At 47.8% G+C, this 57,671-nt stretch carries 50 protein-coding genes, 1 tRNA gene and 1 pseudogene; 19 read left to right on the forward strand and 33 right to left on the reverse strand.

The genetic code is table 11. The features are described from left to right. From J9B83_RS11655 to J9B83_RS11675, 5 genes are all read right to left on the reverse strand, one after another. On the reverse strand, positions 1-598 hold a 598-nt coding region (locus J9B83_RS11655; protein WP_211536924.1), incomplete at its 3' end, for a YrbL family protein. A gap of 25 nt (positions 599-623) precedes the next feature. Further along, complete coding sequence (locus tag J9B83_RS11660) at positions 624-1,529, reverse strand: hypothetical protein (protein ID WP_211536925.1); 906 nt, start codon at positions 1,527-1,529, stop codon at positions 624-626. A 649-nt stretch (positions 1,530-2,178) separates the two neighbouring features. Next, the gene (locus J9B83_RS11665; RefSeq protein ID WP_211536926.1) at positions 2,179-3,486 is read right to left on the reverse strand and encodes a TRAP transporter large permease; all 1,308 of its coding nucleotides are present in this window, start codon (positions 3,484-3,486) and stop codon (positions 2,179-2,181) included. Next, on the reverse strand, positions 3,483-3,968 hold the full coding sequence (locus tag J9B83_RS11670) for a TRAP transporter small permease (RefSeq protein WP_211536927.1): 486 nt from the start codon (positions 3,966-3,968) through the stop codon (positions 3,483-3,485). The genes J9B83_RS11665 and J9B83_RS11670 overlap by 4 nt, the downstream gene beginning before the upstream one ends. An 87-nt stretch (positions 3,969-4,055) precedes the next feature. Beyond that, a complete protein-coding gene (locus tag J9B83_RS11675) occupies positions 4,056-5,060 on the reverse strand; it encodes a DctP family TRAP transporter solute-binding subunit (RefSeq protein WP_211536928.1) in 1,005 nt (334 codons plus the stop codon). A 231-nt stretch (positions 5,061-5,291) separates the two neighbouring features. Between J9B83_RS11675 and J9B83_RS11680 the strand changes: the two are divergent. Further along, positions 5,292-5,453, forward strand: a pseudogene (locus tag J9B83_RS11680) (HipA domain-containing protein); the annotation flags it as partial. Positions 5,454-5,707: 254 nt separating this feature from the next. Here the strand turns inward: J9B83_RS11680 and hepT are convergent. Genes hepT through J9B83_RS11695 form a run of 3 tightly spaced genes read right to left on the reverse strand, consistent with a single transcriptional unit; the run spans position 5,708 to position 7,388 of the window. Continuing rightward, positions 5,708-6,124: a type VII toxin-antitoxin system HepT family RNase toxin gene (gene hepT / locus J9B83_RS11685; protein ID WP_211536929.1), complete on the reverse strand. Its 417-nt coding sequence runs from the start codon at positions 6,122-6,124 to the stop codon at positions 5,708-5,710. After that, the gene (gene mntA / locus J9B83_RS11690; protein WP_211536930.1) at positions 6,121-6,498 is read right to left on the reverse strand and encodes a type VII toxin-antitoxin system MntA family adenylyltransferase antitoxin; all 378 of its coding nucleotides are present in this window, start codon (positions 6,496-6,498) and stop codon (positions 6,121-6,123) included. Before mntA ends, hepT begins: the two co-directional genes overlap by 4 nt. A 23-nt stretch (positions 6,499-6,521) precedes the next feature. Continuing rightward, the gene (locus J9B83_RS11695; RefSeq protein WP_211536931.1) at positions 6,522-7,388 is read right to left on the reverse strand and encodes a YicC/YloC family endoribonuclease; all 867 of its coding nucleotides are present in this window, start codon (positions 7,386-7,388) and stop codon (positions 6,522-6,524) included. Between the two features lie 183 nt (positions 7,389-7,571). On the opposite strand from J9B83_RS11695, the gene rph reads away from it, so the two are divergent. Continuing rightward, positions 7,572-8,291, forward strand: coding sequence for a ribonuclease PH (rph, locus tag J9B83_RS11700; protein WP_211536990.1), 720 nt, complete (start codon positions 7,572-7,574; stop codon positions 8,289-8,291). 158 nt (positions 8,292-8,449) lie between these two features. Further along, complete coding sequence (locus J9B83_RS11705; protein ID WP_211536932.1) at positions 8,450-8,980, forward strand: hypothetical protein; 531 nt, start codon at positions 8,450-8,452, stop codon at positions 8,978-8,980. A 38-nt stretch (positions 8,981-9,018) separates the two neighbouring features. Here J9B83_RS11705 and J9B83_RS11710 read toward each other — a convergent pair whose 3' ends face one another. The 9 genes from J9B83_RS11710 to J9B83_RS11750 all read right to left on the reverse strand — a co-directional run bounded on the left by J9B83_RS11710 (position 9,019) and on the right by J9B83_RS11750 (position 18,632). Continuing rightward, complete coding sequence (locus tag J9B83_RS11710; RefSeq protein ID WP_211536933.1) at positions 9,019-9,213, reverse strand: YgaP family membrane protein; 195 nt, start codon at positions 9,211-9,213, stop codon at positions 9,019-9,021. Between the two features lie 256 nt (positions 9,214-9,469). Continuing rightward, positions 9,470-11,077: a bifunctional UDP-sugar hydrolase/5'-nucleotidase UshA gene (gene ushA / locus J9B83_RS11715; protein ID WP_328797734.1), complete on the reverse strand. Its 1,608-nt coding sequence runs from the start codon at positions 11,075-11,077 to the stop codon at positions 9,470-9,472. 164 nt (positions 11,078-11,241) lie between these two features. Continuing rightward, positions 11,242-11,811, reverse strand: coding sequence for a methylated-DNA--[protein]-cysteine S-methyltransferase (locus J9B83_RS11720; protein ID WP_211536934.1), 570 nt, complete (start codon positions 11,809-11,811; stop codon positions 11,242-11,244). A gap of 124 nt (positions 11,812-11,935) precedes the next feature. Further along, the gene (locus J9B83_RS11725) at positions 11,936-13,045 is read right to left on the reverse strand and encodes an ABC transporter ATP-binding protein (protein WP_211536935.1); all 1,110 of its coding nucleotides are present in this window, start codon (positions 13,043-13,045) and stop codon (positions 11,936-11,938) included. Positions 13,046-13,071: 26 nt separating this feature from the next. Beyond that, entirely contained in the window at positions 13,072-13,956 is an 885-nt protein-coding gene (locus tag J9B83_RS11730) for a carbohydrate ABC transporter permease (RefSeq protein WP_211536936.1), read from the reverse strand. Further along, the gene (locus J9B83_RS11735; RefSeq protein ID WP_211536937.1) at positions 13,949-14,878 is read right to left on the reverse strand and encodes a carbohydrate ABC transporter permease; all 930 of its coding nucleotides are present in this window, start codon (positions 14,876-14,878) and stop codon (positions 13,949-13,951) included. Before J9B83_RS11735 ends, J9B83_RS11730 begins: the two co-directional genes overlap by 8 nt. Before the next feature lie 97 nt (positions 14,879-14,975). Beyond that, entirely contained in the window at positions 14,976-16,223 is a 1,248-nt protein-coding gene (locus J9B83_RS11740) for an ABC transporter substrate-binding protein (protein ID WP_211536938.1), read from the reverse strand. A 212-nt stretch (positions 16,224-16,435) separates the two neighbouring features. Beyond that, the gene (locus tag J9B83_RS11745) at positions 16,436-17,926 is read right to left on the reverse strand and encodes an ATP-binding protein (protein ID WP_407944025.1); all 1,491 of its coding nucleotides are present in this window, start codon (positions 17,924-17,926) and stop codon (positions 16,436-16,438) included. Then, positions 17,892-18,632 carry a response regulator gene (locus tag J9B83_RS11750; protein ID WP_211536939.1) on the reverse strand — a complete coding sequence of 247 codons (741 nt, stop codon included), beginning with the start codon at positions 18,630-18,632 and terminating at the stop codon, positions 17,892-17,894. Before J9B83_RS11750 ends, J9B83_RS11745 begins: the two co-directional genes overlap by 35 nt. A 200-nt stretch (positions 18,633-18,832) precedes the next feature. On the opposite strand from J9B83_RS11750, the gene J9B83_RS11755 reads away from it, so the two are divergent. Continuing rightward, entirely contained in the window at positions 18,833-19,804 is a 972-nt protein-coding gene (locus J9B83_RS11755) for a carbohydrate kinase family protein (protein WP_211536940.1), read from the forward strand. A 47-nt stretch (positions 19,805-19,851) separates the two neighbouring features. Further along, positions 19,852-21,480: an alpha-glucosidase family protein gene (locus J9B83_RS11760; RefSeq protein WP_211536941.1), complete on the forward strand. Its 1,629-nt coding sequence runs from the start codon at positions 19,852-19,854 to the stop codon at positions 21,478-21,480. Here J9B83_RS11760 and J9B83_RS11765 read toward each other — a convergent pair. From J9B83_RS11765 to J9B83_RS11815, 11 genes are all read right to left on the reverse strand, one after another. Beyond that, entirely contained in the window at positions 21,468-22,184 is a 717-nt protein-coding gene (locus tag J9B83_RS11765; RefSeq protein WP_211536942.1) for a 3'-5' exonuclease, read from the reverse strand. The two genes, J9B83_RS11760 and J9B83_RS11765, sit on opposite strands and share 13 nt — an antisense overlap. Beyond that, positions 22,184-24,040, reverse strand: a complete 1,857-nt coding sequence (locus J9B83_RS11770; RefSeq protein WP_211536943.1) for a DUF294 nucleotidyltransferase-like domain-containing protein — start codon at positions 24,038-24,040, stop codon at positions 22,184-22,186. The genes J9B83_RS11765 and J9B83_RS11770 overlap by 1 nt, the downstream gene beginning before the upstream one ends. Positions 24,041-24,080: 40 nt before the next feature. Further along, complete coding sequence (locus J9B83_RS11775; protein ID WP_211536944.1) at positions 24,081-24,647, reverse strand: TMEM165/GDT1 family protein; 567 nt, start codon at positions 24,645-24,647, stop codon at positions 24,081-24,083. Positions 24,648-24,970: 323 nt separating this feature from the next. Further along, entirely contained in the window at positions 24,971-26,554 is a 1,584-nt protein-coding gene (locus J9B83_RS11780; protein WP_211536945.1) for a BCCT family transporter, read from the reverse strand. Between the two features lie 415 nt (positions 26,555-26,969). Next, positions 26,970-28,139, reverse strand: a complete 1,170-nt coding sequence (gene hemW, locus J9B83_RS11785) for a radical SAM family heme chaperone HemW (protein WP_211536946.1) — start codon at positions 28,137-28,139, stop codon at positions 26,970-26,972. Next, positions 28,136-28,750 carry an RdgB/HAM1 family non-canonical purine NTP pyrophosphatase gene (gene rdgB, locus J9B83_RS11790; RefSeq protein ID WP_211536947.1) on the reverse strand — a complete coding sequence of 205 codons (615 nt, stop codon included), beginning with the start codon at positions 28,748-28,750 and terminating at the stop codon, positions 28,136-28,138. The genes hemW and rdgB overlap by 4 nt, the downstream gene beginning before the upstream one ends. Before the next feature lie 24 nt (positions 28,751-28,774). Then, positions 28,775-29,365, reverse strand: a complete 591-nt coding sequence (gene metW, locus J9B83_RS11795) for a methionine biosynthesis protein MetW (protein ID WP_211536948.1) — start codon at positions 29,363-29,365, stop codon at positions 28,775-28,777. Then, entirely contained in the window at positions 29,355-30,521 is a 1,167-nt protein-coding gene (gene metX / locus J9B83_RS11800) for a homoserine O-succinyltransferase MetX (RefSeq protein ID WP_211536949.1), read from the reverse strand. Before metX ends, metW begins: the two co-directional genes overlap by 11 nt. Before the next feature lie 147 nt (positions 30,522-30,668). Beyond that, positions 30,669-32,558 carry a methyl-accepting chemotaxis protein gene (locus tag J9B83_RS11805; RefSeq protein ID WP_211536950.1) on the reverse strand — a complete coding sequence of 630 codons (1,890 nt, stop codon included), beginning with the start codon at positions 32,556-32,558 and terminating at the stop codon, positions 30,669-30,671. Between the two features lie 213 nt (positions 32,559-32,771). Beyond that, positions 32,772-33,374, reverse strand: coding sequence for a 16S rRNA (guanine(966)-N(2))-methyltransferase RsmD (gene rsmD, locus J9B83_RS11810; RefSeq protein WP_211536951.1), 603 nt, complete (start codon positions 33,372-33,374; stop codon positions 32,772-32,774). Continuing rightward, positions 33,371-34,690 carry a peptidase M16 family protein gene (locus J9B83_RS11815; protein ID WP_211536952.1) on the reverse strand — a complete coding sequence of 440 codons (1,320 nt, stop codon included), beginning with the start codon at positions 34,688-34,690 and terminating at the stop codon, positions 33,371-33,373. The genes rsmD and J9B83_RS11815 overlap by 4 nt, the downstream gene beginning before the upstream one ends. A gap of 172 nt (positions 34,691-34,862) precedes the next feature. On the opposite strand from J9B83_RS11815, the gene ftsY reads away from it, so the two are divergent. The 4 genes from ftsY (at position 34,863) to rpoH (ending at position 38,864) form a co-directional block, all read left to right on the forward strand. Next, a complete protein-coding gene (gene ftsY, locus J9B83_RS11820; protein WP_211536953.1) occupies positions 34,863-36,155 on the forward strand; it encodes a signal recognition particle-docking protein FtsY in 1,293 nt (430 codons plus the stop codon). 28 nt (positions 36,156-36,183) lie between these two features. Next, entirely contained in the window at positions 36,184-36,855 is a 672-nt protein-coding gene (gene ftsE / locus J9B83_RS11825) for a cell division ATP-binding protein FtsE (RefSeq protein ID WP_211536954.1), read from the forward strand. Next, on the forward strand, positions 36,855-37,862 hold the full coding sequence (gene ftsX, locus J9B83_RS11830) for a permease-like cell division protein FtsX (RefSeq protein ID WP_211536955.1): 1,008 nt from the start codon (positions 36,855-36,857) through the stop codon (positions 37,860-37,862). Before ftsE ends, ftsX begins: the two co-directional genes overlap by 1 nt. 129 nt (positions 37,863-37,991) lie before the next feature. After that, the gene (gene rpoH, locus J9B83_RS11835) at positions 37,992-38,864 is read left to right on the forward strand and encodes an RNA polymerase sigma factor RpoH (RefSeq protein ID WP_211536956.1); all 873 of its coding nucleotides are present in this window, start codon (positions 37,992-37,994) and stop codon (positions 38,862-38,864) included. A gap of 75 nt (positions 38,865-38,939) precedes the next feature. Here the strand turns inward: rpoH and J9B83_RS11840 are convergent, their stop codons facing one another. The 5 genes from J9B83_RS11840 to metK form a co-directional block, all read right to left on the reverse strand. Next, positions 38,940-39,800 (reverse strand): energy transducer TonB, encoded by an 861-nt coding sequence (locus J9B83_RS11840; RefSeq protein WP_211536957.1) that lies wholly within the window; start codon positions 39,798-39,800, stop codon positions 38,940-38,942. 9 nt (positions 39,801-39,809) lie between these two features. Beyond that, positions 39,810-40,754: a glutathione synthase gene (gene gshB / locus J9B83_RS11845; protein WP_211536958.1), complete on the reverse strand. Its 945-nt coding sequence runs from the start codon at positions 40,752-40,754 to the stop codon at positions 39,810-39,812. A 205-nt stretch (positions 40,755-40,959) separates the two neighbouring features. Continuing rightward, positions 40,960-42,459 (reverse strand): TolC family outer membrane protein, encoded by a 1,500-nt coding sequence (locus tag J9B83_RS11850; RefSeq protein ID WP_211536959.1) that lies wholly within the window; start codon positions 42,457-42,459, stop codon positions 40,960-40,962. A 96-nt stretch (positions 42,460-42,555) separates the two neighbouring features. After that, a complete protein-coding gene (locus J9B83_RS11855) occupies positions 42,556-43,287 on the reverse strand; it encodes a 16S rRNA (uracil(1498)-N(3))-methyltransferase (RefSeq protein ID WP_211536960.1) in 732 nt (243 codons plus the stop codon). A 141-nt stretch (positions 43,288-43,428) separates the two neighbouring features. Continuing rightward, positions 43,429-44,592: a methionine adenosyltransferase gene (gene metK, locus J9B83_RS11860; RefSeq protein WP_211536961.1), complete on the reverse strand. Its 1,164-nt coding sequence runs from the start codon at positions 44,590-44,592 to the stop codon at positions 43,429-43,431. Positions 44,593-44,958: 366 nt separating this feature from the next. Here metK and tkt point away from each other — a divergent pair, with 366 nt between their 5' ends. From tkt to trmA, 10 genes are all read left to right on the forward strand, one after another. Next, entirely contained in the window at positions 44,959-46,956 is a 1,998-nt protein-coding gene (gene tkt, locus J9B83_RS11865) for a transketolase (RefSeq protein WP_211536962.1), read from the forward strand. Positions 46,957-47,082: 126 nt separating this feature from the next. Continuing rightward, the gene (locus J9B83_RS11870; RefSeq protein WP_211536963.1) at positions 47,083-48,108 is read left to right on the forward strand and encodes a type I glyceraldehyde-3-phosphate dehydrogenase; all 1,026 of its coding nucleotides are present in this window, start codon (positions 47,083-47,085) and stop codon (positions 48,106-48,108) included. Between the two features lie 67 nt (positions 48,109-48,175). Continuing rightward, positions 48,176-49,339, forward strand: a complete 1,164-nt coding sequence (locus tag J9B83_RS11875; RefSeq protein WP_211536964.1) for a phosphoglycerate kinase — start codon at positions 48,176-48,178, stop codon at positions 49,337-49,339. A gap of 266 nt (positions 49,340-49,605) precedes the next feature. After that, the gene (gene fba / locus J9B83_RS11880; RefSeq protein WP_211536965.1) at positions 49,606-50,673 is read left to right on the forward strand and encodes a class II fructose-bisphosphate aldolase; all 1,068 of its coding nucleotides are present in this window, start codon (positions 49,606-49,608) and stop codon (positions 50,671-50,673) included. Positions 50,674-50,821: 148 nt separating this feature from the next. Then, positions 50,822-50,906 (forward strand) — tRNA-Leu (locus J9B83_RS11885). Positions 50,907-51,047: 141 nt separating this feature from the next. Next, complete coding sequence (locus J9B83_RS11890) at positions 51,048-52,142, forward strand: type 1 periplasmic-binding domain-containing protein (RefSeq protein WP_211536966.1); 1,095 nt, start codon at positions 51,048-51,050, stop codon at positions 52,140-52,142. Beyond that, a complete protein-coding gene (locus J9B83_RS11895; protein ID WP_211536967.1) occupies positions 52,133-54,793 on the forward strand; it encodes a nitrogen regulation protein NR(II) in 2,661 nt (886 codons plus the stop codon). The genes J9B83_RS11890 and J9B83_RS11895 overlap by 10 nt, the downstream gene beginning before the upstream one ends. After that, positions 54,790-55,485, forward strand: coding sequence for a 5'-methylthioadenosine/S-adenosylhomocysteine nucleosidase (mtnN, locus tag J9B83_RS11900; protein ID WP_211536970.1), 696 nt, complete (start codon positions 54,790-54,792; stop codon positions 55,483-55,485). Before J9B83_RS11895 ends, mtnN begins: the two co-directional genes overlap by 4 nt. A gap of 3 nt (positions 55,486-55,488) precedes the next feature. Next, the gene (locus J9B83_RS11905) at positions 55,489-56,448 is read left to right on the forward strand and encodes a hypothetical protein (RefSeq protein ID WP_211536972.1); all 960 of its coding nucleotides are present in this window, start codon (positions 55,489-55,491) and stop codon (positions 56,446-56,448) included. A gap of 103 nt (positions 56,449-56,551) precedes the next feature. Continuing rightward, positions 56,552-57,655, forward strand: coding sequence for a tRNA (uridine(54)-C5)-methyltransferase TrmA (trmA, locus tag J9B83_RS11910; protein ID WP_211536979.1), 1,104 nt, complete (start codon positions 56,552-56,554; stop codon positions 57,653-57,655). The last annotated feature ends 16 nt before the right edge of the window (positions 57,656-57,671 follow it).

Raw genomic sequence — 57,671 nt, forward strand, 5'->3', positions numbered from 1 at the left:
ACTGAGTAAAAAAGCAGCCTCTAAGGGGGCGATAAGTTATCCACAAAACGATCCGTTGAAAGTTTTGCAAGACGCTCATTATAGAAATTTGTTTTCGTGTTTTAAATTTCGCAAAAAAAGAAAATCTACTTCTCAAATAATAGATTGGGCCATTTGTTTTCGCGCCAAACCCATCGACTAAAACAGGTTTTAGAGTATTTTTTATTTTTTTCACTAAAATGTTTTGGATACCGCCATCATGGATAAGAAAGTTTTTATTAAGACTTTCTTTCTCAATGATGTGTACTAAATTTTTAGCTTCAAATTTTGATATTTTTTTATTTTCTATGAGATCTTTCAACGAAGATGATATTTCCCCATTTTCGTCTCTTACTATTTCTACAGATATGCCATAACCAAGATTAGTCTCTATGTAACCATAATATTTTGGAATAATTTCACTTTCTGATTTTCTTTCAAAAAAAAACTTCTCATTTAAATTTTGTTTTTTTGAATTGTTTCTTTGTATTTTTATAAATCTATCTTTTTCATCAGGATGTAGATAAATATCTCTTGCTCCACCTGATGTAAAATACGATTTTTTATCTAATATAACCATATAAAAATCCTATTGAAATATAGTGTTAGGAAAAAATTATATCATAATGTTCTAGAACTTTTTCAAACTGGACGTCGTTACCACCATTTTTTATATTATGCTGTGCGAGTCCTATGTTTCTGTTGTTTTTTAGAGCTAATCCACCGCTGCTATAACCTGTTTTTTTGCACTCAGTATTGTTTCTAATCGCCATGACCTTAAGCCACAAATCATCGGCATTTGGGCAAAGTTTACTGAATAGCTCTATGTTTACTGTATCCTTATGCAAAGAATTCGGCGGATATAGGATACCACCGCAGCCTGTTAGCATAATTTGATGAGAGGGTTCATCTGTTTGGATATCATAGCCCCATTTTTTATAGATATCAGGTTTTCCGTTTTCAAGTATTTTAATTCTATGAGCGCGATGACCAATTATTTTTTGAGGGGATTTTTTTTGTTCTTGCACCAAAATGTCTATCGTGTCGGGTGCATATAAAAAATCATCATCAATAGTGATAATGTAGGCATCAGGGTAGAGCAGTATCGTTGGGATGATTTTTTTATAAGACTTATAATTAGGACAGAAATTTATTTCCAAACCACGATTTTTTTGTTTAAGTAAAATTTCTGGTAGGTTTTTTTCTGAAAACTCATTTTCATCTAGCCATAATATAATTCTATTAGGTTGTACTGACTGCTCGCCGATAGATTCAATGGCTAGATGTACTTCGTGAATTTTCGTGGAGAAAGTAGTCAAACTAACGATAACTTGACTGTTAAGATGAAGCGCATTAGAAACTAAGGGAGACGTTGAATGCAAAGCTGATGCTTGCAACTGCTCAACTTTGATCGACGTATCGATAAGAGACTGGATATCCCTCATATTTCGCATTATTTTTTTTCGCTGTTGAGTATTTTTTTTAAGTTTCTTTATTATCTTGGAAATCATTCTTGTTACTCAATAAATAATTCTTGTATGTTCAGCTTAAAAGCTGATTCTTATTTACAATAATGAAAAAAGAGTTTTTTCTTAACAACTATTCTTAGATAAAATAACCGTGTTATGGATTTTTTACTATTCATATATTGACCATTTCTATATTTTGATTAAGGACAATGGCGAGGGCTTTACTACAGATAGAAACATGCCCCTGAATATGCTGATTGGGTAGCGGTCTAGACTCAAAAAGGTCAAAAATACCCATTTACTCAACAAATTGTCTACCACTTAACTGTGGGTTTTACTAAATATTTTAGTGGCGAGTAATAAAAACACAGTGCCATTTACATGCTGCGGTCAAGGTTAGAAAATAGCAGTTTTGAAAGAATTTATCGAGCAGGACTTGGTCGTTTTTTAGTTGTTTTATACGAGACGGATAGTTTGTCAGTAGAAAGCTCTGCCTCATTAACGTATCGCACACTTTCTGGCGCATACGATTGGCTAACCTTATATGTTTGTGACTTTTTACCTAAAGAAGAGTGTGTAGCAAGGTTGATTCACCAAAAGCCTCTAAATAGGTTAAATTAGCCTATTTAGAGGCGAAAAGTGCTGAAAAGCAAAATACAGCGATTTTTGATGGATAAAGGAAACCGATTATTTAGGTTATTGAATACCCCAAGTATTGTGGCAACCACAATGCAATTTGTGGGAAAAACATAACCAACAACAAAGCGCTGAACATAGTCACCATAAACAGTAACGCCCAACCAAATGTCTGCTCTAAGCGGATATTCGCCACTTTCGTGGTGACCATTAAATTAATGGCGACAGGTGGGGTAAACTGACCAATGGCGATGTTCATGGCTAATAAGATACCAAACCAAATGGGGTTCCATTCGAAATGGGTCATTAAAGGCACTAAGATGGGGGTTAAAATTAAGTAAATCGAAATAGCATCCAGTAACATACCGGCAAACAAAACAAGCAGCATAACCAGAAGCAGTAATGTTAATGAGTTATCTGAAATCGAAAGAATCACATCCGCTAAACGTGTAAATGTCCCTAACGTTGTGCCTGCCCAAGCAAAAATGCCCGCTAAAGAAATAATGAGCAATACTATGCCCGAAATTTTCACCGCTTCATTAAACAGTGATAACAGGCTAGACAGGGTTAGCAAACGATAAATAAATGCGCCAATGAATAAACCATAGGTTACCGCAACCACGGCGGCTTCTGTTGGGGTAAATAATCCTGAACGTAATCCCCCCAAAATAATAATGGGTGCTAATAAGGCCGGAATGGCTTTGATAAAGCTTTCTTTAACGGAAAGGCGTTCCGCATCCGGTTCCGCATCAGGGGCTTCCCAACCATTTCTTTTTGATAAAAAATAGGCTGGTATTAATAAAGAGGCACCAGCTAATAACCCTGGAAATAACCCCGCAGCAAATAAAGCTCGTAAATCCAGACCAGGAATCATCACTGAGTACAAAATTAACGCAATAGAAGGTGGAATCAGGATCGCGGTAGAAGAGGCCGCAGCAATCAAAGACGCTGAAAAAGGGCGAGGGTATCCTGCTTTGGTCATACTTGGTAGCATCACCATAGCAACCGCGGCGGCATCGGCAGGCCCAGAGCCGCTCATGCCACCCATGATTAAGCAGACCAAAACAGCCACTAATGTTAATCCACCATAGCGACGGCCAATCAACGATTGCGCCAAATTAACTAAACTGGCGGCAACACCTGCCCGCTCAAATATAAGCCCTGTTAAAATAAATAACGGAATCGCAATCAGTGGGTATTTCGCCACACTGTTATACGTATTCGTTCCTAATGTGGCCAACATATCAGGAGATAACCCGGTGACTATACCTGCTGCGCCGCCTAACCCTAATGCAAAAGCGACGGGCATACCTAGGAATAAACACGCCCCGAAAACAACTAACATCCATAAATCAGGGCTCATTGCTGTGCCTCTACTGAATAATCATCCTGCTTTAAACGGCTGACTAGGTTCTGAGTACTACGAAAAATAATAGCAACGGCAAGTAGCGGTAACCAAATTAAGTAGATCCAAGTAGGGTAACCTAAACCGGGTGACGTGGATTCCCACGTAAACTCTTCATAAGTTAATAAGCCCCCATACCAAACAATTAAGCTAAGCACGATAAGACTGCCTAACCACTGTATAACATAGACAATGCGACGACCGGTTGGACCCAAATATTTTTCTAGTAGAGTAACGCGAATATGTTCATTACTTTTTGCGGCAACTGCGGCGCCTGAAAAAGCCAATATGACAATTAGAAACACTGAGAATTCTTCAGTAAAAGCAAAAGAAGCATTGGTTGTATAACGTACTAATACGTTAGCCAAACTGATGATGCAAATAGACCCTAAGGCAATGATTCCTAACCAGGATTCAAGTGAAAAAGTATTTTTTGACATGATGTAAAGCCAGTTGTTAAATACTCAAGGTTAAGCATTTATATTTAACCTTGAGTGAGTTTTTGATCCTTAAACAGCCGTTATGAACTAGCGATTGTTAATGGCTGTTTGTGCGGCTTCTACTAAGTCTTCACCAATTTTTGGTATCCATTTTTTGTAGACGCCTTGAGTGGCAGTAACAAAAGCTTGGTGTTGTTCAGGCGTAAGCTCTGTCACTTCTACACCACGGTCACGAATAGATTGCAGTGTGGCATCTAGATCGGCACGTGATTTAGCAATTTCCCACTGACCAGCATCATAGGCGGCTTGTTTTAACAGCTGTTGATCTGCCGCTGATAATTTAGACCAAACACGCTTACTCGCACCAAAAATAAGTGGATCATTCATGTAGTGCCAAAGCGTTAGGTATTTCTGATTAGCACGATCGGCACGCGCTACATCAAATACCGAGAGAGGGTTTTCTTGACCATCAACCGCGCCTGTTGTTAAGGCAGGTAACGCATCTGTCCAGCTCATTTGGGTAGGGTTAGCACCCAGTGCATTAAAGGTATCTAGAAACAGTGGCGAACCAACAACACGAACTTTTAAGCCGTTTAAATCCGCTGGTTGAGTTAAAACACCGCGCGAGTTAGATAACTCACGAAAGCCATTTTCACCCCAAGCCAAAGGAACAACACCCCGTTTTTCAACGGCATCAAAAACCATTTGGCCTGCTTTACCTTGGGTAATCGCATCCACCGCCGCGTTGTCAGGCATTAAGAAAGGCAATGAGAAAAGGTTAGCTTCTGGTACTTGAGTAGACCAGTTAATGGTTGAGCCAACGGCCATATCAATTAAGCCACTGCGCATCGCAGAAAATTCACGGGTTTGATCGCCTGATACCAATTGGGCATTAGGGTAAACTTTTAGCGTAATACGACCCTCTGAACGTTCTTCTACCAACTCAGCCCATTTACTGGCTGCTTGTCCCCAAGGAAAGGCGTCCGATAAAACAGTAGAAACCGAAAATTCACGGGTTTCTTGTGCAAAAACAGGGGCAGCCCCTAAGCTTAAACAAGCCGTACTTAATACTAGCCATTTTTTGATGTTCATTAGTTACTCCAGCGTTATTTTTTTTAGGTGAGCGATATTAACAGAAGTTCAGACTAGACTTAACTTTATATAAGGACGACGAGCTAGCCTTGGGGGAAAAAATTGAATTTTCGATATAAAAAGACTTAACACATGACATTTATCAAAACAGGGTTTTGAGTAAGAAGCGTCAACAAGAAGTAGTACGAATATTTTGACGCTGGACATGCGGGCGATTTTCACCAGCAATTCGTCAGTTTTCGTCGCGCTATTTTTAACCTACTGTCTTCTAACCAAGATGACCACAGTAAAAACTGGGCGTTTTTGCAAGCTGATGACGGTCAATGGAATCCTGCACCTTTTTACGATGTTACTTATAGTCCGCATCCATTTAACGAGCATGTCATCGCATACCAACACTCAATCTATGCGACCCACCAAAAGTGGGGCATTTATCTGCCTACTGCGTCCGTTTAACTCTTTAATACTAATGGGGGGCAAACTCCTAAGAGCTTAATAGATCAGTGAGACTTATTTTGAAAAACATAGAAACGACGAACCCAACCACACGATCATCCACCACACCAACATATTCAGATCGTCAGCAGCGGATTTTGCGTTTGCCCAAATAGCCCATGCCGAACTTTATGTGGCAACAAGTGGCGAAGTTAACGCGGGCTAAGCTGTTTTTTAACGGCCTCAACAAACTCTTCAAAGTCACTCAGCCTATGTTCTACTACGTGTTTCACGATATCGAGGTTAAGTGTTTGGTAGTCATGAACTGCAATATTACGTAAGCCAACCATTTTCTGAAGACTTAACGCGAGAGGCGCAGAAATAAAACCGGCTTTTTTGAGTAATTCAAAGCTGTCGCGACTGCTTTGGGGGATGCCTGTTTGGTGCTGCTTGTTAAGTATATTAGCCGCATCAATGCTGGATTCGCAGGCGCGCTGAAGATTCAGAATTATAGAATCTTGGCTGGTGTAATCTGTATCGAAGTTCTTTTTTGCTATAGCGTAAACGTCTCGAATGCGTTTCAAACAGCGATCAACCGTTGCTAGCTTATTGAGTACTGAGTCGTTCATTTTAAGTACTCCTGCAAAATGTCTGCCCGTTCTTCGTTTAGATGCTGATACATGGACATGATCTGCATTTCAAACTTAGCTTGTTCGTTCTCGCTGCCGAAAAGTAGCTCGCCATTCATGATGACTTGGTTTTGTAAGACCGTTGAAGCGGTTAATAAGTCTACCAAGTCGACATCCTTATCGAGTTTGATGGCAAGGATTTGCTCTAGGTCGAAACGTGCTACTGAGTCTAATTTTTTCTCGAGCAGCACGGCAATATCGACATCACTTGAAGGGCCGGCACTGCCATCTGCTTGCGAGCCAAACAAATAGACCAATCTAACCTCTGGCATTAACTGCCTTAGTGTGTGTGTTAGATCCTTTCTATTCAGCATTGTGCCACCTTTTATTTTTGTGATTATTCAATATTCTGGATCTGTTCTCTCATTTGTTCAATTAGAACTTTCAGTTCCACGGCGCTTTGTGTGGTTTCAACGACGATGGATTTCGACGATAGGGTGTTGGCTTCGCGGTTGAGTTCTTGCATTAAGAAGTCGAGGCGGCGGCCAATGGGGCCTTTTTGTTGCAGCTGACGGCGTACTTCTTTGGTGTGGGTGGCTAAGCGGTCTAGTTCTTCGGCCACGTCGGCTTTCTGTGCCAGCATGACGATTTCTGCTTCCACGCGCATTGGGTCCAGTTCGACTTTGGCGGCGGCCAGTTTGTCGAGCAGGTTTTGTTTTTGCGCGGCGATGATTTTAGGTAGGTTGGCTTGCACTTCTACTACGATGGCATCGATGGCGTCGAGGCGTTGTTCGATGATGTCTTTCAGCTCTGCGCCTTCGCGTAGTCGGACTTGAATCAGCTCTTCAACAGCCTGATTAAACAGCGCGACGACGGCTTTTTTCATCATGTCGAAGTCGGTGCCTTCTTCACTCAAGATGCCCGGCCATTTCAAGATGTCGAGAGGGTTGGCTGGGTCGAGGTCTTTAAACCAGGTGCCGAGCGAATCGATGGCGCTGGCCAGTGCCTGGGCGTTGTCCGAGTTGATTTTTAGACTGGTGGCGGCCTTATCGACTGCTTGAAAACGCAGCTGGCATTCGAGTTTGCCGCGATTGAGTCGTTTGCGCAGCACGTCGCGAAAAGCAAATTCCAATTCACGAAAATTTTCTGGTAAGCGGAAGCTAGGCTCTAGATAGCGCTGGTTGACGGAGCGCACTTCCCAGCTGATGCTGCCCCAGTCGTATACGGCTTCTTGGCGTGAAAAGGCGGTCATGCTTGCGGTCATGTTGAATCCCTAAAGTAAGGCAAATTAAAAAACTAAAGGCGCATTGTAGCCTAACCCAGCAGGCTTCGACAGTTTGCTTTGTGGAGGGTTTCCCCGTGACTTTCCTGAGGCTGGGGGCGCAATTTTATGCCAGTTCGTTATAATTGCGCCTTTATGACGATGCAACAAACAGAGAGAGCCAGTATGCGCCCAAGCGGAAGAGAAGTAGACCAATTACGCCCCCTAAAAATTACCCGCAACTTTACCAAGCACGCGGAAGGTTCCGTTCTTATTGAATGTGGCGATACCAAGGTCATCTGTACCGCCACCGTTGTGCCAGGTGTGCCGCGCTTTTTGCGCGGCAAGGGACAAGGTTGGATTACCGCCGAATACGGCATGTTGCCACGTTCCACCGGTAATCGTATGGACCGCGAGGCCGCGCGCGGCAAACAGGGTGGCCGCACGGTTGAAATTCAGCGTTTGATTGGTCGTTCTTTGCGCGCCGCGGTGGATTTGAAAAAGCTTGGCGAAAATACCATCACCATTGACTGCGATGTGATTCAAGCCGACGGCGGCACACGCACCGCATCGATCACCGGTGGTTTCGTGGCGTTGGCGGATGCCATGCGAGTGTTGGTTGAAAACAAAAAAATCAAACAGAACCCTATTGTGTCGCAAATTGCCGCAATTTCCGTGGGCGTGTACAAAGGCGTTCCGGTATTGGATTTGGATTACCCAGAAGACTCTAACGCCGAAACGGACATGAACGTCATTATGAACGACAAGGGCGGCTTCATTGAGATTCAAGGCACCGCTGAGGGCGAAGCGTTTAGCGACGAACACATGATGGGCATGTTAAAAGTGGCGCGCAAGGGCATTGCTGAAATCATCGAAGCACAACGAGCCGCCTTGTTCGATAAATAAAAGCCTAACAATCTATGTTGGTATAAAAATCCAGCTTCGGCTGGATTTTTTTGTTAAGAGTTGGCGTTAAATGTCAGTCATTGTGGGTGTTTTTGCGCCTCACAAGGTGGCTCATCTCTGCGATTATTCTTTGTACAATAACAATAAGGAGAAGCAAGGTGAGTCAATTAGTAAAAGTGAGTCTGGCGAGTGCTGTGATGGGCGTCAGTTTATCGGCATCGGTGCAGGCGAATGAGCTGAACTTAGCGGGTCAATGGCAATTACAAAACGCCGAAAACACCCAAGCCACTTTAGAAGCCGCGGTGCAAACCGTCGCGAAAGAAATGAACTTTTTCATCCGCGCTTTGGCCAAGCCAGTACTGCGCAAACAAACGCAGATATGTGATCAGTGGCGTTTGGGCTGGCAAAATACCACGTTTCACTGGCAATGTGACGACGCAGAAGTCGATGCCGTACCTGTACTTGCTCAAAGGGATTGGATCAAAACCGATGAAGAGGGCGTGGATATTCTTGGCACCTATCAGCAAGGTGCGAACTCCGTGGTGGTCATTGTAGAGTCGGAGCGAGGTAAACGCACTAATACGTGGCAGCGCCTTGGAGACAACGAATTACGTTACACGGCCAAGCTTGAATCGGAAAAATTGCCCACGCCTCTAACTTGGACGCTTACTTATAAGCGATTGCCTTAAAAGAGAGATGAAAAAGGCGCATCATGCGCCTTTCGTATCTACTTGCGAGGCAATTTACAGGAGTTGATGCCTAGCAAGGTATACAAGCCACAGAAATTAAACAGGCCTGTTAACAAAGGCACAACACCAATATAACCCCATACACCGATGACCCCAGTGAACGCCAAGGCGATCAGCGCCGCGCCAACAATGATTCTCAATGCTTTGTCTATGCCACCGACGTTTGCTTTCATAACAACTTTCCTTATCTGAACGACTAAAAAATACTCTAAGCGTTATAGAGTAACATTGATACTATAATATTAGATATATCTAATTTAAAGAAGCGATATTTTCATTATCTAGCGAAATAAAGTGGATCAAGAGACTCATATTGATAGAAAGCCACATGAAACGAAGAAAGTATGGCCAAAAAAAACAGAGTAAGCGAAGGGCTTACTCTGTTTTTGTTATGACGAAGCATTTGTCATGTTCACGTATGTGAGCGCATTAACGAATAACGTCGCCCGTTGGTGCAAAGTCAGCGGCTTTTAATGGCGAATGGTTTTGAATGTATTCCACCATCACATCCGCATCCACGTAACCTGAGTTGACGTAATTTGGGTGATCGACAATTTTAGGGTAACCGTCACCGCCAGAAGCGGTGTAATTGTTCAGTGCGATGCGGTAGGTTTGGTTCGCATCCAGCGCTTCGCCGTTGACCATGATGTTGGTGGCGGTGTCGCCCACTAACGTCAAAGACACGCCATCAAATTGAGCGAAAGCGCCGGTGCCTGCTTGTTTGGCTGCTGCAGCAGAAAGGTAATCTGTCAGTTCAGCGGCGGTGAAATCCACGTAAGACACCATGTTGCCAAACGGTTGAACTTTCAACACACTCTTGTAAGTCACGACGCCTTTTTCTAGATTGTCGCGAATACCGCCTGAGTTCATGATGCCAATGTCTGCGTTGACCTTGTCTTTCATGGCGATGGCAATCAAGTTGCCTAGGTTGGTTTCTTCGCTGCGCACAATACTGCGTTCACCGACAAAATCCACATCGGAGAAGCCAATTTCCACGTTGAGCTCAGTTTGACCTTTCTCTTGGAAAGGGGTGAGCATTTCCAACATAGCTGGGTCTTGAGCAATCTCATCTTCTAAGAAAACACGTACCGAATTGCCTTCCGCGTCTTTGATCTTTTTCTTCAAGTTGACGGGAATGAGTCGGTATTCAGACGCCACAATGTCGCCGTTTTTATAGATGAAATCTAAGCGACCCACATACTTGCCCCATTCGTGGGCTTGTAAAATTAAGGTGCCGTTCTGCTCGTCTGGTTCAAATAATGGGTTTTGTGAGTGACCACCAACGACCACATCAATACCCGGAACCGCCCGTGCTAGGGCAACATCGCCCGGTGCATTGCCGCCGTGTTCGCCATTTTTATAATGTCCCATGTGCGTGACGGCGATGACGAGATCCGCTTGTTTACGCAGCTTGGGAATCAAGGTTTTCGCTACTTCGATGGGCGATTCGATTTTAATGCCATCAAGGAATTCTGGGTTACCCAGCTTGATGGTGTCGTCGGTGGTAAAGCCTACGACAGCGACTTTTAAGTCATCCGCTTGGAAAATTTTGTAGGCATCAAACAGTGGCTTGCCGGTTTTTTCATCCAGAATGTTGGCGGATAGGAAAGGGAACCCTGCCCATTCTTGTTGTTTTTTTAACACCGACAAAGGGTTGTCAAACTCATGATTGCCCAGCGCCATGGCATCGTATTTGAGCATCTTCATGCCGCGGAAATCCGGTTCAGCGTCTTGCAAATCGGACTCTGGTACACCGGTGTTGATGTCGCCACCAGAGAGCAATAGGGAGTTACCGTTGTCCAGGGCGACTTCTTCACGAATGTTGTCGATCAGGGTTTTGCGCGCGGCCATACCGTATTCGCCATTGCGGTTTTGCCAGAAGCGTCCGTGATGGTCATTGGTGTGCAAAATGGTGACGCGATATTCTTTGTCTTCTTGCCAGTCTGGCTGTTGCGGGCCCATCATAGAACACGCGGTGACAGACAAGGCAACACCTGCAATAGCAAGATGCATGGTGATACGCTTGGTAAACTTCATGGTTTGGTTCCTTACATGATATTAGTCAGCTGAGCTTAGTATTGGCATAACTCAACGACACTATGGAGTGACTTATTGAGTTAGGTTATGAAAATGTATCCCATATTGATGACAAGTTCGAGCGACGGAGGGTTAATTTTGACCATTTGTGCAATATCTTGGTTTTATCCGTCGCTTTCTTTATCAAGCAGTGCTTGTTTGCGTTCCAATCCCCAGCGATAGCCGCCAAGATTGCCGTCGCTTCGTAACACCCGATGGCAGGGAATTAATACCGCAATACGATTCTTACCGCAGGCTGTGCCGACCGCGCGTACGGCGTTAGGTCGATCGATTTGGGCGGCGAGTTCGCCATAGCTGCGGGTGTCGCCCGTTTGTATCGTTAATAAGCTCTGCCAAACTTGCATTTGAAAGTCGGTGCCGTGAAGGTCGAGGGGTAAGTCAGGGCGGGGTTCATTGGCGGAAACATGACGTTCCAGAGCGTCTATCCAATTTGCTAGAGCTGGGAATGTTTGAGCGCTGGATGGTCTTAGTTGAGCATTTGGAAATTCGTTATTCAGTAGGGACACCAAGCTCGCTTCGTCATCACCAAATTGTACACAGCAGACGCCTTTTTCTGTGGTGGCCATGATCATCCACCCTAAGGCCGTGCGGCGACAGGCGTAATCTATCGGGTTTTTTCTGAGGTTTTGCTCTACTTGGGCCATGGTGTGTTCTCGATGAAATGACAGTGACATTGAACACTATATTTTTCTGCTGGCGTTTTAAACAAAAAAAAGCCTGCGTCGGGAGCAAGTCTCCGGCGCAGGCGTGCTTAAAAAAGCCAAACCCTTACATCAATACTTTATTGTCTGACCTGTTTTACAGGTCAAGACGTTGACCAGACTCTTGGTCAAACACCACGGCTTTGGAGGTGTCGAACATCATTTTAATGATGGCACCGGCCTCAGCGGAGTACATGGGGTTCGAGCGACAGTTGATTTCGGCGTCGTTGATGCGGGTCAAAATCATGGTGTCGGCGCCCATTGGCTCAGTGACTTCCACTTCAATGTCGGTAGTGGTCACGAACGGTTGACCCTCTTTGTGAGGCTGTGGTTCGGTGATCATTTCAGGACGTAAACCCAGCAGTACAGTTTTGCCAAGGTGACTTTTTAGTGACTCGGCTTTTGGGAACGGCAAAGCGACGGTCGTGCTGGTGGCCAGTTCCAACATGGGCACGCCATTTTGTTCGACGACTTTCGTTGGTACAAAGTTCATTGCAGGCGAGCCCATGAAACCGGCCACGAACAAATTGGCTGGATTGTCGTAAATTTCCTGTGGCGAGCCTAGTTGTTGTACTTCGCCGTCTTTCATCACCGCGATGCGATCGGCGAGCGTCATGGCTTCGATCTGATCGTGGGTCACGTACACAATGGTAGTGCCCAGTTTTTTGTGCAGCTTTTTGATTTCAGTACGCATTTCTACGCGTAATTTGGCGTCGAGGTTAGACAGTGGCTCATCGAACAAATACAGCTGTGGACGACGAGCTAAAGCACGGCCCATGGCCACACGTTGACGCTGACCACCAGACAGTTGCGCCGGTTTACGATCCAATAAATGGCTGATTTGCAACATGTCGGCCACGCGCTGAACTTCAACGTCTCGGTCGGCTTTCGGGACTTTGCGCATTTCCAAACCAAACGAGATATTTTGCTCTACCGTCATGTTTGGGTACAAAGCGTAAGACTGAAACACCATCGCAATGTCTCGGTCTTTTGGGCTGGTGTAGGTCACGTCTTTATCGGCGATTAGGATGCGGCCTTCGCTCACGTCTTCTAGGCCTGCGATGGAATTCATCAGGGTAGATTTACCACAACCGGATGGGCCCACCAAAATCAGGAATTCGCCTGCTTTGATGGAAATATTAATGCCTTTCAAAATCTCTGTGTTGCCGTAGCGTTTTTTTACATTCTCAATGACAAGATTCGCCATGTTAGTACTCCAAATAAGGGTTGTAATCAGCCTTTCACGGCGCCAGCGGTTAAGCCACGCACAAAGTATTTACCAGCAAACACATAGACGGCGAGTGTTGGTAATGCTGCGATAATGGCCGCGGCCATATCAACGTTGTATTCTTTGCCACCAAAGCTGGTGTTGACCAGGTTGTTCAAGGCAACGGTGACAGGCTGGGTGTCAAAGCCCGAAAACGCCACGCCGAAGAGGAAATCGTTCCAAATTTGTGTGAACTGCCAAATGATGGTGACGACAATAATGGGCGTCGATACCGGTAGAATAATGCGGTAGAAAATGGTGAAGAAACCGGCGCCGTCAAGGCGAGCCGCTTTGACCAATTCCCCCGGAATGGACTGGTAAAAGTTACGGAAGAACAAGGTGGTAAACGCCACCCCATACACCACGTGAACAAACACCAAACCGGTTGTTGTATTCGCAATGCCCAACCAACCCAAGGTGCGCGCCATGGGCAGCAAGATCACTTGGAAAGGAATGAAACAGCCCACCAACAACGCAGCGAAAAACAAATCACTGCCGCGGAATTTCCATAGGGAAATCACGTAGCCGTTGATCGCGCCCAACAAGGTCGAAATCGCCACCGCGGGCAACACGATCTGGAAGGAGTTCATAAAATAAGGTGAAATCCCGCCACAGCTGCTGCCCGTACAGGCGCTCGACCAAGCTTTGCTCCATGACTCGAAGTTCAGCACAGACGGCAGCGATAATAAGGTGCCGGTACGAATTTCTTCCACGTCTTTGAATGAGGTCAACAGCATCACGATGAACGGCATTAAGTAAAACGCGGCCACAATTAACAACACAGTGTACAAGGCGACGCGCAATAGTTTGTCTAGGCCAGATTTTTTGCGGCCAACAGATGGATTACTCATGGCGTTCACCTCGTAATTCTGAGTACAAATAAGGGATCAAGATCGCCAACACACAGCCCAGCATCACCATGGCTGAGGCGGAACCGAGACCAATTTGGCTACGGGTAAAGGTGTGTGCGTACATAAAGTTAGCGGGCAAATCCGACGAATAACCTGGACCGCCATTGGTGAGCGCCGCTACCAAGTCGAAGCTCTTGATGGCAATGTGCGACAAGATCACCAAGGCACTGAAGAAAACCGGTTTTAACGAAGGTAAAATAATACGACGGTACGTGGTGAAGGTGCTGGCACCATCGAGGTGAGCGGCTTTGATTAAATCGCCATCCACACCGCGAAGTCCCGCTAAAAATAACGCCATCACAAAGCCTGATGCTTGCCATACGGCGGCGATCACCAAGCAATACACCACCATGTCTGGGTTAATCAGCCAATCGAATTTGAAATCTTCAAAACCAAAATCAATCATCATTTTTTCGAAGCCGTTGGTGGGGTTTAACAACCACTTCCAAGCGGTACCCGTCACAATGAAAGAGATCGCCATTGGGTAAAGGTAAATGGTACGAATCGCCCCTTCCGCGCGAATTTTTTGATCTAAAAAGATCGCCAAGGTCACACCGAGAAACAAACAAATAAGAATAAACAAACCACCAAACACCCCAAGGTTGCTTAGCGCGACCAACCATCGGTCGTTATTAAACAAGCGCTCGTATTGGTCAAACCCAACGAACTTGTACGAGGGCAACATGCGTGAACCGGTAAACGACAGTATGGCGGTCCAAATCATGTAACCGTAAATACACACGAGGGTGACGATGACGGTGGGCGCCATGACGATTTTTGGCATCCAATCGGCCAAGCTGAGGCGCGCAGGACGCCCTGACTGAGTCGGTCCTGACCCAGAATTAGCGGCTTTTGTGTTCATAATTGATGCTTCACTATAGAAGAAGGAGGGTTAGAAAGAGGCTGGCCCTAAAGCCAGCCTCAAGCACGAACGGCAAACGGTGTCCGCCGAGTCGATCTTACATGCTGGCTTTTACGGCACGTGCTAGCTTGTCTACCGCTTCTTTTGACGTCATGGATTCGTCGTTAAAGAAGTTCGTTACCACGTCGAAGATTGCGCCTTGCACCATAGAGTTTACGGCCATGCCGTGCGCCATACTTGGTGTAAGCTTGCCTGTTGTCGAGCTGGCTAGGAAGGAATCCATTGCAGAATGGGCACACGCATCAAATTTGTCGCGAGACATGTTCAAACGCGTTGGAATAGAGCCCTTGTTCAGGTTGAAGGTTTCTTGGAACTTAGGTTCTAGAATCAAACGAGCCAAGTCTTTTTGTGCCGCTTGTTTCTCATCGCCATCTACTTTGAACATGGCCAAAGAGTCGATGTTAAAGGTGAATGCATCGCTGGTGCCAGGTGCTGGGTAGCACACGTAGTCGATACCGACTTTTTTACCCGCTGCGGTAAATTCGCCTTTTGCCCAGTCGCCCATGATTTGCATCGCAGCGTCACCATTGATCACCATAGAGGTAGCAATGTTCCAGTCGCGACCAGAGAAACCTGGGTCAACGAATTCACGCATTTGCTTGAACGTAGAGAAAACGTCGATCATGTCTTGGCTGCGCAAAGTTTTGTCAGACAAGCTAATGAAAGCACTGTTGTAGAACGCAGAGCCTTTTGACAAGGCAATGGCTTCAAACAAGGTGGCGTCTTGCCATGCTTGACCACCGTGAGCCAATGGAGTGAAACCCGCGGCTTTGATTTTTTTCGCTTCAGTAATGAACTGATCCCATGTGGTTGGGATAGAGGCGCCGGATTTGCGGAATACTTCTGGGTTGGCCCACATCCAGTTAACGCGGTGAACGTTGACAGGAGCAGCAACATAGTGGCCATCGTATTTCATTGTTTCACTGACAACGCCAGGAAGGATTACATCCCAATCGCCTTTTTTAGCGACATCGTCAAGGTTGGTTAGGAAGCCTAACTCGCCCCATTCTTGAATGGTTGGGCCTTTGATTTGAGCAGCAGCAGGAGGGTTGCCAGCAATGGCGCGGGATTTCAGAACCGTCATAGCGGATTCACCGCCACCACCAGCAACAGCGAAATCTTTCCAGGTGTGGCCAGCGTCTACCATTTCTTCTTTAAGCACATTGATCGCAGCGGCTTCGCCACCTGATGTCCACCAATGTAAAACTTCTACTTCTCCAGCTTGTGCTGTCGCAGCGGCAAGAGATAGGGCAACCGTGGTTAAACCAAAAGCAATTTTTTTCATGATAGTAACCTTTGTTATTGTTATGTCGTCTAATCAAATACAGAGCGTGTTTTGATATTGCGTTTATTGTGTATCGACCGAGCTTGTTGATGTATCAGGGTAAGCGAGCAATCGAGTATTAGAAATTAGCAAAGAAAGTTACAAAAGAGGGTAAAGTAGAGCAACCTATTGTAACAAAGTCTTGCAAGGCGCTATTGGCGAAAGAGGTTAGCTTAATGACGAGGCAGCCAGAGTTTGGCTTCTAAACCTTGCTCTAGATGATTGCTCAGGGTGACTTCGCCGCCGTGGGCGCGGGCAATGTTGCGGGCGATGCTCAGGCCTAAGCCCATGCCGCCGGGGTGACCGGAATGGTCTGGCGTGAGGCGCGTGTAAGGCTGAAATACCTTGTCGATTTTGTCGATGGGAATACCAGGCCCCTGATCACAAATACGAATGCACACCTCATCTTGATGGTCTTCAATGTACACGGTGGCACGATTTCCGTAATACAGGGCGTTGTCGACCAGATTCCCCAAACAACGTTTAATTGCCAGCGGTTTGCCGATAAACGGGTGCGCTAATTCGCCCACCACGGTCAGTTTGGTACCTTGTATGTTAGCCGCGCACTGCATGTCTTTTAGCATACGAGAAATGTTCACTTCGACGCGATTTTCGTGAATATCGGTTTCTTTTACGCTCTGTAGCGCGCCTTTTACCAACATGTCTAAATCTTCTAAATCGCGGATCATGGCGTCGCGGGTGTCGTCTTCGTCAAGCATTTCGGCGCGCAATCGCAGCCGCGTGATGGGCGTTTTTAGATCATGAGAAATGGACGCAAACAGGCGTTCTCGGTCGTTTAAATAGCGCTGAATGCGCCGTTGCATTTCGTTGAACGCCTTGGCGGTATTACGCACCTCGACGCTACCCACTTCTTTGATGGGTTGCCAATCTCCTTGACCAAAACGCTCTGCCGCGCGCGCCAAGGTGGCCAGTGGGCGCGTTACCCGTCGCAGTATCAGCACGGTCAGCAAGAGCACGGTAATCACCGACATGGCCATGGAAAACAAGCGGTCGCCGCTGAGCGCCGAGGTGCCATCTAAGAAATACGGGTCGGGCATGAGGCTGGCCAAATACAGCCAATCTTTGTCGTTAATGGGAATTTGAATGACGATGATCGGTGGCGTGAGTGGCTTGACCAATAAGCTGTGGTGTCCCCAGCGCTCGGGCAAATCCACCAGTCGAGTTTGATTATTAATCACGTGCAAATCGCTTGGATCGGAAAAGGCGATCTTGGCGTTACGAATGCCGAGTTGTTTGTCCAACGTCGATTGCACCTGATTTTTAACGATGTCTTTAAGGGGCGAATCGGGAATATTGTTGATGCGGATTTCTTCTTTGTTGAGCGTCACAAAAAACCGCGTGCCGCCCATGTCTTGTAACTGATCGATGACAATGTGGCGATAATTGGTCGGCAAAGAGGTGAAATAACTGACCGTCGCAGCGATACGAAACGCCATGTGTTTCGACACTTCGCGGACGTTTTCCTCGGTGTCGGATTCGAGCTGACGCAGCCAAATGGTCGAGCTAATAAACTGCGCGCTGGCCACGCCCAGAGCCATAATGATCAAGATTTGCCCCGTTAGCGATTGGGACCAGCGTTTGAAGCGCGACGCCGGATAAGAAGGCGGGTTAGTCGGCATTGGCGCTGGCAACCACATCAACATTGGCAGTCAAAATATAGCCTTGACCACGCACGGTTTTGATCAGTTGTGGGTGACGAGCGTCTTCACGCAAACGCTGGCGCAAACGGCTCACATGCACGTCGATAAAGCGGTCTAACGGTGCGCTGTCGCGGCCGCGGGTGTTTTCGGCAATGAGTTCGCGGGTGAGCACGTCGCCGGGGCGTTTAAGAAACAGCATGAGCAGGTTGTAATCTGCCCCCGAGAGGGACTCTTTTTCGCCTTCCACGTGCAATTCGCGTGACAGCGTATCTAGGGTAAATTGCGCAAAGCGATAGAAACGATGAGGCACTGGGGTGCTTTCGACCACTTCGGTGTGCTCCATACGACGCAAAATGGCCTTGATGCGCGCGAGCAATTCTCGTGGGTTAAACGGCTTGGCAAGATAGTCATCGGCGCCTATTTCCAAACCAATGATGCGATCCATTTCATCGGAGTTGGCGGTCAGCATAATCACCGGTACTTGCGATTGGGCACGCAGGGCTCGACACACAGAAAAGCCATCTTGGCCTGGCAACATGATGTCTAAAATCACCAAGTCGATGGCTTGTTCGGCACGGAAACTCGCTAAAAAATCTTCGCCCGATTCCGCGGTGAACACGGTGAATTGGTGTTTTTCCAAATAGGTTTTGAGCAGGGTGCGAATTTCGTCGTCATCGTCTACAACATAGATAGATTTAGCGTGGGTCATTCTTTTGCTCGGTGAAGGTGAGTTTTAATTATTGTTAGGCCGTAGCCTGTCATCTTTTTTGAGTCTAACAAGAAAGGTACCAGCGAACCAATACACACACAAAGGTTGAGGCTGGTGGCGCTTTAAATAAATTAAATTGATTTAATAGCAATAGACCTGCATAATTTTTAATCTAACTGCATTTTAAAGAGAATCTCATCATGACAACTAAAGTAATGGCGTTTGGCGAAGCGCTAATCGACTTTTTATCCAACGGCGCGACCCAAGCAGGGGAATTAGAATCCTTCACAAAATTCCCTGGCGGCGCACCGGCCAATGTGGCGGTAGCGGTTGCGCGCTTGGGCGGCAATAGCCACTTTGTTGGGCAGGTTGGCGACGACGCCTTTGGTCATTTCTTGAAATCCTCGTTAAACGACTACGGGGTAAACACCACCAACATGCTGATGACAAAAGAGGCCAAAACCGCTTTAGCGTTTGTCAGTTTGGACAACACTGGCGAGCGCAGCTTCGAGTTTTATCGCAGCCCATCAGCGGACATTTTGTTCCGTGAAAGCGATTTTGATGGCGCTTGGTTCGCCGACAGCCAAGGGGTGTTTCACACCTGTTCTAACACCTTAACCGACGCGGACATCACCCAAGCGACGATTGCGGGCGTGAATATGGCGCGCGCGGCGAACTGGATTGTCAGCATCGACGTGAATTTGCGTACTAACTTATGGCCCAATGGTCAGGTAGACACGCAGCGAGTAATCGATTGGATGCAAAGTGGTGACGTAGTTAAAGCCAGCTTGGAAGAGCTTGCCGTAATGGCGGCCGATCCTTTTGCCCTGATCAACGAAAGCCTAGCGGCGGGCGTGAGCCTGTTCGTATTGACCGACGGCGGCAACCCGATTCGCTTTTACACTGCCGCTCATGGCGAACACCAAGTTGTTACACCGAAAGTAGAAGTGAAAGACACCACGGCCGCAGGCGATGCGTTTGTGGGTGGTTTGCTGTATAAATTGGCAGAGCTAGGCGGTGATCGTGCGTCTTTGGCACAGTTGCCAGCGGCGCAATTGGTTGAAATTGTTCGTTTTGCCGCGGCATGCGGTGCAGATTCAGTGACCAAATTGGGTGCGTACCCATCGTTGCCGTCTTTGGACGAAGCCAATGCACAGCTGGCGCGCTTTTGATCCATCGCCTTTAGAGACTTAACAAATACATGCCCCGGAGAGCCGAAATGACGACCGATTTGAATTGGTGGAAAGGTGGGATTATTTACCAAATATACCCACGCAGTTTTATGGATGCGAACGGCGATGGTATCGGTGATCTGGCGGGCATTACCAGCAAACTAGACTATGTGGCCTCGTTGGGTGTAAACGCGATCTGGCTGTCGCCGATCTTTACCTCGCCAATGAAAGACTTTGGCTATGATGTGTCGGATTATTGCGACATAGACCCCATGTTCGGCACATTGGCGGATTTTAAAGCTCTAATCGAGCGTGCCCACGAGCTTGGCTTGCAGGTGATGATTGATCAGGTGATCAGCCATTCTTCTGATCAGCACCCTTGGTTTGAAGAAAGTCGACAGGATAAAACCAACCCCAAAGCCGACTGGTACGTGTGGTCTGACCCCAAACCCGATGGCTCGCCACCGAATAATTGGTTGTCGATTTTTGGCGGCAGCGCATGGAAGTGGGACAGTCGTCGTTTGCAGTATTTTCTGCACAACTTTTTGGATTCTCAGCCGGATTTTAACTTCCATCACCCCGAAGTACGCCAAGTGCATTTAGACAATATGCGCTTTTGGTTGGAATTGGGCGTCGATGGTTTTCGCCTCGACACGGTGAATTTTTACTTTCACAGTGCCGGGCTGGAAGACAACCCCGCCTTGTTGCCGGGAGAGCCTAAAACCATGGGCGCGCCCCACGATAATCCTTATACCTACCAGCGCCATGTGTACGATTTGAGTCGCCCTGAAAACCTGCTGTTTTTGCAGCAGGTGCGCGCCTTGATGGACGAATTCCCCGGCACCACCACGGTGGGGGAAATTGGCGACGATTTCCCGCTCAAGCGCATGGCAGAATACACGTCTGGCGGCGATAAGCTGCACATGGCTTACACCTTCGATTTTCTCAACAAGCCCCATTCCCCCGAGTACATTCGTACCACCTTGGCGAACATGAACGAGATCGTCGGTGATGGCTGGCCGTGTTGGGCGTTGTCGAACCATGATGTGATGCGCGCTCGCACCCGCTGGGGTGGCGATGCGGCGAATGGTGAGCAATACGCGTTGGCGGCCATGGCGTTGATTTTGTCGTTGCGTGGCAGCGTCTGCTTGTATCAAGGGGAGGAACTTGGCTTGCCCGAGGCGGACGTGCCGTTTGAGCGCATTCAAGACCCGTACGGAATCCCTTTATGGCCGGTGTTTAAAGGTCGAGACGGTTGTCGAACGCCTATGGTGTGGGATAAGGGCGCACAAGGTGGATTTTCAACGGTCGAGCCTTGGTTGCCGGTCGATCCGGTGCATTTGCCGCTGAGTGTGGCGGAGCAAGAAGCCAATCCAAAAGCCTTGCTGCATAAGGCCCGAAGGTTGATTTACTGGCGTCAGCAGCAGGCGGTTTTAGTCAATGGATCGTTGACCTTGTTGGAGGTAGAAAACGACCAATTAGTGGCGTTTGTGCGTGAGCATCAAGGTGAAAAAATCGTGGTTGTGGTCAACCTAACCGACGACAGCCAACAGGCGACACTGAAAGCACCATTAGAAGGAAATCTGACGGCCTTAGAAGGCCACGGATTTCACGCTGAGCTAGAGGGTAACATACTCACTTTACCGGCTTATCAAGTAGCCTATTACACCCAATAACTGGCGATGTCGGCGTCAAGGTCCATGTGATACGACATTTGCGCTTGCAGCAATTCTGCCGATGATAAGGCGTCTGTCAGGGCATGATGGGCCTTGTAGCGGGGCAGTTTATAGCGTTGGCGGCAGGCGTCTAAGCGCAACGATGGCTGCTTACCGAAGCGCTTCCACCAAGGTTGGTGAATCGCTTGGCGTTCAATGTCCATGGTGTCGAGAACCGGAAAATACAGCGGATAACCATATATTTTCATCGCGGCTTCGAGTAAAAATTGTCGCTCAATGGACACGCAATGCACCACAATCACGTGTTGTGCGAGTGCGGCCAAAATCTCCTCTAAAATCGCCTCCAGCCTAGGTGCTTCGGCCAGTTCAGCGTGGGTGATTTCGTGAATGGTGACCGATTCGGCGTTCAGGGCGCGTTTGGGTTTGGCCATCCAATATTTTGCCCCTTGGCAACGTATGGTGCGGTGGTTGAGCGGAATCAGCCCCAAGCTGATGATTTCGTCTTGGCTGGAATCTAACCCCGTGGTTTCCAAATCCAACGCCAGCAATGGCGCGTCTTTGAGTGCTATTTGCGCACTGATCATACCGGCTTCATAAAAGCGTTTTAACGGCCCTTCGGGGGCGTCTTTTGCCCATTCAGCGTACATGGCTTGCCAGTCTTGACGGTCCGCTTTGGGGGTTTTTTTCACTAAGGATTTGCCCATTAGCTGCGTTTCCCTGCGTAGCGGAATTTAATGAATTCCTGTTGGCGAGCAACGATGTGAAAGGCGTCCCGCAAATGGCGCTTTTCGAACGACGACAAGTTTTCTGGGTTGACCTGATTGTTGGGTTCTTCACCGGCTTCGATTTGATCTTTTTGGTTGCGAATGCGCACCATGCCGATCATTTCCAGTGCGAGCGCCAAATCTTTAGCGCGACCGTCTGGCAGTAGGCCGGCGGCTTCAATGTCTTCAAGGCGTTCTAGGGTATTCAGTTTGTCGCTGCCACAGGCAAAGGCATGAACGCGGACAATGTCGATAATGGGGGCGATGCCGCGTTCTTTGAGGTTAAAGGTGTGGGACTGTTTGCCACCGCCATCCAGTACGAATTGACGGAAAAAGCCCAGTGGCGGTTTGCGCTGGTTGGCGTTTCTGGCCATGAAGGTTAAAAAACCAGGGTGTTGTTTGACTTCTTGGCGGATATGGCGGTTCAGCTGTTTGGCGAGGGTTTTATCCCCATAAATACCGCGTAAATCGAAGAAAATGGACAGTCGCAATAAGGCTTCGGCCTTGGGCTGTTGAATCCACTCGCTGAAATAGTCTTTCCATACGTTCAACGGCTGACGCCAGCGGGTGTTGGACGCCATAATATCGCCGGTACACAAATCATAACCGCAGGCATCTAGATGCTGACACACCCAATCCGATAGGTTTTTAAAGTAGTCACCATGCTGCTCCGGGTTGTATTTATTGCTGAGAATTAGGGCGTTATCTTGATCGGTTTTGATGGTTTGTTCTTCTCGTGCTTGCGACCCCAAAGCGATAAAGCAGTAGGGCACAGGCGGCGGACCGAATTTTTCCTCGGCGAGTTGCAAAAGGCGTTTAACGAAAGCGGTGCCTATGTGTGACATGGCGTTGCCGATCATTTGCGTATTGGCGTCGGCCAGCACCAATTGCGTGAAGGTATGAGTCATCTTGCGGCTGATGCTTTTTAGCCCTTCGATGCTGGTTTGCTTGTAAATATCACTGATAAGATAGACGCTGCCGTGGCTTTCTTTTTGGATCAGATCGCCGGTGCTGATCACGCCAATCGGGCGTCCGTTTTTGACAATGGGAATGTGGTGGACATTGCGCCCCATCATTTTTAGTACCGCTTCCGAGGCGTAATCGCCGCTGTCCATCACCAGTGGATCGCGGGTCATGATGGTGGAAATAGGGGTGTCGTAATTCAGCCCTTGAGCGACGGCTCGGGTGCGCAAATCTCGGTCGGTAATTATGCCGATTAGCTCGTCGTTTTCGGTGATCAACAGGCTGGATACTCGGTGTTCGGTCATGATTTGTGCCGCCGTGCGGATGTCGGAAGACAAATCGGTACTGATCGGCTGGCGGCGCAATAAGCTGACCACAGGGCAGGTCATGAGCGAGACGTCGGAGCTTTGTGAGTCCATTGCAACACGCAAACGCACCTCGCGGGCCAGCTCGAAGAAGTCAGAAAAGGTGTCGTTTTCTTCGTAAAATTTGAGAAACCAACGGGCTGGAATACGATACAACAAGCTGTCTTCGATGGTGCGCATCGACTGGGACGACTTGCCGCCACGCAACAAGGAAAAGTAACCGAATAGCTCCCCTTCGTTCATGCGACGAATGAGCTTTTCGTCTTTGCTCAGTACTTCGATGGCGCCACTGCGGATAAAAAACAGCGCGTTATTGAGCGAACTGGGGGCGATGACCCATTCTCCCGCACGCATGTATTGGATTTCGATTTCCTTCGTCATGTCGTTGAGTTGTGGGTCGTCGGCCATGTCGTCAAAGGGCGCATGCTGGCACAAGGCTTCGAGTATTTCGGTTAATTCAACGTCCATCGTAGGTCCCTGTTGGTGGTTATCTTTGTCTATAGACAGTTTAGTTTAAAAAAGGCGCGGCGATTGTAATCACACCAATAATAAGAAACAGCAAGCAAGCGACTTGCCTTGTACGGTCTGCGTTTATTCTGTCCATGATCCAATTTCCAGCGAAGACCACGGGGACATTGGCTAACATCATGCCAAGAGTAGAGCCTAACAAGACTAACCAAACGCCGCCATAGTGAGCGCCCAACAAGACAGTGGCGATTTGAGTTTTGTCGCCGATCTCTGCTAAAAAGAACAGCACAAAGGTCGCACCAAATGCGCCGTATTTGAGCATTTTGTTGTCGTCGCTGTCGTCTTTATCGGGAATCAATAACCACAAACCGACGGCAATAAAGCTCAAACCCACAACCCAACTGAGGGCGCTGTCGGGGATCCAATGGGCGATTTCTACCCCAAGCCATGCAGACAAGGCGTGATTAAGCAGGGTGGCGAGCAAAATGCCCATTACAATAGACAATTTAGAGGCAAAACGCGTCGCAAGGAACAAGGCTAAGAGTTGAGTTTTGTCGCCCATTTCGGCTAAAGCAACGGTGGAGACAGAGGTGAAAAATGCTTCCATTTTAAAGGTAATCCTAGGTGGGCAGTCAAACAAAAGACAACAAACCTGAGCCCACCTGAGCCAAGTTATTGTCTTAAGTCTCATCAATCCTGCGATTTTCATCACATCAGGACTTCTATGCCACGAGCGTGAGGCTCAATTATGTTGACAAAGAATCTTTGCTGCACAGATCGTTTGCATAAATGATCAGCGTGTTGCAAAGAAGATTACTCCCCCAAGAGGGCACTGATAATAGGCCATTTACCCCAAAAAAACAACGCGAGGGACAGACGTCGCTCGCGTTGTGGTCACCCTGATGTTTTTCGTCTAAGACGATAACATCGTTATTTGTACAGGTGCATGTCGCTTTGTAAGCCTTTGATCAAGCTGACACACATGATCAACATCAATAAGGTAAACGGTAGGCCAATAGTGATCGCCGCCGCTTGGATTGCTCCTAGTGCTTCAGAACCACCGCCAACCAGCAAGGCGATAGCAATCACGCCTTCTAGGATCGCCCAGAAAACACGTTGAATCATAGGCGCATCGGTTTTACCACCGGCGGTGATGCCGTCGATAACCAAAGAGCCAGAGTCAGATGAGGTCACAAAGAACACCAATACCAGTACGATACCAACGAATGACAGAACAGATGTCATCGGTAGGCTTTCAAACATCTGGAACATGGCCAAAGACGAGTCAGAAATGCCATTTGCCAAGGCGCCGATGCCGTTTGCCGACAGATCCAAGGCCGAGCCACCGAAAATGGACATCCACACCAAAGAAACTACGGTAGGTACAAGAAGTACAGCAATGACGAATTCACGAACAGAGCGACCACGAGAGACGCGGGCGATAAACATGCCGACGAAAGGTGACCAAGAAATCCACCATGCCCAGTAGAATACCGTCCAACCGTGGTAGAAGGTTTCGTCTTCACGACCAATCCAATTACTCAGTGGAATGACGTTTTCAACATAGCTGAACAAGTAAGACACCATGGCAGAGAAAATAGCGCCGGTATTACCGACGATCACAATAAAGACCGCAAGTACCGCGGCGATGATCATATTGACGTTAGACAACAGCTTCACGCCGCCTTCTAAACCACGGGCCACCGAAATAATCGCCACAGCGGTCACGCCACAAATGACTAAGATTTGAGTGGTCAGCGTATTCGGAATATCGAACAAGAAGTTCAGACCGCTGGTGGCTTGCAAAGCACCAAAACCAAGGGATGTGGCCAAACCAAAAATAGTCGCGATCACAGAGACGACGTCGATAACGTGACCAATGACGCCCCAGACTTTTTCACCAAATAGTGGGTAAAAAGCCGAACGAATCGTTAATGGCAAGCCCTTGTTGTAAGCGAAAAACGCCAACGACAAACCCACTACCGCGTAAATAGCCCAAGGGTGCAGACCCCAATGGAACATGGTCGCGCCCATTGCCAAGTCTCTGGCTTCTGGGGTGTTGGCGACCACATCAAATGGCGTACCGTACCAACCTGTGTAATACGCCACAGGTTCAGCCACACTCCAGAACATTAAGCCGATACCCATGCCTGCTGCGAACAACATCGAAAACCAAGTGATGGTCGAGTGCTCAGCTTTGGCATCGGAGCCGCCAAGGCGAATTTTACCGTAAGGCAAACAAATTAAAGCCAAGCAAAAGAGGACAAAAATGTTCCCTGAAATGACAAAGAACCAATCGAAATTGCTGATCGACCAATTTTTCGCACTGGACAAGATCGCGCTGGCATCCGTCGGGAACAAAATACTGCCAATGATAAACGCAAAAATGATCACCGCACTGGTGCTGAAAACGGGATTTAACACGTCTAGGCCAAGAAACTGAATGTTATCCTGGCCTACTTTGTAGGATGTGTTGTACTCCGCCCGACCTTTGTCGGGGACTTTATTACTCATAATGATTCTCCTGAATGAGTGAAAACTTTTTAAAACCATAAGGCAAAGCGGCGGACAATAATGTTCTCAATACGACTTATTATGTTCCTTCCCCATCGCTTTATTATCAAAACTCTTCCCTGTTTACCGTTCCACGTTAACACTAGCGATACTTGGTGACAGAAAATCGACATCGAATGATTCAAAATACAGCATGGAATAAAGAATCGGTGCGAGTGAGTCTGTGAGGGCATGGGGATAAATAAATGAGGGTGTTGTTATGTAATATTCAAAACGACGTATTGAGTAAAGTCCGCTGTATTGTGTGTTAATTAAGAGAATAAAAAAGCCATCGTTTGATGGCTTTTTTATTCTCAGGCTGCAAAGGGTACATCAATATAGTTAGATGTCAAATTATAGTAAGCAAAGTGACGGTTTAGGGAAGGAACAACTCAAGCAATTCGTTGAGGAATAATTTGCCTTTTTCGGTGGTTTTTACCCGTTTATGTTGCCATTCATTGGCGTCTAACAAACCCTGTTTCAAACCCATTTCACAGGCTTTAATCAACGCAGAGGGCACTTCTTGGTAGGCAAAGCGTTGGTAATCGGCCAAGTCGAAGGTTTCGAATAAGCGTAAACGATTCATCATAAACTCCAGCGGTAAGTCTTCTTCTGCGATCGCGTCTTTTATGACTAAGGCTTCGGGCAAATTATTTAGATAATGACTGGGGTGGCGAGTCTTTCGTGTACGAAATATTTGTCCATCTGCCAAGGTGATTTTACCGTGGGCACCAGCACCAATACCTAGGTAATCGCCAAAGCGCCAATAATTAAGGTTATGCGCGGCGCGTCGACCGATTTTCGCATTGGCTGACACTTCATATTGTGCATAACCGTGCTCAGTTAAAAGTGCTTGGCCAGCGTCTTGAATATTCCACAGAGTGTTGTCTTCGGGCAAGGTCGGCGGACGACGATAAAACTCCGTATTTGGCTCTATGGTCAACTGGTACCAAGACAAATGCTCTGGGTTTAAATCGATGGCGATTTGTAGGTCTTCCATGGCCATGGCGTGGCTTTGATCGGGCAGGCCGTGCATCAAATCGAGGTTAATATTGTCGAATCCAGCGGCTCGAGACTTATCCACAGCGTGGATGGCCTCGTCGCGGTTGTGGATTCTTCCTAGAGTTTTCAACAGGTTTGGCTGGAAACTTTGGATACCGATGGACAAACGATTGATGCCCGCTTGGCGAAAATGGCGGAATTTTTCTTGCTCAAAGGTGCCAGGGTTGGCTTCCATGGTGATTTCAGCGCCTTCGACCCAGGTGAGCTTGTCGCGTAAAGCGTCCATGAGGCGATAGTAAAAATCTTCGCTCATTAGGCTGGGTGTGCCGCCGCCGATGAAAGCGGTTTGAATCGGACGACCGGCCACATAGGGCAAATCCGCGTCTAAATCCGCTAACAATTGGGCGAGGTAAGCCTCTTCGGGAAGCTGGCCATTTTGTTCAAAACGATCCGCTTGATGTGAGTTGAAATCACAATAAGGGCATTTTCGTACGCACCAAGGCAGGTGAATGTACAAACTCAGCGGTGGCAGCAAGGCGCTCACAGAGTGATGCCGCCGGCTGTTTGCTCAAACGAAGTAAGCAGCTGTTGCAGCGCTTGGGCGCGATGGCTGATTTGATTTTTAATGTCTTTCGGTAAGCTGGCGGCACTGCAGCCTTGTTCGGGCACGAAAAAAATTGGGTCGTAACCAAAGCCTTCTTGACCTTGTGCAGACGTTAGAATTCGGCCTTCCCACACGCCGTGAAACACCTGCGGCGTGGGGTCGTTTTGATGGCGCATATACGCTAAGACACAATGAAAACGCGCGGTACGTTCTGCTTCTGGTACGCCGTCGAGTTTTTCCAACAATAGGGCATTGTTCGCTTCGTTGTTGCCGTGCTCGCCAGCAAAGCGAGCCGAGTAAATCCCCGGTGCGCCGTCTAGATAATCCACTTCGATACCCGAATCGTCGGCAAGAGCAGGCAGGCCAGTATGCGCACAAGCATGGCGGGCTTTTAAGATGGCATTTTCGATAAAACTTAAGCCCGTTTCTTCCGCTTCTTCAAAATCAAACTCGCCTTGAGGTTTGACCGTGATGCCGATGTCGGCGAGTAATGCGTTGAATTCTTTGATTTTACCGGCGTTGTTGCTGGCTAGTACTAGGGTGCGTGGCATCCTGTTGTCCTCGGTGGTAAGGGCTTATCGGCTAATGTGAAAAATGGCCGTTTCGCTGAACAAGTTGGGCATGGAACGAATCCACCAATGGTCTTTTAGTTGTCCATCGACCGCCGCCCAGCGTAATACCTTGATGTCTTTTTCACGGCACAGGCGTTCAAAGTCTTGAAAAGTAAAGAAGTGGATGTTCGGCGTGTCGTACCAGTTGTAGGGCAAAAAGTCTGACACCGGCATACGGCCTTTTAACGCCAAGTGCAAACGGCTGCGCCAATGACCAAAGTTAGGAAAGGTAATAATGCATTCTTTGCCAATGCGCAGCATTTCGTCGATCAATAAATCGGGACGGCGAAATTGCTGCAAGGCGTGGGTCATCAAGACGAGGTCAAAGCTTTGGTCATCAAAGTTCTGTAGGCCTTCGTCGATGTTTTGTTCGAGAACCGGAATGCCTTTTTCCAAACAGGTGTTTAGATCGTCATGGCCGATTTCTAAGCCGTAGCCGTTGACCTGTTTGTTTTGAATCAGGTGATGCAGCAATTCTCCGGGACCACAGGCCAAATCCAGCACGCGAATATTGGGTTTAACCCATTCGTCGATGATTTCTAAATCAGAGCGCATGGTTTTTCTCCAGGATGTGCTGCTTACTAATGCGAGTCAAAAAGGTATTCAATACCGTCATGTAGCGAGGAATGGGAAACAGAAATGCATCGTGACCTTCGGTGGCTTCGATTTTCGCATAGCTTACCTGTTTGCCCGCTTTGACCAAGGCATCGACGATTTCTTCGCTGCGTTCAGGGGCAAAACGCCAATCTGTGGTAAAAGACACCAGTAAAAATTCGCATTGAGCCTTACTCAGCGCCGCCGAGAGATCGTCATCGGTGCGCGCGGCGGGGTCAAAATAATCCAACGCTTTGGTCATCAGCATATAAGTGTTGGCATCGAAGCGTTTGGTGAAAGCTTCGCCTTGGTAGCGTAGGTAGCTTTCGACTTCAAATTCAATGCCGTAATTGTACTGATAAGCGTCGTGACGCATTTGGCGGCCAAACTTGGCACCCATGGCGTCGTCGGATAAATAAGTAATGTGGCCGAGCATGCGTGCCAACCCCAGTCCATTGGTAGGCACTGAGTCATGATCCAAGTATTGGCCATCGAAAAAGTCTGGATCACGACGAATGGACTGACGTGCCACTTCGTTAAAGGCGATGTTTTGGGTCGATAATTTAGGTGCAGAAGCAATGATTACCGCAGCTTTAAGGCGCGTTGGAAAGCGAATGCTCCATTCTAAGACCTGCATGCCGCCTAAACTGCCGCCGACGATCGCGGCAAAGGTTTGGATACCAAGCAAATCCGCCAAGCGCGCTTGGCTTTCCACCCAGTCTTCTACGGTCACAATGGGAAAGCTGGCTTCCCAGCGTTGGCCGGTTTCTGGGTTGATGGTCGTCGGGCCGGTCGACCCGCAGCAGCCGCCTAAATTGTTTAGGGAAATAACAAAATACTGGTTGGTGTCGATGGCTTTGCCAGGCCCAATGGCCGAATCCCACCAACCGGGTTTTTTGTCTGTCATGGCGTGATAGCCCGCTGCGTGGTGATCGCCGCTGAGTGCATGACAAATTAAAATTGCGTTGGAGGCGTGCTTGTTAAGCGTGCCGTAGGTTTCGTAAACAAGCTGATACGATGCCAAGGTTTGTCCGCAGGAAAGCGCTAATGGGGTATCAAATGACGCCACTTGCGGCGTAACAATACCCACAGAGTCGGCTGGAATAACGTCCGGCATAGAGTTTGGTTTTATCCTAAATTAAAGTCGTAATGAAGAGCGTCCCGTTCCACAAAAAAAAGTGGAAAAATCCATCGATGAATTTTTCCACACAGTCTAGCGGTTGACCTGAGTGTCATCAAGCGCTTGATGATTTCAGACGCGGATTTAGTCGCGCAGGGTAAACACTTGGGTCTTGCTCGCCAATTGGGTAGAAAGGTGGTGAATTTGCTGGGTTTTATCGGCCAAAATGTCGATGGAACGAGTGTCTAGATTCAACTGCTTAGCGATTTCTTCCATTTCGGTGCTCATTTGGATGGCGGTACTGGCCACATCTTGAATGGCGCTGGCCATGGTGTCGGTCGATTGCGACCCTGTCATGGCGAAACTTTCGATGTTGCGGATGGCGTCTTCGGCTTTACTGCCGCTGGCGCTGATGATTTTCAGATTGTCTTGGCCGCTTTCCATGGTAGTGATGGCGGTTTGTGTTGATGATTGGATGGTGTTGACGATGTCGGTGATTTTTGAGGTGGCGTCGACGGTTTTTTCAGCCAGTGCGCGCACTTCGTCGGCGACGACAGAAAAGCCGCGACCTGCTTCACCGGCACGGGCAGCTTCGATCGCCGCGTTCAGCGCCAATAAATTGGTTTGGCTGGCAAGATCGTTGATCATGGCGATGACGTTGTCGATGTTTTTCGACAAGCGACCCAGTTCATCAAGTTGTTGGCTGGTGGTGTGCACGATACCGACGGTGTCGTTGATGCTGCTGATGACCATCTTGATGATGTCGCCACCGGATTTTGCCGATTGATAGGTGTCGCTGGAATGCTCGCGAATGCTGTTGGTGGTGTTGGACAGCTCAGTCAAGCGTTTGGAAATATCATCGGTGGCCGTGGCAAGAGAATGGGTGCGTTCGTTGACCAAGTGATTGCTGCTGGAAATGCGCCCTATGGTGTTGTTCAAATCGGTCGACATGCTGTTGACGTTGTCGGTGGTGGATACCACGTCTTTCAGTACGTCTCCCAAACCGCTGGTCATTTCATTTAACGATTGGCTCAGTTGGTCAAATTCGTCGTTGCGTTTGCTGTTCACCATGGCTTGTGAGGACATATCACCCTGTTTCACCTTGTCTAGGTCGCTGATGATGTTGCGCAAGGTGGCGTTTACACTGCGGCCAATGGCCAGCATCAATAGAGCGGCGATTAAAATGACGGCAATGCTCACCGCCAGTAAGGTCACGTTGGCTTGATTTGAGCGCTGTTCAGCCAGTGCCTCAGCGTCGATTAATTTACCTTCCATCAGTTGTTTGGCGGCCAGTTGACTTAGGGTAAATTGCATTTTCTCGGTGTTATAGGTGTTTTCAATAACGCCAAGCTTGATGTATTCCTCACCATAAGCGATGAGCGCATCGCGGTAGGCGTAGGCTTTAACGCCGTGAGTGTCTTGGAAACCAAAGTTATCGATACGAGTTTCAAAGCGGCTGAATCCGGTCATAAATTCTTCTAAATTGACCTCGGATGGGTCTGACAAATAGCTGGCTTCGGCTTTTCGAACGTTGGTGAATTCACGTTTTAATAAGCTAAGTTTACGCACATCGTTGCTTAACTCTGCCCCCATGGCGTCAATGTTGCCGCGTAACCCAGAAGTAGAATCAAAACCTATGATGTAGCGTTCGTTGATCAGCGCCATTAGGGCTTGGCTGTAACCGTTGATTGAGACGAGATTTTCTTTTAGTACTCCTTTTAAGTCTTGGTCGCTGGCTCGCTCGATGTTGTTGGTGAGCACTTCAGAATTGATTTCGATCTGTTGGTACGCACTTTTTACATAGTCGTGGTAATTGTCGACAGTGATGGAACGGAGTTTGTCGGCAATTTCGAGCATGCTGATGCTCAGCTGATCGTTAGAAGATTGAATTTTAGAGAGATTTTTCAGCTCATTGTTGGCGCTTTGTTGGGAAGACAGGCCACTCATTGCCACAAAGGTCACCACGATAAAACCGATGATAGAGGTCACAAGGAGAGAGAAAAGTTTTGTTTTAAACGTTAGATTTGCCAGCATAAAGACCGTCCTATAAAGGGAGGTGAAACAAGGTGCAATCAATTCGCACGTAATGCCTGTTTTATGCAAGTACTGTGCTAGAAAGGTAAATCATGACAAAAAAGCCATATTATTGGGGATGAATTTGAGGTAATGAAAATTTTGTGTGCTTATTTGGTGCGATCCAGTGCGAGGTGATGACGCAAGCCCTCACACTGGTGCAACCTTTATTCTCTAGTCTTGATTCACTTCAAATAAACGATAGACCAATTGGCCTGCTGTTTTTTCTTTTTGTAATGACCAGTGATCAGGTAGCAGCGGAAGCTCGGCTTCCTTTTCCATTTCGATGTATACATGGGCGCGTTTTGCTAGCCAGCCTTTTTCCAACAAGGGAATGATCTGTCCCAGCCAACCTTTGCGAAATGGAGGATCGAGAAACACCATGTCCAGCGGTTGTGGTGTCGCAGAGTCGAGGTAGGCGGCGGCGTTTTGTGCTACAACGGTGGCATTGATTGCGTCTAATGTGGCTAAGTTGGCGTTCATTTGCTGGGTCACCACACGGGAATTGTCCACAAAGGTTACGTGTTTTGCACCGCGTGATAGGGCTTCTAATCCCAAGGCACCAGAACCACAAAAGAAATCCCCACACACAGCACCAGGCAGGTAAGGATTCACCCAGTTGAACAGCGTTTCTCGCACTCTATCGGGCGTGGGGCGCAGCCCTTCTATGTCTGGAACGGGTAATTGGCGCGAGCGCCATTCACCCGCGATAATGCGCAATTTTGAGGCTTTCGCCTTGCTCTTATTTGAGGCGTTGTTTAGCGGTTGTTTTTTCATTGGTAAATTTGAATCTCTTGATAAGACGAGGACAGTAATCGTTGCTGTAAAGCGGTTCGATAATCTTCAATCGTGAAGCTTTCGATGGCATTTTTGTAATCTTGTGTAAACTGCTGAAGCGGCAGTAGACCATCTTCGTGGGTAACCTGTGTTGCTAAGGTAGCCCACCAAGAAGGCGATAGAATTTGCTGCTCCAGATGGTCTTTAAAGGTAGAGAAATGCGTCTGGAAAAGAGTGTCATCGTTGGCCGAGGGCACCTGATGAGCAAACACAAACTGTTTGGCTTCGATAAAGGGCATCACTTTGGCGTTGATCTCACCGTTTTCTTCTGGTGGCAGTGGGTCAGTGAACGCTTGTTTGTGCTGTATATGCAATTGCGCCCAGGGACGTTTAGGCGATAACGTCAGTGCAAGTTGGACAAATTCCACCGAGGGCGACTTATTGAGTGCAGACATGAGATCCACTCCCCAAATTTGTAGGCTGATCCAATCTTGTATCGATGTGATTGGGGTAAACGCCAAGGCGCTGTGAGTTTGATAAAGTGTGCCAGTGCCTTTACGAATCACGGCACTGACATGCTCGATGGTGTTGCCTGCGTCTGTTGTTGCGAGGCGATAATCGCGGGTCAGCTTGTTTAAAGTGTCGTCGAGGGCACTCTTCGCCTCATCCGATAGATGACCCACCACATAAATCGCCGATGCTGAGTGCTTTAAGGTTTGATAGTAGCGATTGATTTGTTCTAAAGACAAAGGGGCGTTGCTTGGGTCTGGCGCTTCATCAAAAAATAGCAATTGCTCGAGATTTTGCTGCATGCTGACGAGGGAATTTTGTTGGCGTTGCCAGTTATCAAAAGTGCGTGGCTTAAAATCAGGGTTGTTCAGCCAGGTAGTCGCTAAGGCTAGAGTAGGCTCCAAGTAAGCCATTTCGTTGCTCAGGGTTAAACCGATGGTTTGCGTTTCATGGTCGTAATGGCTGTGTGCTTTGGCGGCTAAGGGCGCAAAACGTTGATTGATTGACGAGGTGCTAAGAGGCAGCGCATCGCTCATCAGCATGGCCAGAGTGGTGTCTACTAAAGCGCTGGGTTGGCTGGGTGCGCGAAAGGTAAAACGAAGCTCGAGTTTGTCGCTGTTTTGCCACGCGTCTTGATTGAGCCAAACCACTGGAACGCCGGAATCGGTTGTCCAGCGTTCGACCTTGGGTGTCGGCAAGGAACTGGTTGGCGCGGTGAGGTTTAACAGCCAAATCGCCAGCGTAGAAAACAACATGACCGCCGCTAATACTGGGCGGCTAAAGAGAGGTTTGTTGCTGTCAGCCATAATGAACCTTGAAGCGGTGAGTGTTGAGAAAAGGTTTGCGAAACTAAGCCTGTTAGCGAGCTAGAATGATGATAAAATACTCGTTTTTATGAGTCCATGTAGGCCGCGCTGTGGCTAATCATAGCATTTCAGCGGCGCTTGCTGCATCAGTCAAAATAAAGAGACCAATTGAATGGAAGTTGTTAATCAAATTATTGCTTTTTTTACGCCTTACTTAGGCGAATACGCTCGCTACGTGCCGGTCGCCATAGGCACGGTTTTAGCATTGATTGCGTTTGTTATCCGTCGCCGCTTCGTGAGCAAAATGAATGCAGATATTGCCGCCGCGAAGAAAAAGGATATAGAAGCGTCTAAAACACAGGACGAAGAAGAAAAGCCGTCGGAAACCGCCGCGGTGGAAGTCGAAACCATCACGACGGTCGCGTCTGACAAGACTGATGACAAGGTTGAAGTTGAAAAGCGGGATGAAACCAAGGCCGAACCGGTAAAACCAGAGACTCAATCAGTCACCGTACCCGCTGAGACAGAACCCAAAGCGCCGACCTTATCTTGGGCGCAGCGTATTAAATCTGGCTTGTCGCGCACGCGCAGCGGTCTAGGCAATGGTTTGTCCTCGGTGATTGGCGCCAGCAAGAAGGTCGACGACGATTTATTGGAAGAGCTAGAGACGCAATTGTTGACCGCCGATGTGGGCATCGATGCGACTCAAGCGCTTATCGCGGGATTAACCGACAAACTTAATCGCAAAGAATTGAAAAACGCAGACGCTCTGATCAGTCATTTAAAAGCCGATATGGAAGGCATTTTGAGTGAGTCACAGCAAGTATTAAACCCTACCAGCTCAGAAGGACCTTTTGTTATTTTAATGGTCGGCGTGAATGGTGTGGGTAAAACCACCACCATTGGCAAACTGGCGAAAAAATATCAGGCTGAAGGCAAAAGTGTTATGTTGGCGGCGGGCGATACTTTCCGTGCCGCGGCAGTTGAGCAACTTCAAGTGTGGGGCGAACGCAACAATGTGCCTGTTGTCGCGCAGCACACTGGGGCGGATTCAGCGTCGGTGATTTATGACGCGATTGAATCGGCAAAAGCCAAAGGGGTAGACATTGTTATTGCTGACACCGCAGGGCGTTTGCAAAATAAAGCCAATTTGATGAATGAATTATCAAAAGTCGTCCGAGTGATGAAAAAGCTGGACGTGCATGCGCCGCACGAAGTGATGCTGGTGCTGGACGCTGGCACGGGGCAAAATGCCATCAGTCAGGCGAAACTCTTTTCAGAAGCGGTGGGTGTGACGGGCATTACGCTAACCAAGTTGGATGGCACCGCCAAAGGCGGGATTATTTTCGCCATCGCCAAGCAATTTGCATTGCCGATACGCTACATTGGTGTGGGCGAGCAAGCCGATGATTTGCGTCCCTTTGTAGCGCAAGAGTTTGTGGATGCCTTGTTCGATCATGAGTGAGTTTCTAATTTAAGGATGCTGGTCTAGCGTGGAAATCGAATTTCAACGAGTGGGTAAAAAGTACGAGAGCGGGCAAGAAGCCTTGTCGCAGGTGAGTTTTCATTTGCAACAGGGTGAAATGGCGTTTCTTACTGGGCATTCGGGAGCGGGCAAAAGCACCCTAATGAAACTCATGATGATGATTGAACGCCAAACGTCGGGGCAGATTATTGTCGATGGCGTCGACCTTCGTACGTTAAGCCGACGGGCGATTCCGCAACACCGGCGTCGTGTTGGCGTGGTGTTTCAAAACCATCAGTTGTTGTTTGATCGAAGTGTGTTTCACAATGTGGCGTTGCCGTTGCAAGTGAGTGGCGCGGATCCACAACAAATTGCCAAACGCGTTCGAGCGGCGTTGGACAAAGTGGGGTTATTGGATAAGGAAAAATACAATCCGATGGCCTTGTCCGGGGGCGAACAACAACGTGTTGGCATCGCCAGAGCCGTTGTTAACAAGCCCCAGTTACTGCTCGCCGATGAACCGACAGGGAACCTAGACCCTAAATTATCGGCTGAGATTATGAACCTCTTTCAAGAATTTAATCGCGTTGGGGTAACCGTGTTGGTTGCCAGCCATGATTTAGCCTTGGTGGCGCGCATGCGTCATCGCGTGTTGACGCTAAGCCAAGGTCGAATGGTCAGTGGCGGAGGGTTTGGTTGATGACACAAAAGCCTAACCAACGTGGTGCCACGCGGGAGTCGATCAAAGCGACTCAGCACCACTGGCCGACGCGCTCGGCATTTCAGCCCGGTAAGTATTTGCGACAACATCAAGCTACGCTCACCGAAAGCTTTATGCGACTGCTCAGCTATCCGTTGGCCAGCGTGATGACGGTGATGGTGATTGCCATTGCCTTGTCTTTGCCCGGTGGTCTGTATGTGTTGCTGAAAAATGTCCATTCGGTCACAGACCAATGGGAGCAACAATCGGTAATTACCCTGTATCTTTTTCCCGAATTAGAAGACACCCAAGCGTTGGCCTTGTCTCATCGATTGTCTGCTCAAGCCGATATCGCTTCGGTAGAATACATTTCAAAAGAAGAGGGCTTACGGTATTTTGAGCGCTCCAGCGGCTATGAACAAATTATGTCGTCTTTACCGGAAAACCCCTTGCCTATTGTGTTGCGGGTGATTCCCAAAGCGGATGTGGATGTGTCGACTTTGCCGAGCTTACAGGCATTGCGCGATCAATTGGCGTCGCAAAAAGAGGTGGATTACGCCGAATTGGATGCACAATGGTTACAGCGTCTTGCGAATATACTGAGTTTTGGTCAGCGTTTTGTGTACGCTTTGTCGGTGTTGCTGGTGGTGGCCGTGTTGTTGATCGTGGGAAACACCATTCGTATGGCGGTGGAAAGTCGCCGCAATGAAGTGCTGGTGATGAAGTTAGTTGGCGCCACTGACGCTTACATTCGACGCCCTTTTTTATACATGGGTTTTTGGTTCGGCGTATTGGGTGGTTTTTTCGCTAGCCTTTGTATTCTCTTGCTTAGCTGGTGGGTGAGCAGTCCGGCACAACGCTTGATTGAGCTCTATCAAAGCGGGTTGCAGTTACAGACTTTTAATGCAGATGAGATTGTTTTATGTTTAACTATTAGCGCGTTTGTTGGTGTGATAGGAGCCTGGATAGCAGTGAGCCGCCATATCGCAAACATTGAACTGCAGTGATGACACAGGCGACGATCACTACAAAGATAATAGCCATGATTTATTCTTATTTAAGTCACACACCCGCAGATGTTACTTGCTAGTATTTTGCCATAGACAGAATAAACCCTAAGAAAGGTGGACACAGAGATGAGTAAAGCTCTCCAACCTACGGACATGATGATTCCAGGTCAAAACCTTGAGTCTTACATACAAGCCGTCAGCCGAATTCCAATTTTAACCGCTGATGAAGAAAAGACCCTCGCTGAGCGTCTTTATTACAAAGAAGATTTAGAAGCGGCACGAACCTTGGTTATGTCGCATTTGCGTTTTGTTGTACACATCGCGAAAAGTTACTCTGGCTACGGTTTGGCCCAGGGCGATTTGATTCAAGAAGGCAACGTCGGCTTGATGAAGGCAGTGAAACGTTTTAATCCGGAAGTGGGTGTGCGTCTTGTGTCTTTTGCGGTGCATTGGATTAAGGCAGAAATACACGAATTTATCTTGAAAAACTGGCGTATCGTGAAAGTCGCGACCACTAAAGCACAGCGTAAAATGTTTTTTAATTTGCGCAGTGCGAAAAAGACATTATCTTGGTTTAGTAATTCCGAAGTAGAGTCTGTGGCCAGTGATTTAGGCGTGACACCGGAAACCGTTCGACAAATGGAAGGACGCTTGAGCTCTTCTGATATGGCCTTTGACGCCTCAGCGGATGACGATGATGAGAGCGCTTACCAAGCACCGTCTCAGTATCTGGAAGATCATCGTGCAGATCCGGCGACCTTGCTGGAAAACGGCAATTGGGAAGAAGATTCTAATCAGAGATTGGAATTGGCCATGGCCGATCTTGATGAACGTAGCCGTAATATCTTGGTTCAACGTTGGTTGTCTGATGCGAAATCTACTTTGCATGAATTGGCCGATGAATACGGCGTGTCAGCAGAACGTATTCGACAACTTGAAAAGAACGCCATGAAGAAAATACGCCTTGCTATGGGCGATGGTCAGTTCGATTATTCATAGACAATGCTTGGCATTTAGCAAAAGCACACATCGAAAGCCCTCCACTGTGAGGGCTTTTTTTTGGTGGAAAAAAAGTTATTGGCTACGCAGCTGATTGCCGGATACAAAGCGCCAAGTACGAATGATCTCTAGTTTATCCACTTCTTTTTTCAACTCACTGGGGAAGGTTTGAAACGGCTCGGCTAGGCGTACTATGCGCATGGCGGCATCGTCTAATACGCGAATGCCAGAAGAGTGCAGCACTTCAATGTCATCCACATAGCCGTTCGGCAGCAAGATCACTGCAAGTCGCAATTCGCCGTAGAGATGGTTGCGTTTGGCTTCTTCTGGGTAATGTATGTTGCCAATGCGTTCGATTCGGCGTCGCCAGTCGTCCAGATATTGGGCGTCTACAGCGGCTTTGGCGGATACCGAGGTAAGTCGCCTTACTCTGGGGCGTTTGGCATAGGCTTGGCGTTGTTGGTCGAGCAAGGCTTCTAATGTGGCGATGTCGTTGGAAATATGACTAGGAATCTGCGTTTCACCGCGAAACTGCTCTTCTAAGGTTTTGGGTTGGTCTTCCATGTCATTAACGACTTCAAACACCGCTTCTTGGTCACGGTTTGCTATTAACTGCGGTTGATCAATGGGATCAGCTGACGCCAGCTGGGGCTGTACTGGCGGCGAAATATCTTGAATGGTATCCGACAGGAAACGGGTGTTTTCTGTGGTGGTGAGCTTTTGCTTACGCAGCTCGGTGCCACTGGCCTGTTGATTGGCTTGAGCAATGAAGTCTGCTTCGGTAGGCGCCTTGCTCGTGTGCTGAACCAGGGTGATTTCTAAGGTTTTTGGTTTGGGAGTAGGTGAGGAAAAATCGAAACCAATGATCATCACCATGAGCGCATGAACGCTAATGGCGATGAACAAGGTAATGGAGAATTTATCTATGACTCGCATGAAATCAGACTAAAGGCGCTTCTCGATGGCTTCGATTAATTGCATGGCGATGTTCAGATCAAATTGAGTGTCAAGCTCACGCACGCATGTTGGGCTGGTGACGTTTATTTCAGTTAGGTAATCGCCAATCACATCGAGTCCGACAAACATTAAGTTCTTTTCTTTTAGGGAAGGAATTACCTGATCACAGATCCAGCGATCGCGATCTGATAAAGGACGACCTTCACCACGACCACCGGCAGCCAAGTTACCGCGAGTTTCGCCAGATGCCGGAATCCGCGCCAAGGCGTAAGGCACAGGCACACCATCGACAACCAAAATACGCTTATCCCCTTGTTTGATTTCAGGGATAAACTTTTGCGCCATGATTTGTTCTGCGCCCATGTTGGTCAGGGTTTCAATGATCACACTGACGTTTGAATCATCGGGTTTAAGGCGAAAAATAGAAGTACCGCCCATGCCGTCTAGGGGTTTGAAAATCACATCGCCATGTTCTTTGTGGAAGGCTTTAAGCAGGTCGGCACGGCGTGTGACCAAGACTTCAGGGCAACATTGTGGAAATTGGGTAGCGAAGAGCTTTTCGTTGCAGTCGCGTAGGCTTTTAGGGTCGTTAACGACCATGGCACCATCGCGTTCGGCTTGTTCTAAAATCATGGTGCTGTAGACAAATTCGCTGTCGAACGGAGGATCTTTGCGCATCAAGATCACATCCAATTCCCCAAGAGCCATTTTAGTTTCGTCGCCCAGGTCGTAAAAGTGTGCTGGATCACGATGAACCGTCAGTGGGCGTGTCATCGCGAATGCTTTGCCCTTGTCTAGGAAGAGGTCTTTTTGCTCCATGTAAATCAGCTGCCAGCCTTTTTCAGCCGCTGCCCATAACATGGCCAATGAGGTGTCTTTTTTGTAATTAATGGACGAAATAGGGTCCATCACGATGCCGAGTTTAATAGTCATAAAGAGTCCTAAAACAAGCTGCTGCCCAGAGGGCCTATAAAGTTTGTTGGTGTGGGTTGATGCTATAGAAATATGGGGGCGCTGAGAAGAAAAAACACCCACCACAAGCAGATAGTTTGTTTGATGGGGTTTGGAATAGAATTTGGGATAGAAGAAGAGGGAATCGATAATGCGGCATGGCAATTATCGATTCCACAAAGCGTTGCTACCAAGAATCCGAATCTTGTCCTGCGTCTAGAAACAAATCACTTTCTTGTAGGTCGGTTGTGCCTGTTGGACTGGCTGGTTCTGGCGCAATGATCTCTTCAGTAATGGTACTTTCCGCTGCTTTTAGTTCTTCAATCGCGGTTGGCGCTGGTGTTTCAGGGATTTCCAGCTTAATGAACTCGTCTTCAAAGTCAAGCAGTTGTGGGCGATAAATACGAAAAGCGCGCATCAACTCGCCTTTTGCGTTAAATAAGCGAAACTCAGAGAACAACTGATCGTAATCCGCATTCACATAATCTTGGCGGGCTTGGAACAATTCGTTTTCACTGTCCAAAACATCCAGCAAGGTACGACGACCTAAACGAAATTGTTTTTCATACGCCAGCTGGGATTCTTTCGTGGCGATGACGTATTTTTTCAAAAAGTCTTTTTGACGATTCGTCGCTTCATACGCGGCCCAAGACAAGCGAACGGTCAATTCGGTATCGCGAATGGTTTTACGGCGAATTTCTTCTGCCTGCACGCTTTGCTGCACCACGGCTTCTTTTCTGCGTTTGTAGGTGCCGCCGCTGTACAGGTTGTAATTCAATCGAATCATGGCGAGCAAGTCTTCACTCGGGCCTTCGTCACCGTCAATGTTGTTGTCCCATGTACGCTCTAAGACAAAATCAATGGTGGGGTATTTTTCTGATTCGGTGACTTTTTCTAAACTCTTAGTGGCTTCGATGTCCCAGTAAGCACCCTCGATAGCAGGGTTTTTTTGCAGCGATACGTTAATAGCCGACTCAAGATCTTCTGGAATTAAGTCGTTGTCAGGTACTGGGTAAATTAACTCTTCTGGTGGCATTTCGCCAACAATGTTGTTGTAGTTACTTTCGGCGTTAATCAGGTTATTAACCGCTGAGGCGTAATTTGCATTGGCTTTAGCAAGGCGAGCGGTGATCTGGTTTAAATCCGAAAGGCGGCCAATGCCCGAGTCGCTTTTAAGCTTAATTTGCCCATAAATTCGATCATGGGCTTCTAAATTGAGCTCTGCTAAAGCGACCAGTTCACGATAACGTAAAATGTTGGCATACACTTGAGCGACTTCTAGTGCGGTGTTTTCAACCGCGATCAAGGCGCTCCAGCGATTTGCTTCGGCTTCGCTGTTCAGTCGTTTCACATCGTTCTTGGTGGAAAAGCCATCAAAAATAGGCTGGTTCAACGACAGAGTTAATTCTCGACGAGTCAGACTGATGTCGCTGGAAGAGGATTCATCGGCGTAAGTGGTTTCGTGACCGATACCTGCGGATAAGTCCACGCTAGGGTAGTAGCCAGAACGACGTGCAATGTCGGCTTCTTCCTGAGATTCACGATAAGTCGCAATGGCTTGCCTGACGGTTGGGCTGTTTTCTATGGCGGTGTAAGTTGCTTGCTCAAGTGTAATGGCACTTACTTGAGCGGATAAAAGTGTCGCTCCAATACAAACACTGCAGGTCATTGCTATTCGGTAAAACATGTCATCACCTTTTCCTTAATTTTGCCTGTATTGATCATAAAGCCATTTACGTGCCGATTATGTATCTATTCTGTTTTATTCTGCGGGAACGCGTATTTAAATATCGCCCCATAAGGCATTGATTACGCTGAGGGCAACCACAGGCGCGGTTTCAGTTCGCAGTACTCTAGGGCCTAGCGTAATGGCGCTAAAGCCTGATTTTTCAGCATGTTGTACTTCGTTTTCCGTTAATCCGCCTTCTGGGCCGATTAATAATGCGATGTCATTATGATTAGGTTTTTCGAAAAGACGAATGGGTTTTGCACTATGATGATGCAAAGTGAGCTTTAACATATTGTTACATTTCTCGACCCAGTCGTTCAACTCAATGGGAGCGTGTACGGTGGGCACCCATCCACGACCACATTGTTCTGCCGCACTGATGGCCACTTGTTGCCAATGCTGCTGGCGTTTTTCCGCGCGGCTGTCTTGCAGTTTGACTTCGCAACGCTCGCTAAAAAGAGGTTGAATAGCGTACACACCAGCTTCGACGGATTTTTGAATGGCGTAGTCCATGCGCTCGCCTCTAGACAGGGTTTGCCCAATGGTGACGCGAATGGGCGATTCGTTTTCTAACGCTTCATAATCGTGAATACGAATGCTGGCGCTGCGTTTTTCCACCTCAATCAACACCGCATTGAACTGACCACCTTTGCCATTAAATACCCGCAATGGATGATCGCTTTTTAACCGCAGCACTTTACACAGATGCTGAAAAGACGCGTCGGGCAAGGCAAGGGTGGTGTTCTCATTGAGTTCGGCATCGATATAAATTCTGGGAATCCGCATGCGTTGTCCTGTAAAGCGTCAAATAAAGAGAGGATAAAAAGGTAATGTGAAGGCACAAAAAAGCCTTCATCTACGGGCCGCGATTCAACTTAGGTTGAATCGCGTGAGCAGAAGAAGGCTTTATAACGGAAAATCAGGAAATTATAAACCCGCGGCTTTACGCAATGCGTCGGCTTTGTCGGTTCTTTCCCATGTGAAGTTGTCACCTTCACGACCAAAGTGACCGTAGGCCGCCGTTGGTAAGTAAATTGGGCGTTTAAGATCCAGCATCTTGATCAGACCTGCTGGGCGCAATTCGAAGTGCTCACGCACCAATTGAGAAATCAGCGCATCGCTGACCTTGCCAGTGCCAAAGGTGTTGATGCTGATGGACGTTGGTTCGGCCACACCGATGGCGTAAGAGATTTGAATTTCGCACTTGTCTGCTAAACCGGCTGCAACGATGTTTTTCGCTACATAACGACCCGCGTACGCCGCAGAGCGATCCACTTTAGACGGATCTTTACCTGAGAAGGCACCGCCACCGTGACGAGCCATGCCGCCGTACGTATCAACGATGATTTTACGGCCAGTTAGACCGCAATCGCCTACAGGGCCGCCGATGATGAATTGGCCTGTTGGGTTGATAAAGTACTTGGTGTCTTTCGATAGCCATTCTGCTGGTAGAACCGGCTTGATGATTTCTTCCATCACGGCTTCACGAAGGTCGGCTTGTTTTACTGCCGCGCTGTGTTGCGTCGACAAAACTACCGCGTCGATAGCGCAAGGCTTACCATTTTCATCGTAGCGGAAGGTCACTTGGCTTTTCGCGTCTGGGCGCAAGAAATCCAGCGTGCCGTTTTTACGTACTTCGGCTTGGCGCTGAACCAAACGGTGTGCGTAGGTGATAGGGGCGGGCATTAATACGTCGGTTTCGTTGGTAGCAAAACCAAACATCAAACCTTGGTCGCCGGCGCCTTGCTCTTTTTCGCTGGCTTCGTCGACGCCCACGGCAATGTCAGATGACTGCTTGCCAATAGCGTTCATGACCGCACAGGATTCCCAATCGAAGCCCATGTCTGAGCTGTTGTAACCGATTTCACGAATCACGCCACGGGCGATTTCTTCGATATCAACCCACGCATTGGTACGCACTTCGCCAGCGACTAAAACCATGCCGGTTTTTACCAGTGTTTCACAAGCTACGCGGGCTTCGGAGTCTTCCGCTAAGATCGCATCCAAAATGGCATCGGATACTTGGTCGGCGATTTTATCAGGGTGACCTTCTGATACGGATTCAGAAGTAAATAAAGAATATTCGGACATGAGAAAAATTTCCTCTTTAGCTGAGTGAGTCGCTAAACAGGCATAAAAAAACCTGTTTGGCATAAAAATACTAAACAGGTCTTATCTGAATCTGTTTAGCTGAATTTATATAGCGTCCGCAAGCCGAGACAAATCGACGCTTTAAGCGGTGGATAATGAACCAGTGTTGGTCAAATATCAACCCAGACACGGGATTTTAATGAGGCAAAGTGAGGATTTTTTGTTAGGATGGTGCGTAAATTACTGTTGTTTCATTTTCTTTGCCCAATGTTTGGGCGTTACTGTGCTGCCAGCATTGCATGGTGCGGTTATCCCGTAGAAAATGTTGCTTCTATTGTTCGTTAAGCCATCAGGAGTGGAATAACCATGTCGTCTCGGAAACAACTTGCTAACGCCATACGTGCATTGAGTATGGATGCGGTACAAAAAGCCAATTCAGGTCACCCAGGTGCGCCAATGGGCATGGCGGATATCGCTGAAGTGCTGTGGAACGATTTTCTTAAGCACAACCCAAACAATTCCAAATGGGTAGATCGTGACCGTTTTATTTTGTCTAACGGCCATGGTTCCATGCTTATTTATTCTTTGTTGCATTTGTCTGGTTACAAGTTGCCCATTGAAGAGCTGAAACAATTCCGCCAATTGCATTCTAAAACACCGGGTCACCCAGAATACGGTTACACCGATGGCGTAGAAACGACGACTGGCCCATTGGGCGCAGGCATCAGCAATGCTGTAGGCATGGCGATTGCCGAGAAAACCTTGGCGGCGCAGTTTAACCGCGAAGGCCACAATGTGGTTGACCATAACACCTACTGCTTTTTAGGCGATGGTTGTTTGATGGAAGGCATTTCCCACGAAGCTTGTTCATTAGCCGGTACCTTGGGCTTGGGCAAGTTAGTGGCATTTTGGGATGACAACGGCATTTCGATCGATGGTCATGTGGAAGGCTGGTTTACAGACGACACACCAAAGCGTTTTGAATCCTACGGCTGGCACGTAATTGCCAATGTCGACGGACACGATCCGGTTGCCATTAAAGCGGCGATTGAAGCGGCGAAAGCCGAAACCAGCAAGCCAACATTGATTTGCTGCAAAACCGTCATTGGTTTTGGTTCCCCTAACAAATCTGGCAGCCACGATTGCCATGGCGCACCATTGGGCGACGCTGAAATCGCGGCGGCTCGTGAATTCCTTGGCTGGCCACACGCGCCGTTTGAAATTCCTGCTGATGTGTATCAAGGTTGGGATGCCAAAGAAGCGGGCTCTGCTCGTGAAGCGGAGTGGGATGCAAAATTTTCTGCTTACCAAGCGGCTTACCCAGAATTGGCGGCCGAGTTCGAACGTCGTGTTGTGAAAGGCGAATTGCCTGCGGACTTCGAAGCGAAAGCGCAAGCCTTCGTTCAAGAATGCCAAGATAAAGGCGAGAACATCGCCAGTCGTAAAGCGTCACAAAACGCCATCGGTGCCTTTGGTGCTATCTTGCCTGAGTTACTCGGCGGTTCAGCCGACCTTGCGGGCTCTAATTTGACCTTGTGGTCTGGCTCAAAAGGCATTCAAGACGACGCGGCGGGTAACTACATTTACTACGGTGTGCGTGAATTTGGTATGAGCGGCATTATGAACGGCGTGTCTTTGCACGGCGGTTTCATCAATTACGGTGCGACCTTCATGATGTTCATGGAATATGCCCGTAATGCGGTACGTATGTCAGCGTTGATGGGCATTCAGAACGTGTTTGTTTACACGCACGATTCCATCGGTCAGGGCGAAGATGGCCCTACGCACCAGCCGGTTGAGCAGCTTGCTAACCTACGTATGACGCCAAACATGTCTGTATGGCGTCCATGTGATGCGGCGGAAACCGCGGTGGCATGGAAAGCGTCTATCGAACGTCGTGACGGCCCTACGTCATTGGTGTTTTCTCGCCAGGGTCTGCCTGCTCAGATTCGTAGCGCAGAGCAATTGTCTGATGTGGCGAAGGGTGGTTATATTCTGCAAGATTGCGCTGGCACGCCAGATTTGATCTTGATCGCGACGGGCTCAGAAGTGGCTCTTGCCATGGCATCGGCCGAAGTATTGAGCATGAACGGCAAAAAAGTACGCGTAGTGTCCATGCCGTCGACCAATGTGTTTGACGCACAAGATGCGGCATACAAAGAGTCTGTTTTGCCAAGCGCTGTGACCAAGCGTGTTGCCATTGAAGCGGCGCATGTGGATTTCTGGTACAAGTACGTAGGCTTCGAAGGCGCCATCGTTGGTATGACCACCTTTGGTGAGTCTGCGCCAGGTGGTGATTTGATGAAGCATTTCGGCTTCACCGTGGACAATGTGGTTGAAACAGCAGAAAGCTTGCTGGCTTAATCGCTTTGACTAATCAGAAAAGAGGCGTGCGTTTGTACGCCTCTTTTTTGTCTTCCTCTTTTTTAATTAAAAGAAGCGATGAGGGCAAGATCCGTCGTTTCTTGTTTGCGATGAAGTAGTGGGAATATGTTGCGAGTCGCTATAAATGGTTATGGCCGGATCGGGCGCTCAGTGTTACGAGCCTTGTATGAAAATGGCTACCGCGATCACATTCAAGTGGTGGCGATCAATGAATTGTCCGACATCGAGACAATCAGTTATCTCACGCGCTATGACACCACTCATGGCCGCTTTCCTAAGCCGGTTTCGGTAGACAACAATGCTTTATTAATCGGTGACGATGCGATTTTATGTTTTGCGTGCGCGACGCCGAACGAGCTTGATTGGTCGGCATTAGAATTGGATTTGGTGCTGGAATGTTCCGGTAGTTTTTCGGGACGCGATGGCGCTCAAGCCTATTTGGACGCGGGTGTACCTAGGCTATTATTGTCGCAACCTGCGGCGGCCGATGTGGATGCCACCATCGTTTATGGCTTCAATCATCAAGACATCCATGCCAACCATGACATTGTTTCGGCGGCGTCTTGTACTACGAATTGCTTGATTCCCGTGTTGGATGTGGTGAAACAATTCGCCGGCGTGGCTCATGGCATGACGCAAACCATCCACTCGGCGATGAATGATCAGCCGGTGATCGACGGTTATCACACCAAAGACTTGCGATTGACCCGTGCTGCCTTGAGTTCCATTATTCCTGTTGATACGGGTCTGGCGAGAGGCATTACGCGGATGATGCCCGAATTTGACGGCAAGATGGGTTGTAATGCGGTGCGTGTGCCGACATTGAATGTTTCTGTGATTGACCTAGTATTAAGTACGGAAAGTCCGGTGACCGTTGAGCAAATTAACGCCCAGCTAGAACAGGCCTCTAAGACCCAATACGCCGGATTGATGGGCTTTACCAAAGAAGCCCATGCGTCCGTCGATTTTAATCACGACCCACGTTCTGTCATCATCGACAGCACCCAAACCCAGGTAATTGATGGTTGCATGGTGAAGCTGTTGTGTTGGTTCGACAATGAATGGGGTTACGCCAATCGAATGCTGGACGTGGCCAAACACTGGGCTGCCGTCATCGATCAGGCCGAATAATCGCTTTGTATAAAACATGAATAACAGACAAAACCCATTGAAACAGTAAACGACGAGGACACCGTACATGACAGTAGTGAATATGAAAGATCTAGATCTGACGAATAAGCGCGTATTGATTCGTGAAGACTTAAACGTGCCAGTCAAAAATGGCAAGGTAAGCAGCGATGCGCGTATTCGTGCTGCCTTGCCAACTATTCAGTTGGCCTTGGCGGCGGGTGCTAAAGTCATGGTGATGTCTCACCTTGGACGTCCAACAGAAGGTCAATACGAAGAAGAATATTCGTTGCAGCCTGTTGCGACACATTTGGCGGGCTTGCTGGGTCAAGATGTGCCACTGGCCAAAGAATGGCTGGATGGCGTAAACGTCGAAGCGGGTCAGTTGGTGTTATTAGAAAACGTGCGTTTCAATGCGGGTGAGAAGAAAGACGACGAAGGTTTAGCGAAAAAAATGGCGGCCTTGTGTGACGTGTTTGTGATGGACGCTTTCGGTACAGCGCACCGTGCTCAAGCATCGACTCATGGTGTGGCGAAATTCGCTCCTATCGCCTGTGCTGGCCCTTTGTTGTCCGCTGAGTTAGAGGCATTAGAAAAAGCCTTAGCGAAGCCGGCGCGCCCTATGGCGGCGATTGTCGGTGGTTCTAAAGTATCGACTAAATTGACTGTGTTGGAATCCTTGTCCGACAAAGTCGATCAGCTTATCGTCGGTGGCGGTATCGCCAACACCTTCTTAGCCGCGGCGGGCTTTCCTGTGGGCAAATCTTTGTACGAAGAAGATTTAATTCCTCAAGCCAAAGCCTTAATGGCCAAAACCAGTATTCCACTACCAGAAGATGTGGTTGTGGCGACAGCGTTTGCGGCCGACGCCGAAGCGACGGTGAAAAATGCCGCTGATGTAGGCCCCGATGACATGATTCTAGACATTGGGCCAAAAGCCGCTGCGGCGTTTGCGGCTTTGTTGGAAGAGTCTAAAACCATTATTTGGAATGGCCCAGTGGGTGTGTTTGAATTCGATCAGTTTGGTGGCGGTACTAAGGCCTTGGCGATGGCCATTGCCAACAGCGACGGTTTTTCTATTGCGGGCGGTGGTGATACCTTAGCGGCAGTAGACAAATACGACATTGCCGAGCAAGTGTCCTACATTTCCACTGGCGGCGGCGCCTTTTTGGAATTTGTTGAAGGAAAAGTGCTTCCAGCGGTTGCGATGTTGGAATCACGCGCGCAAAATTAGTATCAAAGAATGGCAAAGATCGTTCTAAAGCAATTTATAAGTATTAAAAGGCGAAAAGCCTGCCTTGTCGGCACATACGTGTGTCGGCAAACACAAACTAGAGAGTGACCTATTTGGTGAAAGCCAAATGTGACAATAACGATAAGGCGTAAGCCACAGGGTGGGGTGTGAACTCTACCTTGATTAAAAAAATACTGAGTTGCTTAACACCACAGCTCAACCCGTTATCAATACAATCAAGACAAATTGTCAGAGGAAATCTTTTTATGCCTTTAATTAGTATGCGTCAACTACTCGATCATGCTGCGGAACACAGCTATGGTTTGCCAGCTTTTAATGTGAACAACATGGAGCAAGTAAAAGCCATCATGGAAGCGGCTAATGAAGTGAATTCACCTGTGATCATGCAGGCGTCTGCTGGCGCTCGTAAATACGCTGGCTCACACTTCCTACGTCACCTTATTGCCGCAGCGATTGAAGACTATCCACACATTCCTGTTGTGATGCACCAAGACCACGGCACATCGCCTGCGATCTGTCAGCGTTCGATTCAACTTGGTTTCTCCTCTGTCATGATGGACGGCTCTTTGATGTCTGATGGCAAAACCCCAGCGACTTACGATTACAACGTCGATGTGACTCGTCGTACGGTTGAATTCGCTCACGCGTGTGGCGTGTCAGTGGAAGGGGAGTTGGGTGTGCTGGGCTCGTTGGAAACCGGTGAAGCGGGCGAAGAAGATGGTGTTGGTGCGTCTGGTATTTTGACCATGGATCAAATGCTCACCGACCCACAAGAAGCCGTAGATTTTGTTAATGCAACAGGCATTGATGCCTTGGCGGTAGCCATTGGTACTAGCCATGGCGCATACAAGTTTACTCGTCCACCAACAGGCGATATTTTGGACATCGAGCGGATTGCTAAGATCGTCGAATTGTTGCCGAATACGCACATTGTGTTGCACGGTTCTTCTTCAGTGCCGCAAGATTGGTTAGAAATCATCAACGAGTATGGCGGTGAAATCCCAGAAACGTACGGCGTTCCTGTGGAAGAGATCGTCAAAGCGATCCGTTACGGTGTGCGTAAAGTGAACATAGACACAGATTTGCGTTTAGCAGCGACCGGTGCGATTCGTCGAAGCTTAGCGGAGCACAAAGGTAACTTTGATCCGCGTAAATACTTAACAGAAAGTATCCGTGCGATGAAAGCTGTGTGTATTGATCGCTACGAAGCCTTTGGCTGTGCTGGACAAGCCTCTCGCATTCATACTATGGATTTGGAAGAAATGGCGGTTCGTTACGAGCGTGGCGAATATTCTGATGGACGAGTTTTTTAAACCTCTTGATGGTGTGAAACGTCTTGTTTGTGGCGAGCGATCTTTAAGAGTAAGTATAGGCAAATAGGCTGTTTTTGAATTTTTTAATAAAAAAACAAAAAAACAGTTGACCAAGAAATTCAATTGCCTATAATGCTCGCCATTCCTTGCGGGAGTGGTGGAATTGGTAGACACGCTGGATTTAGGTTCCAGTGCTTCACGGCGTGAGAGTTCGAGTCTCTCCTTCCGCACCAAATTTAAAAAAGCTGACTTTATGTCGGCTTTTTTTATGTCTAAAATTTGCCGATCAGGCATTTTCTTATTCTGGTTAGTCACTAAAGTGGATGAATTTGGTTAGAATAGCCTTCTTCACAGACGTTAAGTCAGGCTAAACCATGAAACATCGATATTCCTTTATCATCTGGATTGTGTGCATCTTTGCCTCCACTGTGACGCACTCGGCTGGCATGACTCTGGATTTGATGGACAGCCAAACATTCTATAAGCTGATGCCACGACAAGGCCCGTTAGCTGAACAATTCTCTGCCATCGTTCACGCCCCGCCAAATCCAATACGAATCACGCAAAAGCGTCCCGTACAAGTCGCTCTGGTGTTGTTCGGCGATGTGGAGTCCATAGACAATAAAGCCCTGCTCAACACTTTTCGCCGGCGGATGCGTGAAATCAATATCGACTATCGTTTGGATATTTATGTTGATGCGTCGCCATATAGTATGGACATGACCCCTTACGTTACGCTGGTCAAGGCGCAACCTGATTATATTGTGATGACAAAATTAGGCTTTGTGCAGCGGCGCTTTTTAGAGCGATTTCTGCGTTCAGGCTCTTCAAAAGTAATCGTGTATGACTTTGCATCGCCTTTAACGCATTGGTTAAATCACCCTCCATTGATGTACCTTGGTTTTGATCAAAAGAAAGTCACCACCATGTTAGCGGATTTTTTGCATCGACAATTGCCAGTTGATGCTCGAATAGCTGCTGTTGTGTTGCCGAGTGGCTATTTAAGTCACACTCGCTGCGATTTTTTTCTCGATAAAATGATGGCTTATCATAGGCGGATTGACGACATTTATATGGTGCCGAATGAGACTAATAGTGCTTTTAATACGGCTCAACAGATATTAGAAGACAACCCCCCAGACTTCATTTTTAGCTGTTCACACGCCATTTCGGAAGGCGTGAGCGCGGCACTGGTCAAGAGCGGCTCAAGGGTTCAAACCAATGGGTGGGGCGTATCGTCTCAAGGTGTCAGATCGCTAATCAAAAGGCACATTGCGGTGAGCGCCTTGTTTACGAAAGACGATGCTTCGATCGCCATTGCCGAAGCGATTAAATTGGACCTTGAAGGACGCAATATGCCCAATCTTTATGTAGCGAATGCCACTCTAATGCCATCCAATTTACACCCAGATGTGCTGCGTTTCATGATGCAACACGCGTACACCTATTCGGTGTCGTTATGGCGATAGCGACGATGAGTTTACAGCGGCGTTTGCAGCAAACGGTTTTTGCCTTAATGTTGGTGTCTTTTGTGGTGTTGAGTTTGGTGGTGTTGTATTTTCTTGACAGCGAAAATGCAGGTACTGAAGAAAAGAACATTGCATTAAAACATCAGGTGGTCGAACAAGCGTTTAATCGTTATTTGTCTCGAGCTGAGGGTGAAATGACCTTTATTGGTCAAGATTTATCCCTTAATAATTATGATTTGGGCCGAGAGTTAGATGTTTTGTTTAGCCATCACGAGGTGTTGTTTTTTGGTGGGCTCGATTTTTTCTATATCGAATGGGTGGATGGACGTCGCTCTATGGACCCAAGAGCACGACTTTTCACCACAGCGGACTTCGATGCCGTATTAAAAGTCGCTTTGTTTAACCGTTGGGTGACTGTGATCACGAAAGACAATGCTCATCTGTTGGTCCTAAAAACCAAGCTTATTTCGGCCGAGCAAAAAAACTTGGGGTTTTTATACGGTTTTATCTCCCTGGATGACAATGTCACCTTTGCCAGTGAACTGTTACAAAGTGCCCCCATCAGTGCGGTGCGAATTTATGATAAGCCATCCAATCATACCTTGATGGAAGAGCGTAAGGTAGGCGAGGATTTAACCGGAAATCTGCTTCGTTCCAGTTTACCGTTGCGCTCGCCTGTTGAGGGTAACTTACAATTAGAGATTCTTCAGCCACACCCTTTTTCATCAAATATACTGATAAACGCCTTGCCCCTGATTATTGTGTTAGGGGTGATTTTGTTGTGTTTTTATCTACTGTTATTGCGTCTCTTTAGAACCCTCATTTTCCAGCCATTGGAGAACATCGTATTAAACACAGACGATGGTCGAGTATCGTACACAGAAATCGAATCGCTACAGCAACAAACCAGTCGGCAATTAAGGTCGATGAAAACCAAGGAAGACCGCTTCATGTTACTGGCTGAATCAGTAAACAGCGCTGTTATTTTCTGCAGTGAAGTGGCCGAAATCGAGCTCATTAACGCTGAAGCGCAGCGACTTTTTCCTGATGCAAGCAAGGCACGAACCCTGTTCGATTTCATGCCTATTAGTTGTCACCAAGCCGTTCAAGGGGCGTTAAAGGGTGACGTTGGAGTGCGTTTTACCTTTACCCTGAAGCAGCTAGGAAAAATCTACCAATGGCAAGTGTATTCATTTCACAATGATAGCCGCTTTCGCAGCCTACTTTTAATAGGTCAGGACATTACCCAAGAAGTTAGTCTGCAGTGGCAGCTTGAGCAGTTACAGCCTTTATCCGCGGCGACGTTTAAAAAAGCCGATGTGGACGCGGTGCTGGATGAGCTGGCGTACCTTTCTGTGTTGCCTGAGCGCATAGGAGGCGAGGCGATAAAAGGTTGGCTAAGCCTGATTTTGTCCATTTTGAAAAACATCAGAGACGATTCAGCCGACGAAGCCTATTTGCCGATTGGCGACCTTTTACGAGAGGAGAGTGCGGGTGTGATGGCGGTGATGGGAATAGAGGCCAACCGTGTCTTTTTAGACTGTTCCGTTGCTACCGGGCGTACAGTGGTGCCGGTAAACGCTCATTTAAAAGGCCTAATACGGGTGCTCTTGATGATAGTGATGACCAACAATATGGTGGAACGTCGCTTGGCAGTGCGGTTTGAAGGCACTGAGCTGGAGCTAACTGCAACTAAGGATATTGGTTTTCGTCGTTTGTTTTTATGGATAGTTGATAGTTTGCTGGACGGCTTGAGTGGGCAGAAAAAGATATTGCAAAACAATGCTTTACAGATAAACATTGGCTGGAAAAAAAGTCAAATATCCACAGTGCAGCCTGCAAACTTACTGTCTTTAGATGCGCTTTTACCTTCAAAGGAACAATGGTCTGCGGATAAACAAAAGACGTCTGGTAAGTCGCAGTTGGTTGCTTGGGTAGTGAATGATTACCCTCATTCAGCCGTGGTTGAAAGTGCTTTATCGAGGTTTGGTTTACAGGTTGACGTGTACGAATCCAGCCATCGTTTCTTTACTCGCCCCAATGGCTTTGTGCAGTACGATGCCATTTTAATTGGTTGCGACCAAGATACCGAAGCCCAAATAGAAACCACTCAAAAACTGAAATTCAAGTATCAGCGAGATCAATTGCCTATTGTTTGGCTGAACAGCACTTACATGGCGTCTGTTGACCCCGATGTGTTTGTTTTACAAGGGTGCTTTTTCGATGACAATTTGCACCAGGTATTGCAACAAGCCTTGTTATTAGATGGCGTTACCTTTATGCCTAGTTATGAGCAAGAGGGCCTTTGGGTGATGGTGGGAGGCAGCCGAGTGACCAAAGCGATTTGGTTTACTGCGCTGGAAGAAGAAAAACGAGTGACGCAATGGCTGGCGGATTTATCCCACTATTTTATGGTCTTATCTCATTATCCAGACGCTGTAGTGATCTTACTTGAACCGCAAGCCAACGAGCTGTTAGAAAGTGTACAGGCGGCTTTCCCCAAGGTACGGTTTTTTTCTCTACAAAGGTGGCCGAAAATGCCGGATAATGTCACTTTTTTCCACATGAACTTGCCGTATACCCGTGAACAAATCATCGTATTTGCTCACCGAGTCACGCAACAAGACAGCGATGTTAGGAGTAATGAATGAGCATAATTGGACTGATTGGCGCCATGGACGAAGAAGTAGCCGTTATCAAGGCTTGGATGACAGATGTGCGTGAAGAGTCTGTGGCGGGCTGTGATTTTTATCTAGGGCACTTTGAAGGCAAAGAAGTGGTGCTGTTGAAATCAGGCATTGGCAAAGTCAATGCGGCCGTATCGACAACCTTGTTGTTGTCAAGATTCCAACCAGAATACGTGATCAATATCGGTTCAGCCGGTGGCTATGATACGGATTTACAGGTCGGTGATGTGGTTATTTCGGACGAAGTCTTGCACCACGATGTGGACGTCACGGCATTTGGTTATGTGATGGGACAAGTGCCAAACATGCCTGCCACCTATTCAGCCGACAAAGCCTTGATACAAAAAGCCAAAGACGCCGTGCAAGCCGTGACTCAGGTTCAGGCGAAAATTGGCTTGATCGGTACAGGTGACAGCTTCATGTGCGACCCTGTGCGAGTAGAGTCGGTGCGCACCACTTTCCCAGCCTTGGTAGCGGTTGAAATGGAAGCGGCCGCGGTTGCGCAAGTGTGCTTCAAGTTTGGGACGCCGTTTGTTGTAGTGCGTTCTTTGTCCGACATTGCAGGCAAAGAATCCCCTCAAAGCTTCGATGAATACCTCAAGGTGGCGGCGGAAAACTCCTCTTTGATGATTCAACAAATGCTGAAGGCTGACTAAGACATGATGATGGGCAAGGGACTGACGGCGGCGATCATCATTACCGCCCTTGGTTCTTCGCTTGTTTTTGCGGCGCCCGACGAGGCGGCAAAATCCTCATGGTGGCTGAACTCTCACGAAACGGTGTCGAAAACCATCGGTAACTGGTCGACGGGTATTGATTCTTTCTTATCCGGCGAAGCCAATACTCCAGAGGCGTATCAAGAGCAAGAAAGCCATGTGGACATCCGTTTTGGTTCTGTTTTGGGTGATGGGGATCGTGCGAGTTTTTTTGATTTCAGCGCCAAGCTAAAATTGCCTAATACGCAAGATCGCCTGCGCTTAGTGATTGAGTCGGAACCTGATACCCTGGCACCAGAAAGTATTCAAAACGAGTCAAGTCAACGCGAAAGTGTGGTGGAGTCGGCTTTAGCGACCAGCATTACCGCGGCCGTACGTTACATTGAAGATGATTTGGGTTTGGACGTGGACGCAGGGGTTCGAGTGGACTTCCCATTGGACCCTTTTGTGCGCTTTCGATTTAAGCAGGGAAGTGAAACAGGCCAGTGGCGCTGGTGGCAGAATCAAGAAATGTTCGCCTATTATTCGAGAGGCGTGGGCGCTCGTTATCGCTTGGGGTTGGGTTACACACTGACGCCAAGGGTGAACTACAGTACGGACTTGTCGGTGGCTTGGTTAGACGATGAGGGCTTGTTTTACGGCCGTGAAAACCTGTCGTTGCAACATCGCCTTAACGATAAAAGCCGTCTGGCTTATCAGCTGAGCTTTTTGCAATCCGGTGCCCATGAGCTGGAGCCCGACAGCTATTTATACAACGTGCAATACGAGCGACTTCTATACAAAAACTGGTTGATTGGGCAAGTTAAACCACAATTTACTCATGACGCGGATGACGATTACCACGGAGAGTTTTCTCTTACTTTGTCCATGGTGATATTGCTTGGTCCCGAATACCTGCAGTAATGAGTTTTGTATGGGCAGTATTAGATTTGTCTTACAGGAACTCGTATAATGCCGCGCGCTATCTATACTCGCACCAATCTATCGCCGCCAAGAGAAATAAGTCATGAGACCGGATCAAATCCAACCAGAAATGTATGAAAAGCAGCTGCATGATAAGCAGGCTGACCTTGCCGAATTAATGGCGACGTTGTCATTGCCTGAGATGGAAGTGTACGCCAGTGCGCCGACTCACTATCGTATGCGCGCTGAGTTTCGGATTTGGCACGACGGTGACGATTTGTTTTACGCTATGTTTGATTCGGCCGATCCAAGAACGCCGATTCGTACCGACCAGTTTCTCGCGGCATCCACACAGATCAATACTTTAATGCCGCAATTACTGGATGCGGTGCGTGATACGCCTATTTTGCGCCATAAGCTCTTTCAAGTGGATTTTTTGACCACCACAACGGGCGAAGCTCTGATCAGCTTGTTGTACCATAAGCCGATCGACGATGAATGGAACGCCGCGGCTCAGCAGTTAAACAAAGCCTTTCCTGCTTGTCATTTTATTGGCCGCAGCCGCAAGAAAAAGCAAATTCTAACCCGTGATTTCGTCATGGAAACACTGACCGTTCACGGTCAAAAATTCCATTACCAACAAGTTGAAAACAGCTTCACGCAACCGAACGCCGGCATCAGCGAAAAAATGCTGGAATGGGCTTTAGACGTAACGAAAGACGCGTCGGGCGATTTGTTGGAAATGTATTGCGGCAACGGTAACTTCTCCATTCCGTTAGCGCGTCAATTTGATCGTGTGGTAGCAACGGAAATTTCTAAGGTGTCGGTGAACTCGGCACAGTTAAATATCGCCATAAACGGCATGCACAACGTACAAGTGGTCAAAATGGCCAGTGAAGACGTATCGGCGGCGTTAAATGGTGATACTGAGCTGCCAAAAAGTTTGGTGCAAGCGGGAGTCAGTGAATTGTCCCCTTCTGTGGTTTTGGTCGATCCGCCACGGGCAGGATTAGACGACGCAACGGTCGAATTAGTACGAAAAATCGATGCTATTCTTTATGTTTCCTGTAATCCGGAAACACTAAAAGCCAATTTAGAAGCGCTATCTAGTACTCACGATGTGGTTCGCTTCGCCATGTTTGACCAGTTTCCTTACACTCACCATGTTGAGACAGGTGTGTATTTACAAAGAAAAACAACCGCTTAGCATTAAAGTTCACAAA

This window comes from Marinomonas vulgaris, from assembly GCF_018145875.1.
Lineage (GTDB): Bacteria > Pseudomonadota > Gammaproteobacteria > Pseudomonadales > Marinomonadaceae > Marinomonas > Marinomonas vulgaris.

Coding starts and splice junctions, on each gene's coding strand:
- J9B83_RS11660 (WP_211536925.1), bottom strand. CDS start 1,529: ATGATTTCCAAGATAATAAAGAAACTTAAAAAAAATACTCAACAGCGA.
- J9B83_RS11665 (WP_211536926.1), bottom strand. CDS start 3,486: ATGAGCCCTGATTTATGGATGTTAGTTGTTTTCGGGGCGTGTTTATTC.
- J9B83_RS11670 (WP_211536927.1), bottom strand. CDS start 3,968: ATGTCAAAAAATACTTTTTCACTTGAATCCTGGTTAGGAATCATTGCC.
- J9B83_RS11675 (WP_211536928.1), bottom strand. CDS start 5,060: ATGAACATCAAAAAATGGCTAGTATTAAGTACGGCTTGTTTAAGCTTA.
- hepT (WP_211536929.1), bottom strand. CDS start 6,124: ATGAACGACTCAGTACTCAATAAGCTAGCAACGGTTGATCGCTGTTTG.
- mntA (WP_211536930.1), bottom strand. CDS start 6,498: ATGCTGAATAGAAAGGATCTAACACACACACTAAGGCAGTTAATGCCA.
- J9B83_RS11695 (WP_211536931.1), bottom strand. CDS start 7,388: ATGACCGCAAGCATGACCGCCTTTTCACGCCAAGAAGCCGTATACGAC.
- rph (WP_211536990.1), top strand. CDS start 7,572: ATGCGCCCAAGCGGAAGAGAAGTAGACCAATTACGCCCCCTAAAAATT.
- J9B83_RS11710 (WP_211536933.1), bottom strand. CDS start 9,213: ATGAAAGCAAACGTCGGTGGCATAGACAAAGCATTGAGAATCATTGTT.
- ushA (WP_328797734.1), bottom strand. CDS start 11,077: ATGAAGTTTACCAAGCGTATCACCATGCATCTTGCTATTGCAGGTGTT.
- J9B83_RS11720 (WP_211536934.1), bottom strand. CDS start 11,811: ATGTCACTGTCATTTCATCGAGAACACACCATGGCCCAAGTAGAGCAA.
- J9B83_RS11725 (WP_211536935.1), bottom strand. CDS start 13,045: ATGGCGAATCTTGTCATTGAGAATGTAAAAAAACGCTACGGCAACACA.
- J9B83_RS11730 (WP_211536936.1), bottom strand. CDS start 13,956: ATGAGTAATCCATCTGTTGGCCGCAAAAAATCTGGCCTAGACAAACTA.
- J9B83_RS11735 (WP_211536937.1), bottom strand. CDS start 14,878: ATGAACACAAAAGCCGCTAATTCTGGGTCAGGACCGACTCAGTCAGGG.
- J9B83_RS11740 (WP_211536938.1), bottom strand. CDS start 16,223: ATGAAAAAAATTGCTTTTGGTTTAACCACGGTTGCCCTATCTCTTGCC.
- J9B83_RS11745 (WP_407944025.1), bottom strand. CDS start 17,926: ATGTTGATGTGGTTGCCAGCGCCAATGCCGACTAACCCGCCTTCTTAT.
- J9B83_RS11750 (WP_211536939.1), bottom strand. CDS start 18,632: ATGACCCACGCTAAATCTATCTATGTTGTAGACGATGACGACGAAATT.
- J9B83_RS11755 (WP_211536940.1), top strand. CDS start 18,833: ATGACAACTAAAGTAATGGCGTTTGGCGAAGCGCTAATCGACTTTTTA.
- J9B83_RS11760 (WP_211536941.1), top strand. CDS start 19,852: ATGACGACCGATTTGAATTGGTGGAAAGGTGGGATTATTTACCAAATA.
- J9B83_RS11765 (WP_211536942.1), bottom strand. CDS start 22,184: ATGGGCAAATCCTTAGTGAAAAAAACCCCCAAAGCGGACCGTCAAGAC.
- J9B83_RS11770 (WP_211536943.1), bottom strand. CDS start 24,040: ATGGACGTTGAATTAACCGAAATACTCGAAGCCTTGTGCCAGCATGCG.
- J9B83_RS11775 (WP_211536944.1), bottom strand. CDS start 24,647: ATGGAAGCATTTTTCACCTCTGTCTCCACCGTTGCTTTAGCCGAAATG.
- J9B83_RS11780 (WP_211536945.1), bottom strand. CDS start 26,554: ATGAGTAATAAAGTCCCCGACAAAGGTCGGGCGGAGTACAACACATCC.
- rdgB (WP_211536947.1), bottom strand. CDS start 28,750: ATGCCACGCACCCTAGTACTAGCCAGCAACAACGCCGGTAAAATCAAA.
- metW (WP_211536948.1), bottom strand. CDS start 29,365: ATGCGCTCTGATTTAGAAATCATCGACGAATGGGTTAAACCCAATATT.
- metX (WP_211536949.1), bottom strand. CDS start 30,521: ATGCCGGACGTTATTCCAGCCGACTCTGTGGGTATTGTTACGCCGCAA.
- J9B83_RS11805 (WP_211536950.1), bottom strand. CDS start 32,558: ATGCTGGCAAATCTAACGTTTAAAACAAAACTTTTCTCTCTCCTTGTG.
- rsmD (WP_211536951.1), bottom strand. CDS start 33,374: ATGAAAAAACAACCGCTAAACAACGCCTCAAATAAGAGCAAGGCGAAA.
- J9B83_RS11815 (WP_211536952.1), bottom strand. CDS start 34,690: ATGGCTGACAGCAACAAACCTCTCTTTAGCCGCCCAGTATTAGCGGCG.
- ftsY (WP_211536953.1), top strand. CDS start 34,863: ATGGAAGTTGTTAATCAAATTATTGCTTTTTTTACGCCTTACTTAGGC.
- ftsX (WP_211536955.1), top strand. CDS start 36,855: ATGACACAAAAGCCTAACCAACGTGGTGCCACGCGGGAGTCGATCAAA.
- rpoH (WP_211536956.1), top strand. CDS start 37,992: ATGAGTAAAGCTCTCCAACCTACGGACATGATGATTCCAGGTCAAAAC.
- J9B83_RS11840 (WP_211536957.1), bottom strand. CDS start 39,800: ATGCGAGTCATAGATAAATTCTCCATTACCTTGTTCATCGCCATTAGC.
- gshB (WP_211536958.1), bottom strand. CDS start 40,754: ATGACTATTAAACTCGGCATCGTGATGGACCCTATTTCGTCCATTAAT.
- J9B83_RS11850 (WP_211536959.1), bottom strand. CDS start 42,459: ATGTTTTACCGAATAGCAATGACCTGCAGTGTTTGTATTGGAGCGACA.
- J9B83_RS11855 (WP_211536960.1), bottom strand. CDS start 43,287: ATGCGGATTCCCAGAATTTATATCGATGCCGAACTCAATGAGAACACC.
- metK (WP_211536961.1), bottom strand. CDS start 44,592: ATGTCCGAATATTCTTTATTTACTTCTGAATCCGTATCAGAAGGTCAC.
- tkt (WP_211536962.1), top strand. CDS start 44,959: ATGTCGTCTCGGAAACAACTTGCTAACGCCATACGTGCATTGAGTATG.
- J9B83_RS11870 (WP_211536963.1), top strand. CDS start 47,083: ATGTTGCGAGTCGCTATAAATGGTTATGGCCGGATCGGGCGCTCAGTG.
- J9B83_RS11875 (WP_211536964.1), top strand. CDS start 48,176: ATGACAGTAGTGAATATGAAAGATCTAGATCTGACGAATAAGCGCGTA.
- fba (WP_211536965.1), top strand. CDS start 49,606: ATGCCTTTAATTAGTATGCGTCAACTACTCGATCATGCTGCGGAACAC.
- J9B83_RS11890 (WP_211536966.1), top strand. CDS start 51,048: ATGAAACATCGATATTCCTTTATCATCTGGATTGTGTGCATCTTTGCC.
- J9B83_RS11895 (WP_211536967.1), top strand. CDS start 52,133: ATGGCGATAGCGACGATGAGTTTACAGCGGCGTTTGCAGCAAACGGTT.
- mtnN (WP_211536970.1), top strand. CDS start 54,790: ATGAGCATAATTGGACTGATTGGCGCCATGGACGAAGAAGTAGCCGTT.
- J9B83_RS11905 (WP_211536972.1), top strand. CDS start 55,489: ATGATGATGGGCAAGGGACTGACGGCGGCGATCATCATTACCGCCCTT.
- trmA (WP_211536979.1), top strand. CDS start 56,552: ATGAGACCGGATCAAATCCAACCAGAAATGTATGAAAAGCAGCTGCAT.